This is a genomic window from Pedobacter nutrimenti, assembly GCF_003208655.1.
Lineage (GTDB): Bacteria > Bacteroidota > Bacteroidia > Sphingobacteriales > Sphingobacteriaceae > Pedobacter > Pedobacter nutrimenti.
Map to the genome: position 1 here is coordinate 115,344 of NZ_QKLU01000007.1, position 57,671 is coordinate 173,014.

The window sequence follows — 57,671 nt, forward strand, 5'->3', positions numbered from 1 at the left end:
GAAAGGGTCCGAACCGGAGGGGATTTTGAAATTAACCTGAAAATTCGCCTGTTCAGGAACAAGGATGTGCGGGATGTGAAAGTTTTTTAGGCCACAAAAGCAAGAAACGGGTATTCAGGGAAAGCGCAATCTGTTAACTTTGAAACATGAACAGCCCATTGATTCTGGATTACCCGGTGCCACCCCTTTTTAGTTTTAAAGAATGTCTGTGGTTTTTGAATCGAAACTACGACGACTGTATGCACCGAATCAGTTCGGGTGCCATAACCAAGGCCATTTCCCTGCCGGAGGGAGATTTTTTGATCCGTATAGCAGAACACAGACAAATGATCCGAATGGAAATTCTGGATGGTGCGGATATAGAAAACCACAGAGAGGTGTTGGAGCAATACCTTAAAAATTGGTTTGATCTGGATAGGGATCCCCGGCCTTTGTATGAATTGCTCAAAAAAGACCCGCAGCTGAGTTATATGGTCACTGCTTTTCAGGGGCTCAGGTTGGTGAGTATGCCAGATCTTTTTGAAGCCCTGTGCTGGGGCATCACCGGACAGCAGATCAACCTGAGTTTTGCCTATAAACTCAAAAGAAGACTGGTCGAAAAATATGGACGCAGCATAGAGCATGAAGGAAACGTTTATCACCTTTTTCCAAAACCAACGGCGCTCGCTAAGGCCGGGATCACTGATCTTATGGACATGCAGTTCTCTCAAAAAAAAGCAGAATATCTGATTGGATTGTCAAAGGCTTTTTTAGATGGAACGATCAGTGAAAAAACATTGAAGGCTTTACCTTCTTTAAAGGAAAGGCAACAGGTCCTGACGGCCATTCGGGGCATTGGCCTGTGGACCGCCAACTATGCGCTGATGAAATCTTTCCGGGAAAATTCCTGTATCCCTTATGGAGATGTCGGTTTGCTCAATGCCCTGATCGCCCACGGAATCATGCAGCAAAAAACGGATAGGGAGCAAATGGATCATTTTTTTGAGAAATATAAGGGCTGGGAAAGCTACCTGGTCTTTTACCTCTGGCGAAGCCTGTCCCAGCCTGAGCAATAAGCAGCAGTTAAGTTAAGGCGTCATGAAAAATAATACCAAGTGTATGCCTTTCGCCGCTGCGGACCTCGCTGACCCCATGTTTCATATTGACCCGGTAATAACCTTTGGTTCCCTGCACCGGCCGGAAATTAGTGGTAAATAGAAGCATATCGCCTTTTTTAGGTTGAAGGACAACTGCTTTGGATTGTGCTCTTGGTGTTTGCTGCAGCAGTACAAATTCCCCTCCCTGATAATCTAGGCCTGGTTCATTTAAAAACACGACCAGCTGCAGGGGAAAATAAACTTCGCCATATAAATCCTGGTGCAAGGTATTGAAGCCCCCTTTTCCATATTTTAAAATCAATACCGTTGGCTTGGTTTGCCCCTGAAGCTGGCAAAGTTCTTGCAGTTCTGCCAGGCTTTGCGGGAATTGCCGGTCAATGTTCAACACCCGCATCCAATTGTTGGCAACAGGCGCAATGCGCGGATAAATTCCTGCCCGGAGTTCTCCGATTAGCGGAGGTAGGGGATAACTAAAGTATTTATACTCTCCTAAGCCAAAACGATAGCGTTCCATGACCACGGTTTTGCGGTACAGGCCTGCTGAAGGGTAATCCGCAATCAGGGCCTCGCATTGTGCCTTTCCAAGTAAGCCTGGTACCAGGGCATATCCTGTACCGTTGAGGTCCTGCCGAACCTGTTCCCAGTTGATGTGTTCCAGCTGCTCCATTATTTACCTGCAGTTTGTGCAGCCTCCCAGGCAATCATTGCCGATTTTCGTGTCAGCCCCCAGTGGTAGCCTCCAAATGCGCCTGTAGACTGAATGACCCGGTGACAGGGAATCAAAAAGGCGACAGGGTTATTGCCAATGGCTGTCCCGACTGCCCTGGAAGCTTTTTGATGTTCAATATTCTCAGCAATAGTGGCATAGGTAACCAGTTTTCCGGTTGGGATTTTAAGCAGGGCTTCCCAGACCTTTAGCTGGAAAGGGGTACCTTTCAGGTGTAACTTGATCTTGTCCAGCGAAACCTCTTCTTTACTGAATACCTGCAGCGCCGAGATCTGCAGGGCATCCACAAATTGCTGGTAAGCCGCATTCGGGAAAATTTCCTTTAGCTGGGAAAGTGCCAGGGCTTCTTCTTCTACAAAGGCCATGTGGCAAATGCCCTTTGAGGTAGAAGCAATGATGATTTTTCCAAAAGTGCTGTCTGCAAAACTATAATTGATGGACAACTCCTCACCACCGTTTTTGTATTCTCCTGGTGTCATACCTTCTATATGGATGAATAGATCATGCAGGCGGCCGGTCCCGGAAAGGCCGGTTTCATAAGCGGCATCAAACAGGGTGGCGCCGCGGTCTTTAAGGATGTTTTTAGCATAATCCACGCTCAGGTACTGGATAAACTTTTTTGGGCTCACGCCTGCCCACTGCGTAAAAAGGCGCTGGAAATGAAAAGGACTTAAATGTACTTCCCTGGCAATTTCCTCCAGATCGGGTTGCTGCTTAAAATTCGTTTTGATGTAAGCGATGGCCTGGGCAACCCTGTTGTAATTAATGGAATCCTGTGTGTTCATCACAATTGTTGTTAAATGTATATCAAAGGTAGGACTCCATGCAGGGGTTTAAAACCCGGAACTTGCTCAATTGCACCGCTTTTTCAGGGTGTAGGACCCCTTTTGTAAATTATCAAAAGAAATCGCACCAATCACAGAAAATCAGCTTAAATTTAGCGCCCGGAAACGGTTATATCCAGTCCCCATATGGAAAAACAAAAGAAGGAAAAAAAAGCAAGTATTTTCAGCCTGCTGAAACCTTATAAAAAACTCATTATTTTACTGATCTTCCTGGCCTTGCTCAGCAATGGAATCAATCTGTTGCTCCCTAAAATTATTGCAGGCGGAATCGATGCCTATACTGGCGGTACCTTTCAGATCAGGCCGGTGCTTATTGAATTTGCCCTGGCCATTATTCTGGTCTTTATATTTACTTATTTGCAGAGTATTGTACAAACTTATGCTTCAGAAAAGGTGGCCAGGGATTTAAGGACACGGCTTTCGGATCAGATTTCCAGACAAAGCCATGCCTATATAGAAAAGGCCAATCCATCCAAATTGCTTACCAATCTGACTGCCGATACCGATTCCATTAAAACTTTTGTATCCCAGGCCATTGTTTCTATTGCTTCATCCATTTTTTTGATTGTAGGGGCCAGCATCCTGCTGTTGATGCTCAATTGGAGATTGGCCTTGCTGATCATAGCCATTATCCCGATTATCGGGGGTACTTTTTTTATGGTGCTGCGAAAAGTAAAAGTGCTGTTCATCAAAAGCAGGGAAGTCATTGACTGGCTCAACAAAGTGATCAACGAAAGTATCCTGGGTTCTTCTATTATCCGGGTGGTCAATTCCCAGCAGCTGGAATACCAGAAATTTCTCGACGCCAATACCCAGGCCCGTAACCTGGGGCTGGGCATCCTCCGTCTTTTTGCCGGTCTGATCCCGGTGATCATCTTTGTGGCCAATATGGCAGGATTATCCATTCTAGCCCTGGGTGGCCATTTTGTGATCCAGGGCACCATGAGCCTTGGTGAATTTGCGGCCTTTAACAGTTACCTGGCCTTACTGATTTTTCCGATTTTGGTGATCGGTTTTATGAGCAATGTGATTGCCCAGGCCAGCGCCTCCTATCAGCGTATTGAGACGGTCCTCCATACAGCAGAAATCCCAGAAACAGGTGGCCTGACCGCAAAGCTAAAAGGGGATGTGGAAATGCAGCATGTTTCGGTCAGCTATGGACAAAAACCTGCACTTAAAGATATTTCTTTTGCACTTAAGGCCGGTTCGAAAACGGCTTTTATTGGGCCAACCGCAGCCGGGAAAACCCAGCTTTTATACCTGCTGACCGGTTTGATCCCTCCGGCTTCGGGTAAAGTCCTTTTTGACGGACAGGACATTCGGGACTACCAGCAGGAAGCTTTTCACCAACAGGTGGGTTTTGTATTCCAGGACAGCATTATTTTTAACCTGAGCATCCGTGAAAATATAGCCTTTAGTGATACGGTAACCGATGAATCCCTCGCAAAGGCCATAGAAACCGCAGAACTGAAAGATTTTATTTCGGCATTGCCCCAGCAATTGGATACTGTTGTTTCCGAAAGGGGATCCAGTTTATCCGGTGGCCAAAAGCAGCGCATTATGCTGGCAAGGGCCCTGGCGCTGAACCCTAGGGTCTTGCTGCTGGATGATTTTACCGCCAGGGTGGATGGTCAGACAGAACAGAGAATTTTGGCCAATGTACAGCGGAATTATCCAGGATTGACCCTGCTGTCTGTGACACAGAAAATTGAAGCAGTGACCCATTATGATAAAGTGGTTTTGCTGATGGAGGGAGAAATCATTGCCGAGGGCAAACATGAAGAACTGATGAAAAGCAGTCCGGAATACATTCAGATCTATAATTCACAACAGAGCACCAGTAATTATGAAGAATTACAATCTTAATCAGATCAGCAGCGCAGGGGAAAAGAAATCCACTTTAAAAGCGCTGAACAAACTGTTGCAGCTGATCCGGGCAGAAAGGCCAAATCTGCTGAAAGCACTGGCGGCCATTCTTTTGAACTCCGGTTTGCTGCTGCTGGGGCCTTACCTGGTGGGCCATACCATAGATACTTATATCCGGACCAAACAATATCATGGGGTATTGGTCTTTTCAGGGATCCTGCTGGTTATGTACCTGACCGCCATGGTGACCGGTTATTTTCAGACCAAACTCATGGGTGGGGTAGGGCAGCGCATGCTGTTTACCTTAAGAAACGCCATCTTTACCAAGTTGCAGGAATTGCCGGTCGGTTTTTTCAACCAGAACAAAGCGGGCGACCTGATTTCCAGGGTCAACAACGATACCGACAAGCTGAACCAGTTTTTTTCCCAGTCTTTGATGCAGTTTATTGGCAGTATTATGACCATGATTGGAGCAGGTATCTTTTTATTGTCCATTAATGTAAAGCTTGGTGCGGCAGGCCTTTTTCCGGCTGTATTGATCCTTGTTTTTACGGCCTTATTGTCCCCCTGGGTGAAACGTAAAAATGCGGTCAACCTGAAAAGTACGGGTGGTATGAGTGCTGAAATCCAGGAAAGCCTAAACAATTTTAAAGTGATTATTGCTTTTAACCGCCGGGATTATTTCCGGAAAAAATTTGATCAGGCCAATCATGAAAACTATAAAACCGCCATCGGTGCAGGCCTGGCAAACAACATCTTTATGCCGGTATACGGTATGTTGTCGAGTTTTGCTCAGCTGATTGTTTTGCTGTACGGGATACACCTGATCTCTATCGGGGAATTTAGCATTGGTTTACTGGTCAGTTACCTTTCTTATGCCACCAATTTTTACAACCCTTTAAGACAGCTGGCTGCCTTATGGGCCAGTTTCCAGGTGGCTATGGCCGGCTGGGACCGAATTTCGCAAATTCTTTCCCTGGAAACAGACCTCGTTGCCGTTGAGGTTGCAGAGGAAGAAAAGCAGGCTGCTTTGCTGGAGTTCAGAAATGTCCATTTTGGTTACGAGCAGGACCGGGATATCCTCCATGACATCAGCTTCAAACTGGAAAAGGGTAAAACTTATGCCCTGATCGGACCAACCGGTGGCGGTAAAACCACAACCGCATCATTGATTGCCAGGTTATACGATGCAGGTAAAGGAACGGTGTTGCTGCAGGGCAGGGACATCCGTTCGTACCCTGCAGCCGAGCGCAGTCAGAAAATTGGTTTTATCCTGCAGGAGCCTTTCCTGTTTTCTGGAACTGTGAAGGATAATATCCTTTACGGAAATGAAATTTATAAAGATTATTCCAATGCGCAGCTGGAAGAAGTGATTCGGGAGTCCAATTTGGGAGAGCTGCTGGCCATTTTTGATGAAGGTTTGGAAACCAAAGTAACTTCGGGTTCAGACAACATCAGTCTTGGACAAAAACAGTTGATTGCCTTTATGCGGGCCGTATTGCGTAAACCCGATTTACTGATCCTGGACGAAGCGACTGCGAATATTGATACGGTAACTGAGCAATTGCTGGGGGCCATTCTTAAAAAACTGCCTGCAGAAACCACTTTGGTGATTATTGCCCACAGGTTAAATACCATTGAAAATGCCGATCAGATCTTTTTTGTGAATTCAGGAGAAGTGCAAAAAGCGGGCACGATGAAACATGCAATGGAAATGCTCCTGGAAGGTAAAAGAAGTACTTAATGGAATTGTTGAGCAGAAACTTCCTGAATTCTATTGTATGGGTTGGTGATTTTGAACTGGACTATAAAGAAGTAAATTTAAATGTACTTTGTATTGAGGATGGCGATACAGAAGTTCATTATCTTCTCCGGTTATCAGATATTGTATATTTTTTTTACAGACAGGAGGATTTTGAACATCATTTTAGTGTAATTGATGTTTTTTTAGAGCGGTTTAATGACTGTAGAGAAGTTCGTACAAGGCATTCTGAACAGATGCAGGATTATTGGATGTTACAACTTTATAGTGGAATCCATCAAGCCTTAATAGGCTTTAAAGAGTTAAATTTATCGATCATTAAAACCTCTTGATGAAGATCATGAAAGCACAGCACTCAAAAATTGCCCGTATTGTTCTTGGGATTGTCATTGCGGCTATAAGTTGGGTGATATTTTTTACAGATTGGGGGCGGGACAACAGAAAAGAAACGCTGGAAAAATATAGTCGTCAGCATTTTGAAGGCGTTGTTGATTCCATTTATACTGATCCGGAAAATTTCAATACTAAAACAGCAATTTTAAAGCCCGGGTATCACCTGGAACTGCTCCGGATGTGGGAATCTTCCATAAAGCTAGGAGACTCTTTATCCAAAAGAAAAGGCACTCTGGAGGTTGAAGTCTACAGAAAAGGAACGGGAAAAGTGATTTTGTCCTATGAAAATATGCTAAGGGACTGGAGGTAGTTTATCCATCTTGTGCAATTAAACTTTTCAATTCATGAAAAGAATGGATCACATGCAAAGCGGTATCTCCTTTTGCGATCCCGGGCCGTAAAATTTGCACTGTTTTCATGCCTAAAGCATTTCCTGCGGCAATTTCTGCATCGGGGTTGTCCCCAACGATCCAGACCTGATCTGCTGTGAGCTGATGTTGAGCTGCGATCTGCGAAAAGATGGTCATTTTGCCCAGCCTGTTTTCCTGGTAAGGGTCATCTATAAAAACCGCTTCAAAATCACCAGGCTGAAACAAGGCATCAATTTTTGCCTGCTGCAATTTGCTCAGTCCGGTGGTCACCAGAAAACGTTTGGAGGGAATTTCTTTGATCACTTCAAAATCATCAAAAGGCTTTAAAACCAATTGGTAATCTGTATGGATCAAAGCATTTTTCCCGGCATCAAACATGGCCTGGCTAAAGTTATATTCCTGGGCAACCACTTCCATGGATTTCCGCCAGAGCTCTTCAAAAGCTTTTTCTAAAACAGTTTCTTGCACAGTTCCTTTATTCGCCGCCTTAATGGCTTCAAAAACCGGCTGAAAAGTATCTCCCGGTATAGAACGTGTGGGTAAAATGGTTTGGTCCAGGTCATAGATGACCGCTATTTTTTTCATAGTTTTTATTTTTTTAGTGGATCCAGGAGTACACTGAATTTCTGATCAGATCAGAGTATAAAAAAACAAGCATACACAAGCATAAACAAGCCAGGCTTAAGCATGTGCAAAAGGGATTAGGGTATACAATAAAACGAGGGGGATAGGTGAGGCTAATGTAAATAAATTATTTGATTTTTTGGTCATTTGAAATGAACCAGATTTTGTGGCTCAGATCGAGATGAGTCTAGTATAAGTCCGTATTGACTGCGGATTTTTTAAACAGAACTTCCTTACAGTTATCATTCTACCGCGCATCCGGCCAGGAATTTTGAATTTGAACCGGTACCTGGTTGTCTTGGTATTGTAGTAATGAGTTTTTTTATGTCAGTAAAACCTTTAATGGTAATCTGGTGCTCAACAGCAAAATATTTAGCCCTGCGGTTGTTTTAAAAGCCTTTGTTGCAGACGGAGAGGTTGATCCTGAGCTGACAAAAAGCTGGAAGTCCATTCAATTTAAGAACTGCTGAAAAAGCAGGAAGATCACAAAAAGAGCAAGGGCTTGCAGGCCCCTGCTCTTTTTTTAGGTTTAGCTTTTTAATAATTATTCTTTTAAAGAATCTCCTGAATATAAAGCACTGAATTCAAAATCGAATGGTAATTTAGCACTGGATCTTTAGAGCTTGTTTTATGAAAAATGGTTTATTCAGGTATTATGCGGCAGGTATTTCGGCTTTTGTTATTTGGGGCGCTTTTGCAGTCCCTCTTAAATTGCTGAAAACCTATCCTTCCAGTCAGATTCTGGAATACCGGATTTTTACAGCGCTGATCCTGGTGTCACTTTTTATTCTGTTGTTCAGAAGGGCCGAGCTGAAAAAAGACCTGCAGATTTTTAGACAGGCTTCAAAAAAAGAGCAGGTTAAGCTTGCAGGATTGATCCTGCTGTCTTCAGTACTGCTAACCAGTAATTGGTTCACCTATATTTACGCGGTAAACCATGTGAGCCTGACCTCTGCGGCTTTTGCCTATATGGTTTGTCCCCTGATTACAGCTTTTGGTGGGTTTTTTATCCTGAAAGAGCACCTGAGCCGGTTAAAACTAATTGCTTTGGGACTGGCTTTTGCAAGTATTGCGGTATTGGCTACCGGTTCTTTAAGGGATGTGCTCTGGTCGGTGGCTATTGCATCTGTTTTTGCATTTTACCTGATCATTCAGCGGGCTGTTCAAACGGTAAACAAGGTGAACATGCTGGCCCTTAATCTGCTCATTTCTGCTTTGCTGATGTTACCCTATTACCTTTCACAGCCTCTTTCTGTGCCGACTGAGCCCGTATTTTGGGGTACAATTGTGCTTATTGCGCTAATTTTTACCTTAATTCCATTGTTACTCAACTTATTTGCCCTTATTAAACTGCAGTCTTCTACATTGGGTATTATCATGTACGTTAATCCGATCATTGCTTTTTTGATTGCTTTTTGTTTTTATCATGAGCCCATCAGGTTTGTACAACTGCTGGCTTATTCTTTGCTCGTGCTGGCTATTGTGGTTTTCAACTGGTCGGTTATCCGGGGTGGGGCCAGGTCAGCTGCTTTGTCACCAGAGGAAAAATAATAGAAGCTGAACTTTTTATACGATTTACTTTAATCCGCTATTTATGAAAATTGCTTTTTTCAGTACACAATCTTACGATCGTAAATACTTTGACCAGGTTAACCGGCATTATGGTTATGAATTACTTTATTTTGAGGCTTCCCTGAATGAAAAGACAGCGATACTTGCAGAAGGTTGCCAGGCGGTTTGCATTTTTGTAAATGACCAGGCCAATGCCCTGACGCTGGAAAATCTCCATAAGCTGGGAATCCGGAATATTGTCCTTCGCTGCGCGGGTTTTAATCAGGTAGATCTGGAAAAAACGGCCGCTTTGGGCATGAGGGTACTCCGGGTGCCGGCTTATTCACCTGAATCTATTGCTGAGCATGCCCTGGCTTTGATTTTAACATTAAACCGGAAAACCCACAAGGCCTATAACCGGGTCAGGGAAGGTAATTTTAGCCTGCAAAGGTTAACCGGCTTTAACATCAGCGGAAAAAGTATCGGAATTATTGGCCTGGGTAAAATCGGTTTGGCCTTTGCCAGAATTATGCAAGGTTTTGGCTGTAGGATCCTGGCTTTTGATCCTTTTACCAAGGATGTTCCTGCTTATATAGAACTGTGCGATCGGGATACTTTATTTGAACAAAGCCAGATCATTTCCATCCACTGTCCCTTAAATGCAGACACCAAACACCTGATTAATGCAGCCAGCCTGGCCAAAATGAAAGAAGGCGTGATGCTCATCAATACCAGCCGGGGGGCAGTCATCCGGACACCGGATGTGATTGAGGCTTTAAAGAGCGGAAAACTAGGGTACCTGGGGATTGACGTGTATGAGCAAGAAGACAAATTGTTTTTCAGGGACCTTTCTGAAAGTGTAATTCCTGACGACCAGATCCTTCGTTTGATGAGTTTTCCTAATGTGCTGATTACTGCACACCAGGCGTTTTTAACACATGAGGCCTTAACAGAAATTGCGGAGACCACGCTTTCCAACCTGAAAAGTATTGTAGAAGGCCGGGAAAACCCTAACCAGGTTTCAAACGGATTTTAATTCCATAATTTTTGGAAAACAGATTTTCAGCCATGCGGTAAACTCCCCGGGCTGTTGCTCGAGTTCCAGGGAAAGTGCCCTGATGGAAATGTAACGGAAAGCAATAGCCTCTTCTGGATTCAGAATGGGAAGGGCATCAGTATAGCCAAAAAAAACATGATCATATTCATGTTCACTAAGCTGGTTTTCCAGATCGGCTTGATAAAGGAAACTAAAGCGGTGTTCAAGTTTGCACTGCAGGCCCATTTCTTCATTTAGCCGGCGCAGTGCAGCATCTGCGGTTTTTTCTCCCGGCCTGGGATGACTGCAACAGGTATTGGTCCATTTTCCAGCAGAGTGATATTTGTCCCGGGCCCGCTGCTGCAACAACAGCTCTCCTTTGCTGTTGAAAATAAATACCGAAAAAGCACGGTGCAGGAGTCCCTTGCGGTGCGCTTCCATTTTCTCCATCGTGCCCATTTGTTTATCCTGCTGATCAACCAGTACCACTTGTTCTTCCATCATTGGCGCAAAGATACGCAATAAGGTGCTTTTTCGGGAGTTTAAACTAAATGCTATCTTGTGTTGTTGTTTGTATAAATCAGATCATCATGAGCTATCAGGTACAATTATTTCCTCTGGAAGTAAAAAAAGCTTATTTTCTTTCAAAATCACCTGGTTTTCTTGAAAAAGTAGAAAACCTGATCCCTTTCACTGCGGGGCAGAAGCAAAGGCTGAGGGACCGTTTGTCAAAATATGGTTACCGCCAGCAAAGGACAGACCCTTATGGCCATCATTATGTTTTTGATGAGGATGAAAGCATTAATGCCCTTTTAACAGACCATGGGTTATATTTTTCGGCAACAGGTGAGGGCGCATTTGAAATTGGCATGACAGCTTCGGAATTTACCGATACAGAAGAATTCGCCAAATACGATCCTCAGAATGGTGGCTGGGAGGAAATTTGAATCCTCCCTAAACCAAACGGAAAGCAGTTGGTGTGAGTGCGGCCTGCTTTCTGAAAAAATTATTGAAATGAGAAGGTTCTTCAAAACCCAGACAATAGCTGATTTCTGAAATGTTCCAGTTGGTGTGCTTTAACAAAGCTTTCGCTTCGCTGATGATCCTTTCTGCAATATGGCCGGTTGTGGTTTTTCCTGTAGTTTCTTTAACGGCCCGGTTCAAATGGTTAACATGTACCGACAGCTGATCTGCAAAATCTTTTGCCGAACGCATAGACAGGCGCTGGGCCGGGGATTCAATCGGAAACTGACGGTCCAGTAATTCATTAAAAACCGCTGTGATCCTGGAATTGGCATCTGTATGCTGGTGCAGCGTTTCTGTTGGCCCGATCTTCAGGGCATAGTGCAGCATTTCGGTAACATAATTTCGGATCAGGTCATTTTTAAACCGGTAATCGGAATGGACTTCTTCAAGCATTTTCTCGAAAATCAGGCTCACATGTTGGTCTTGTTGTTCATTCAGGGCAAAAGAAGGTTTTCCTCCCGGGCTGAACATAGGCAGATCACGGATACCACCCCTGACATTTTCTGTAAAAAACGCTTCTTTGAAAATGCAGAAATAACCACTTTTCAGTTCTGATAGAAATTCCACAGTATAGGGTACCCTGGGATTGAAAAACATTAAAGTGGTTCCTGATATATGGATGCTTTTGTCGGCATAATGATAAATCACTTCTCCTCTGTTGAGGCTAAACTTATAAAAGTCCCTGCGGGCATAGGTCACCGGCTGGGAGGGAGTTGCAATACAGTCTTCGACTTTGAAGACATTGAAATGGCCGCTTTCCCTTTGAAGGTTGTTTGGGACCTGGTCAAATTTTTTCCGGTAAAAATCCTCTAAACTCTCTGTTTTTGACATATACTATAAAGTTAAATATTTAAATTTAAACAACCGCTTCAAAGGCTGTGGACAGGGTCAGCTCTTTCCACTTTTCCAGTTCCATGGCCAGTGAGCTGATCTTTTCCTGGGCAAGCTGATAGGCATCTTCTCCTAAAAACAGGCGAAGTGGTGCATTGGGTTCACCGCCAATTTTAATCATCACTTTCGCAGCTTTAACAGGATCCCCGGCTTGTTTTCCATCAATTTCATGCTGGTGTAGTCTTTGTGTATCCCGTACTTCTTTGTATTCCAGGATTTCATTTTCGGGCACCTGCAGGGAATCTGGTGCAAGGAAGTTTGTCCTGAAATAACCAGGTGCAATAATGGTGGCCTGTACCCCAAATGGTTTGACTTCTGCTGCCAATGCTTCGGAAAGTCCTTCTATTGCAAATTTAGTGGCGCAATATATTCCGAAGCCTGGAAAGTTTCCGGTAAAACCACCTATGGAGGAGATGTTGATGATGTGACCAGACCTTTGTTTACGGAAATAAGGCATGGCTTTTCGGATCACATTTAAGGTCCCAAAAACATTCACTTCAAAATTTTCATGCGATTCTCCGTCACTTAATTCTTCCAGGCTCCCTACCAAACCATAACCGGCATTATTGACCACCACATCAAGTTTCCCGAAATAGGCATGGCTTGTTTTCAGGGCCAGGGCAACCTGACGTTCATTTTTCAGGTCCATGGCCAGTGGAAGAAAATTTTCGGTGTTTTCACCAATCGCCAGCTGCAGGTCTTCTGCATTTCTGGAAGTTGCAGCGACCCGGTGACCTTCTTTTAATAATTCTTTAACCAGTGTAAGTCCCAGCCCTTTTGAGGCGCCGGTTACGAACCAAACTTTTTTTGTATCCATGTTTTTTATTGGTTTTGATTACACAAAATTACTATGGGAAAAGCCCCGTCTTTGTACGCCAATCAAACCAATACTTGCAAAATTCAAACAATCGAAGGGGGGAAGCGTGTTTAATAAATAGATTCTCTATGCTTAAATTTAAGAAAATGAAAAATCTTCCCAAAGGACTTCCCCTGATTGGGGCCGAAGTGTTTATTGAACCTGGACAGACGGCTCTGGAAATAGATACCTGGTTTAAACGCCTGAAAGAATGCGGAATGAAACTCACCCGGATCCGTCTGTTTGAAAGTGACATGCGCGGGGCCCAGGGGGGCTGGGATTTTTCATTGTTTGACGAGGCTTTCCGGGCAGGGGAAAAGTATGGGATCCAGATTTACGGAAATCTTTTTCCGGCAACGGATTTTACGGATGTGGGCGGTTTTAAATTTCCAAAAACTAAAGGGCATTTAGAGGAGATTGCTGTTTATATTAAAGAAGTGGTGCTTCATTTTAAAACCTTTAAATCACTTGCTGGTTGGGTACCGATCAATGAACCGGGATCAGGAAATTTGCCTCAAGAGGAGTTTAGTCTGGAGCGTTTTGAACAATGGAAAAAACAATTGGGCCAGGACAGTTACCAGAGCTGGGGTTTCAGGACCTTGGATTTTAGCCCGGAAAAATTTTTGTTGTATTACAACACCTGGTTTTTGAAATGGCTGACTGGGCAAATACGTTTGTATGATCCCATGGCGCCAATCCACGTAAACAATCACGCCATTTTTCAGCATGCAGCAGAATATGATTTTCCGGCCTGGAGAACTTTTCTGGATAGTCTGGGTGGTTCTGCACATGCCAGCTGGCATTTTAATTATTTCAGCAGGACAAAATATGCGGTGGCCATGTCTGCCAACTCCGAGATGCTGCGTTCAGGGGCCGGACCGATTCCCTGGCTGATGACAGAACTTCAGGGAGGAAACAACATTTACAGTGCATTTAACCCACTTTGTCCTACAGCAAATGAAATTACACAATGGCTTTGGATAACCATTGCCTCGGGGAGCAAGGGTACGGTGTTTTGGTGCCTGAACTCAAGACGCTCTGGTTTTGAGGCAGGTGAGTGGGCCATGCTGGATTATCAGAACCAGCCTTCAGACCGGATGCAGGCTGCGGCAGAGGCCGCTGAACTATTGGAAAAACATGCCGGTTTTTTTTCAGAAGCAATGGTTGCAACCTGCTGTGTTCAGGTTTTGTATATCCGGGAGTCTTTGTGGGTAGAGAAAAAATTGCAGGTACCCGGGACTTTTTACCCGGGACGTGCAGAGGGCGGAGTCATGAAATCGGCCCTGGCTTATTTTGAAGCATTGGGAGAAATGGGCATCCATGTTGGTTTTGGAGAGATCAGTGAGTTTGATTTTGATAAAAATGATTATTCTGGACAAATGCTCCTTCTGGCGCAGCAGATTAGTATTCCGTCCAGGTATTGGAAGGCGCTGGAAAGCTTTGTAGAGAAAGGTGGAAAATTGTTTGTAGATGGCCTCTCTGCTTATTATGATGAAAATGCCTGTACTTTGATGGGAAGGGGTTTTCCTTTTCTTAAATTATTTGGTGGCCAGGTCAGGGAATTTAAAATGATGGAATCTTTGTTCTGCCTACCTGTTGGGAAAATAGATGCACCCGCCCATCTTTGGAGGGGGACCATTTTGCCCGGAGCTGGGGTAGTGGTCCTGTCCCGGAAAGGTGACGATGTTTTTGCCGTACGAAATGACTATGGCAAAGGTCAAGTGCTCTGGATTCCTTCTTTGCTTGGGCTTGGTGCCAGATTGGAAGATAACTACAGCGCATTACAGGAAATACTGGGACGGGAGCTGGCCGGATTGCCACTGGTATTCCGTTTTGAAAAACCGGTTAAAAATGTCCTGATGAAAGTATTAAAAAATGAAGCAGATTATGTGACCGTACTGGTGAATAAATCAGGCATGGTGCAGCAGGTCCGGATCCTGTGTGACTTGAAACTGGAACCCATTTTGCTGTTTGCTGATGGCCATGGCGGCCCTGATCAAGGACTGGAAATGGTGATCAACCCGGAGGAAACCTTATTGCTGAAATGGTCAGCAAGGGGTTAGAATAAGATTAAAATCTTTTAATGTGCCGGGTATTGACCGCAAAGGCCTTTATATTTGATTAAAAAAAGCCCATGAATATTCTGTTGATAGAAGATGAACCTAAGGTTGCTGCATTTATCAAAAAAGGCCTGGAAGAGCAATTGAATAATGTTTCTCTGGCCTATGATGGAAATGTAGGCTGTAAAATGGCCTTGGAAAACGATTATGATCTGATCATTCTGGATGTGGTTTTACCTCATATTAATGGAATGGAAGTTTGTAAACTGGTCCGTCAGCTCAAAAAAGAGGTGCCTATTTTAATGTTGTCTGCACTCGATACGGTCAATGATAAAGTCCAGGGCCTGGAGAACGGGGCAGATGATTACCTGACCAAACCTTTTCATTTTGAAGAACTGCTGGCACGTATTAAAGCTTTAAACCGCAGAAAGGATCTGGTTTTGCCGGGTACCATTTATAAGGTTGCCGATCTGGAAATGGATTGTTATAAAAAAACAGTGACCCGAAAGGGAAAGATCATCCTGCTCTCTGCAAAGGAGTTTACTTTACTGGAGGTGCTGATGGCCAATAAAAACCGGGTTTTATCCAGGATTTATATTGCAGAAACGGTATGGGGAATTTCTTTTAACCGGGGAACCAACCTGATCGATGTCTACATCAATTACCTGAGGTCAAAAGTAGATAAGGGCTACCCTAAGCAACTGATTCATACCGTTATTGGTATGGGTTATATTATTAAAGATCAGTAAGGTATGAAATTTAAAAATGCCCTCTCGCTTAAATTTACCTTTATGTTCGCCCTTTTGTTATCGGCGGTACTAACGGGTATTTATCTTTTTGTGGAACACAACCGGTCTGTTTCTTTTTACAATAAACTCGATGAACGGGCAATGATTGCCGCTCAGTTCTATTTTGCAGAAGATAACCTGTCCATAAAAATGTTTAGTCAGGTGGCGAAAAAATTTCCCCAGTCCTTATCCAGTGAATCGATCAGTATTTATGATCAGCAACTCGAGCCAAAGTTTATGCCCGAGGATTCTATCCGCTGGAAGCATAGTTTTCTGAAAGAGATCGTGAAAAAGAAAAACCTTCATTTTCTTTCCGGGCAACGTCAGGTGGCTGGATTGTATTATGAAGACAATTCCGGGAACTTTATTGTGGTGGTTTCCGCCCTGGATGAGCAGGGCTTTCATGATATGCGTCAGCTCAGGCTTATTATGTCTGTCTTTTTTGTCGCTTCCCTTTTTATCACTTTTTTTATCGGAAGAATTTTTGCAAACCTTTCTCTGCAGCCCATAGTAGGAATGACGGCCGGGCTGAAACGGATCAGGGCATCCAACCTTCATATGCGCCTACCGGTCAGGACAAGAAAAACGGATGAAATAGACAACCTCTCTTTAACGATCAATCAGCTATTGGAGCATCTTGAACAATCTTTTGAAGGACAGAAATCTTTTGTCGCTAATGCCTCCCACGAACTGCGTACGCCCATTACAGCCATACTTGGTGAAGCAGAGATTACCCTGATGAAGGAAAGGACTGCCGTGGAATACCAAAAGGCCCTGCAGGAAGTTGTTGCCGGAGTGGAACAGTTAAACCACATCATCAATAGTTTGATGGAATTGTTGCAGACCAATCTGGACAATAAGGATTTTCAAAACATCAGGATCGATGAACTGATGTGGGAAGTTGCTGATGAACTGAGCCTGAAAAAACGAACAGAACAGGTTCATTATACTATCCCTGAGGAAGTCTCCGGTATAGAGCTTTTGGGCAACAGGAGGTTATTATTTATTGCCATTAGTAATCTGTTGAAAAACGCGGTTAAATTTTCAGAAGGAAAAATGGTAAACTGTACGGTAAGTTATGATGCCCGGGGCCTGTATATTGAAATCAGGGACCAGGGTATTGGTATTGCGGCACAGGATCTGGACAGGATTTTTCAACCCTTTTACCGCTCTTCAAACGCATTAGAATATCCGGGTTATGGAATCGGTCTTTCGCTGACCTATAACATCGTTAAGCTGCACAATGGCCGTATAGAAATTAATTCTGAATTAAGAAAGGGGACCACTGTTAAGCTTTTTCTTCCTGCTGTCTGACCTCTCAGGGGTGTTTTAAGCAGACATTAAAGAATTCTAATGGTCTTTTAATCCATCTCTAATAAAGATCTAAACGCTTCCTAATGTAGGGCATGTAGCTTTGTTTATTAATTATAAAGTTATGTACCTCAAAATTTTTAGGGCGCTTTTTTTATCCTGCATTTTAGGCCTTGTTTCCTTTAAAGGAGTTATGGCCCAGGAGGATCACCGGGACGCGCTCGAACTTAATCTTCAGCAGGCCGAGGAACTTTTTCTGAAAAAGAATTTAAGCTTGCTGGCCAGCCAGTACAATATTGACAATGCAAAGGCTGCTGTAATTACAGCGAAGCTGTTTGACAACCCCCAGTTCAGCATTGAAAACATCCTTTACAATCCGCAGACCAAGAAGTTTTTTGACATGAGTCATGACGGAGGGCAGTTTGGAGGGAGTATCGCGCAGTTGTTCCAGACCGCCGGAAAAAGAAATAAAAATATCCAGCTGGCCAAATTAAATGTCCAGGAAGCGGAATACGGTTTTTTTGACCTGATGCGAACACTCCGTTATACCCTGCGCAGTGATTTCTACAAGATTTATTATCAGGAACAATCGGCAAAGGTTTATCAGCAGGAAATCAATTCTTTATCCAAAACCTTAACGGTTTTTCAGCAACAATATCTTAAAGGAAATATCGCGCAAAAAGAGGTGTTAAGGATACAGTCTCAATTGTATTCCCTGCAGGCAGAGCTGAATGAACTCCGGGATGCCATTGATGATGTGCAGAGCGAATTTAAATTGTTGATCCGGGCAGATCCGAAAATGGATGTCAGACCACAGTTTGAATTTAAACTGGATGGCAAAAGTGTGCTGACAGCAACTCCTTATGCTAAATTGCTAGAAGCCGCAAATACCAATCGTTATGACTTGAAATCGGCTCGTCTTGCCGTGGATTATAGCAATTTGAACCTTAGGTTGCAAAAGGCAATGGCCATTCCGGATGTAAACGTATCGCTGACCTATGACAAACAGGGCAGTTTTGTGCGCAATTATAATGGTCTGGGCATCAGTATCCCACTTCCGCTGTTTAACCGGAACCAGGGGGCCATTAAACAGGCAAAAATTGCTATTGAAAGCAGTAAAACCGGCTTGCAGCAACAGCAGGATCAGATTGAAAGTGATCTGGACAATTCTTATCAGAGTGCTTTCAGACTGGAGAAACTGTACAATAGTTTTGACCCTAAATTTAAAGGTGATTTTACACACCTGATTGAAGAAGTTTCCAAAAACTACGAAAAAAGGAACATCAGCCTGCTGGAGTTTCTGGATTTCTACGATTCTTATAAAACCAATACACTGCAGCTTAATCAATTGCAGCTGAACAGGATCAACTCACTTGAACAGCTCAATTTTGTGACCGGCACCCCATTTTTTAATCAATAACAAACTACAGGTATGTACAACAGATATAAAGGATCAGTTCTGGCCATGGTGGCCTTTATGATCACAGCAGGCATGCTGCAGGGCTGCACCAGAAATGAAGCTGCAGAGAATGCCAAAGATGAAAAATTCAGGGTCACTGAAAAGCTTTTGAATGAGCTGGCTATTGATACGGTTAAAGAAAACAATGCGGTATCGGAAATTTCCTTAACCGGAATTGTTGCGCCGGATGAAAATAAAATGGTTAAGATATTCCCTTTGGTGAGTGGTATCACCCAGGATGTGCATGTCCAACTGGGAGATGTGGTGGCTAAGGGCCAGACCCTGGCTTCTATGCGTAGTGTGGAAATTGCCGGCTTTACCAAAGACCTGATTGCTTCCCAGGCAGATCTGAGGAATACCAAAAGAATATTGCAGTCTACACAAGACATGTACCAAAGCGGACTGGCTTCAGGAAAAGACCTGGAACAAGCCAAATCCGATTACCAAAAAGCTGCTGCTGAAAGTAAAAGGGCAGGTTCAGTGATGTCTATCAATAAGAGCAACGGCCGTGGTTATGAGATCAAAGCACCAATTGGCGGTTATGTGGTGGAAAAAAACCTTACAGACAATATGCAGGTGCGGGCCGACAATAGTCAGAACCTGTTTACCATTGCAGATTTATCCACAGTTTTTGTTCTGGTGAACATATACGAGTCCGACATCTCTAAAGTACAGACTGGCTATCCTGTAAAAATTACCACCCTTTCTTATCCGGATAAAGTGTTTACCGGTAAAATAGATAAGGTTTACAGCATGATTGACCCGGAGAATAAGGTCATGCGTGCCAGGGTTAAAATTGATAATCCGGGTCATTTACTAAAACCCCAGATGTTTGCCAAAGTGATGATCAGTGCAAGTTCAGGAGAGGATATGCCAGCCATCAATACCAGGGCGTTGGTATTTGACAATGACAAGAACTATGTCCTGATCAGAGATGGAAAGGCCCACGTGCGAATTCAGCCAGTTACTGTGGCCAAAAGAATAGAAGATACGGCTTACATCAGCAGCGGGGTAAAACCTGGTGACCAGTTGATTGCTTCCCGTCAGCTTTTTCTTTATGAATCCTTAAAAAACTAAAGATCAATCCATTTAAAATATATTACGATGAACAAAGTAATTAAAAATATACTGGATTTTTCGCTCAGGAATAAGTTCTTTATATTCTTCATGACCTTTCTGCTGCTGGTAGGAGGATACATTAGTTTTAAAAAAATTAGTATTGATGCTTTTCCGGACGTCACCAATACTTCTGTTACCATCATCACACAATGGCCGGGGAGGAGTGCGGAAGAGGTAGAAAAATTCGTTACCAGGCCTCTGGAAATTGCCATGAACCCAACGGAAAAGAAATCCTCTATCCGCTCTTCCTCTTTATTTGGCTTGTCTGTGGTGAAAGTTACCTTTGATGACGATGTGGACAATGCATTTGCCAGGATGCAAATCAATAACCATATTGCTGATGCAGATCTTCCGGATGGGGTGAAACCAGGGATTCAACCTCCATACGGACCGACGGGTGAGATTTTTCGTTTCACATTAAGCAGTAATAAAAAGTCTGTCCGTGAACTCAAAACCTTAGAGGAATGGGTTGTGGAAAGAGAAATCCGTTCGGTGCCGGGTGTGGCCGACGTCAATAGTTTTGGAGGCCAAACCAAAGCTTATCAGATTACAATTGACCCTCAGAAAGCTGTTCAGTATGGAGTGACGCCCCTGGAAATGTTTGAGGCTGTATCCAAAAGTAACATCAATGTTGGCGGGGATGTGATCCAGCAAAGCGGACAAGCCTACGTGGTAAGGGGAATAGGTTTGTTAAACAATATTGATGAAATCAAAAACATCATTGTGGATAACATTAAAGGCACTCCGGTATATGTTAAAAACGTAGCAGAGGTGACAGAATCTAACTTGCCGGCCCTGGGTCAGGTGGGCAGGGACATGGACCCGGATGTAGTGGAAGGTATTGTGGTGATGCGCAAAGGAGAGAACCCGAGTGAAGTGATTAAAAACCTGAAAGTAAAAATTGAAGAGCTCAACAGCAGCATTCTCCCTGACGGGGTAAAAATCAATACCTTTTACGACAGGGAAGACCTGGTTAATTTTGCGACGCACACGGTGATGCACAACATGATGGAAGGGATCATTTTTGTAACCCTGATTGTGTTTTTGTTTATGGCTGACTGGCGGACAACAGTTATTGTAGCTGTAGTGATCCCTTTGGCCCTGCTCTTTGCCTTTATTTGTTTGAAACTGAAAGGAATGTCCGCAAACTTACTCTCGATGGGGGCGATTGACTTTGGGATCATTATAGACGGTGCGGTAGTGATGATGGAGGGTATTTTTGTGGTGCTTGACCATCGGGCGAAAAAGGTTGGCATGGAGCGTTTCAATAAGCTGAGCAAGCTGGGTATGATCAAAGAGGCCTGTATGGTTAATGGAAAAGGGATCTTTTTCGCGAAACTGATTATTATAACGGGCTTGCTGCCCATCTTCAGCTTTGAAAAGGTAGAAGGTAAAATGTTTTCTCCTCTGGCCTGGACTTTAGGTTTTGCCCTTTTGGGCGCTTTGATCCTGACCTTTACCCTGGTACCGGTAATGGCAAGTGTTCTGCTCAAAAAGAATGTGAGGGAAAAACACAATTTCTTTGTGGCCTGGCTGACCCGTAATGCCATGCGCATTTTTGGTTTGTGTTTTAAAAGAAGAAAAGTCGCTTTTCCCATTGCTATAGCGGTTTTAGTTATTGGTTTGTTCTGCTTCAGGTTTCTTGGAACAGAATTTTTACCCCAGTTAAATGAAGGCTCTATTTATGTCCGGGCAACTGGCCCTCTGAGCACCTCGCTGGATGAATCGGTAAAACTGGCCAATGACATGCGAAAAATATTCCTGGGTTTTGAAGAAGTTAAACAAGTGATTTCCCAAACAGGAAGACCGGATGACGGAACAGATGCGACAGGCTTTTACAATATAGAATTTCATGTGGACCTGTATCCACAGGATCAGTGGAAAAGAAAAGAAACAAAGGCTTATCTGATCCAGAGAATGCAGCAAAGGCTGAAGTACTTTCCGGGAATAGACCTGAATTTCTCCCAACCGATTTCGGACAATGTGGAAGAAGCGGTATCGGGGGTGAAAGGTTCCATTGTACTGAAACTTTTTGGGGACGATCTGAAATATATTGAAGGTGAAGAGGAAAAGATTTTCAAGATCATGAAGGATGTAAGGGGTATAGAGGATCTTGGGATCATGAGAAACCTGGGACAGCCCGAACTTCAGATTAACCTGAACCAGGAAAAGATGGCCCTTTATGGAGTGACCACGGCCGATGCCAATGCGGTTATTGAAACCGCGATAGGAGGTAAGGCGGCAACACAGATTTACGAAGGGGAACGCAAGTTTGACCTTAGGATCCGTTACCCGGAAAGCTTTAGAAATGATGCCGCGTCTATCGGAGACCTGAGGGTACCTACTTTGTCGGGCAATAAGGTTCCGCTAAGAGAAATTGCTGACATCAGCCGGAAAATAGGGCCAAGTATGATTTATCGTGATAAGCATAAACGTTATGGGGCAATTAAGTTTTCTGTAAGGGGTAGGGATATGGGAAGTACCATTAAAGAAGCCCAGGATAAAGTGAATGCGGCGATTAAACTGCCTAAAGGTTATAAAATGGAGTGGGCTGGAGATTTCGAGAACCAGGAGCGGGCAACGGCAAGGCTTGCCCAGGTGGTTCCGATCAGTATCCTGATTATTTTCTTTATTCTGTTTATTCTTTTCGGGACCATAAAGGATTCTTTACTGGTGCTGAACAATGTACCCTTTGCGATTATCGGCGGAATATTTGCCCTGATGATTACGGGAATCAATTTTAGTATTTCTTCGGGTATTGGTTTTATTGCGTTGTTTGGGATCTGCGTGCAAAACGGGGTCATCCTGATCACCAAATTCAAATCGAATATGAACGAAATGAAACTGCACCATCCTGAATGGACTTTTATGGATGCCTTGCGTATGGGCGTGGAAAGCCGGATCCGTCCGGTGATTATGACAGCCATGATGGCGGCAATTGGTCTACTTCCTGCGGCCATGTCTACAGGTATTGGTTCGGAGACCTCCAAACCACTGGCAACAGTTGTTATTGGAGGATTAATTTCAGATACCATATTTAACCTTTTTATTTTTCCGATTGTTTTTTACTGGGCATACAGGAAAAGCATGCTTAAGGCAAAAGTTGCTGAATAATTTTTTTGGTTCCGGTTTATTTTTGATCCTGTGCCCTGGTGGCACAGGATTTTTTATGCAGTTGCTTTTATAAAAGCGGCTGAAATCTTATTAACTTCGCCCTAACTATAACTTATTGATCAGTCAAAAAGCCGCATGGCTGCATGACAAAAAAAACAAATTTATAAATATGAAGAAAGTGGTTTATCTGTTGCTGCTGGCGATGACTTTGTCGTTTGCAGGTTCAGTAAAGGCAGATGAAGGGATGTGGATCCCTATGCTCATTGGTAAAAACTATGAGCAAATGAAAAAACAGGGTTTTAAACTCACTGCACAAGATCTTTACAATGCAAATGGTTCCAGTTTAAAGGATGCAATTGTTCATTTTGGTGGATTTTGTACGGGAGAAATTGTATCTGATAAAGGTTTGATTTTTACCAACCATCATTGTGGTTATGATGCGATTGCTTCTAACTCAACAGCTCAGAACAATATTCTGGACAATGGTTTTTATGCAAAAAACTACGGTGAAGAAAAACCAATCAGTGGTTTGTTTGTGCGTTTTCTTCAAAGAATGGAAGATGTTACGGCCAAGGTAAATGAAGCCACTAAAGGTTTTAGCGGTGCAGAAAAAACAGCTAAAATGAATGAGGCCTTTGCTGCAATTTCCAAAGCTGCGGTAACTGGTCCTACAATTGAAGCCAATGTAAAAGATTTTTATAAATCCAATCAGTTTATTTTATTTGTTTACGAGCGCTTCGATGACATTCGTCTGGTAGGGGCACCCCCTCAGAATATTGGTAAATTTGGTGGCGATACAGATAACTGGGAATGGCCTCGTCAAACCGGGGATTTCTCTGTATTCAGGGTATATGCCGGTAAAGGAAATCAGCCAGCCAAATATGATGTATCCAATACCCCTTATGCGCCAAAAAAATTCCTGCCTGTGTCCATTAAGGGCGTGAAAAATGGAGATTTCTCTATCGTATATGGTTATCCGGGCCGTACCGACAGGTACCTGACTTCTTATGGTGTGGATCTGGCAACTGAAAAAGTAAACCCTACCATTGTAAAACTTCGTGACATCCGTTTGAAAGCATGGAAACAGGAGATGGATAAAAGTGTGGAAACGCGTTTAAAATTGTCTTCTGAATACGCAAACATAGCCAACTACTGGAAGTACTACATCGGACAGACCGAACAATTAAAAAAACTAAAGGTATCTGATTCCAAAAGAGTGGAGGAAAAAGCTTTTACAGCATGGGCTGCCCAGAAAACGGAGTTTGCTGGTTTAATGGAACAATACGACCAGATCTATAAAACAATGGAGCCTATTGCAGTGCAGAGGGCTTATATCAATGAAGGCTTTTTAGCATCTGGATTTGTGCGCAATACACAGACTACAGGCAATGCTTTAATTAATTTACAGCAAAAAAAGGACGATGCGGCTTATGTGCAGCAGGTTCAGGCCAGATTAGCCAAAAGCCTGGATACCTATGCTTCCACCTATAATGAAAATGCAGATAAAAAGATTTTTGCAAGCATCCTCTCTGCCTTTTACCAGGACGTTCCTGTTAAATCCCAGCCGAAGTTTTATGCAGAGATTGCAGAAAAATACTGGACAGGAAATCCGGAAACAACCTTTGCTAAATTTGCAGATTACCTGTGGGAAAACAGTAATTTTATCAGGCCTGAAAAACTGAAGGCATTTATAGCTTCTAATCCATCGGCCGATGCAGTGAAAAATGATCCGGCTTATAAATATGCCTTAAACCTGGTTCCTGCAGAATATATTAAAAATAATTTTGGTTCTGTGGTTGCTGACTTTGAAAGTAAAAAAGCAGAACTGGATCATTTATACCTGAAAGGTATCCTGGAGAAAAACGCAGGTAAACTGATGTATCCCGATGCCAATTCTACCATGCGCTTATCTTATGGAAATGTTCAGGATTACTCCCCTAAGGATGGTATAACCTATAATACCACGACAACAATTGAAGGTATAATGCAAAAATATATTCCCGGAGACGGGGAGTTTGACCTTCCATTGAACCTGATAGAGAACTACAAGAAAAAGAATTATGGTCAGTACGGAAACAATGGGACTTTAACCGTAGGTTTTATTACCAATAACGACATTACTGGTGGTAATTCAGGTTCCCCAGTGATCAATGGAAACGGAGAGCTGATCGGTTTGGCATTTGATGGCAATTGGGAAGCGATGAGCGGAGATATTGCTTTTGATAAAAAATTCAAAAGAACAATCTGCGTGGATGTTCGTTATGTGCTTTGGTGTATTGATGTATTGGGCGGTGCCAAAAATATCATTAACGAGCTGGAGCTCAGAAAAGATGTACCTGCTGCTAAAACAGCCAAAAAGAAATAAAGACAAATACCATATAAAAAAAAAAGGCGGTTCATTAGAACCGCCTTTTTTTATTTCTTTCCTGAAATCATCATATGAGGGCTCAGGGATAAAATGGAAGGATCACTTTCTGTTAGTCTGAGCAGGTCCATTAGCGCTTCCTTTTTGGCCGGGTTGGACCTGGTTTCAAAATATTTGCTGTCCAGCCAGATCATACCTTCCACAGCAAGCAATTGCAGGTCTTTCAAACCGGAACTTTCAAACTCTGCTTTAAGCTGGTCCGGCCTATGGAAAAAAGCTTCCGGAAGCAGGCCTGGCCAATTGGCGGGGGGATGGTGGATCCCTGTGCTGAGTTCTTGTTTACACATTTGATAAAAGCTGTTTTCATGGAGCATGCCGTTGAGCAATCCCGCTATGGTTGAGGCGGTATAATTGATTGCAAAACCCAAAAGAATCCCGCCAGGTTTTAAAACCCGGAGCGCTTCTTTTATGGAAAGAATCCTGTCTTGCTCTGCCTGTAAATGATACAAAGGGCCATGTAAAATCACCAGGTCCATCGACTGATCTTCCATATCCAGTTTCCTGGATTCTCCCAAAACCGGGAAAAAAGGCTTCTTTAATTTAGATGCCCTGACTTTTGCCTGTTTAATGTGCTTGGCAACCGGATCAACCAGATGAACCAGATGCCCCATTTTTGCCAGCCACTCTGCATAAATGCCCGGGCCTCCGCCAACATCGGCAATGAGGTCTTTTTTATCTTTACTCAGATAGCGGGAAATCAGTTCTGTATTTCTTTCATATTCCAGAGGACCCAGCCCCAAACTAAGCCTGTTTTCTTCAGAAGTCTTGGAATAGAACTCATTAATGTCATTGCTGATTAAGCCTGTTGCAGCCATTTTTTTCTAATTGCCTTGTTTTTTAGCCGCTGCTTCTTTCGCTGCGGTTTCTTTTGCCCTTTTTTTGAAAAAGCCCCTGAAAAGGAAATTACTTTGCAAGGCTTCCAGGTCTTCATCCAGTTTTTTGGTACTGGTCTCCAGATTGGTCATAATGGCTTTCACCTGATCTGCTGTTTTAGGATCGTTCAGTAATAAACCAACAGCATTGTCCTTTTGATTCAGCTTGCCCGAAGCCGTGTTCAGGTTTTCTGTCATCACTGCAGCAGCCTTTGCTGTTTTTTGCAATTCGCTTACAGAAGCCTGTATTTTTGCAAAAACAGCAGTATCTGTTAACAGTTTGTCTGCAAGACCGCCTTTAGTATTCATTTTTTTAGAAAACTGATCCATTTGAATGGCCATTTTATTTGCTGAAGCGGTCGTGGTTTTCAGATTTTCAACAATTGCTTTGAAATTTTCTGCAACCTTTTGATCCGTAAGCAGGGCACCTGCTGTACCTTTTCCTTCTACCAGTCCTTTGGCCAGGCTTTTAAAATCTGTTGTAATCTCAACCAGGTTTTTGTTGTTCACCTGGAAGGTTTTCATAATATCGTCTGTTGACAAGGTGGTGTTGACACGCAGCTTATCCCCATCCTCAATGAAAGGAAATTTTGGGCTGCCGCCGGTAATCACAATGATTTTGTTCCCGATCAGTCCATCGGAACTGATGCTGGCGGCCGCATCTTTGTGAATGTATTTATGGGCTTCTTCCTCAATGTTCACAAATACCTGCACCTGTGAAGTGCCATAAAACTGTATTTTTTTGATGGTCCCGATCTTCACACCGGAAAACCATACATTATTGCCCGTTTTCAAGCCTTGTATATCATTAAAGACTACATTTAAAGTAATGCTCTTGATAAAAGTCTTTCTTTGGCTCCCCAGCGTAAAAATTCCGACAATAAAGATCAGTAGTCCCACAAGAAGAAAAACTCCGACCGTTATTTGTCGCCGATTGTCCGTTAATTGCATATTATTTATTGTATAAAATTATATTCATAAAATGGTTTTACCCTGTCATCATTGGTATTAAACACATCTTCAAAAGTCCCTTGGCGCTGGAATTGCCCATCGAGTAACATGGCGACCCGGTTACCGACCGCTTTTGCGCAGGTCAGGTCATGGGTGATTACGATTGAACTGGTGTGAAAACGTTCCTGTACTTCATTGATTAGTTTATTGATTTCAATACAGGTGATTGGATCTAAACCGGCAGTAGGCTCATCATACAGCATAATTTCCGGTTGTAAAATAAGGGTACGGGCAATGCCGATCCTTTTTCTCTGTCCTCCTGAAAGTTCCGAAGGCATCTGATTGATGGCATGCAATAAACCTACGGCATCCAGCGTACTTTCGACGGCTTTATTGATGTCTGCCCTTGACAGGTTTTTGCGGTTGCGAACCAGGGGAAATTCCAGGTTTTGGCGGACCGTCATACTGTCGTAGAGCGCACTGTTCTGGAAAGAAAAACCAACTTTTAAGCGGAGTTCCAATAATTCTTTATAGGAAATTTCGTCTACAACTTTATTGAGAACTTTGACGTCTCCTCGGTCGGGCCTGAGCAGACCAATAATGATTTTAATCAATACAGATTTCCCTGTACCTGATTTCCCAAGTACCACCAGGTTCTCGCCCCGGTACAGGTCAAGGTCAACCCCTTTAAGGACGTGAAAATTTCCAAAAGATTTATTTAATCCATGGATTTCAATAACCTTTTCATTCCGGAAGTCTGTAACTGGTTTTTGTTCCATAGGACGATCAGGCTCTAAATAAACTAAAGAATTGGACAGAAACAACTTCTTCAATAAAAATCAGAAACATAGCAATGACCACAGCTGAATTGGCTGCTTTACCCACACCTTCGGTTCCTTTGGAAGAATTATAGCCCTGATAACAGCCCACCATCCCGATGGTAAAGCCAAACAAAATGGCTTTAATGGTAGAAGCGGTGATGTCAAGGAAAGTAATTTGTTCTAATGAATATTGAAAAAAGGCTTTTGCACTGGTGCCTTCACTCATCGATACATTTAAAAGAGAGCCCAGTAAGCCAACCAGCGCCGTATAAAAGGTCAGAATGGGCATGGTAATGGTTGCTGCAAGTACACGGGTTGACACCAGAAATTTAAATGGATTTGTGGCAGAGACCTCCATGGCATCAATTTGTTCGGTCACACGCATGGAACCAAGTTCTGCCCCAATACTGGAACCCACTTTACCCGCAGCTATTAAACCCGTTAACAAAGGAGCAAGGGTCCTGAGTAATGCGATGCCCACCAGAGAGGGCAGCCAGGAAGTTGCACCAAATTCAGAAAGGGATGGCCGCGACTGTTTGGTGAATACCACACCTGTAATAAAGCCTGTTGTGGAGATCAGTAAAGCAGAACGGTAACCGATTTCATAGCATTGTCTCAACAGCTCCTTTCCTTCATAAGGAGGAAGAAATCCTTCTTTGAAAAAGCGCATGATAAACCTGTTTACATCATATATGGTTAAAAACATCCTGGATAGTTTTCCTGGTGTTTTTACCTCTTCATTCAGTACGGGGGAATTCTCGGTATTCTCCATTTAACAGAGATCGTATTTGTTGTTTGTATTTTTTATTCTTTGTCTTAACGAAGGAATCATAAGCTCTGGTATTTTCAATGAACTGATCAAGATCCTTTTTTAACAATTCTGATCATCAAACCTTGAGCCAAAGTTAATAATAGATAACAAGTTGTCAGTAAATAATTGAATTTATTGAACACAATGAAATACTTGTTTTTCTAAAACGTTTGCGCTGAATTATTTAGTAATCGTTGAAAATATCCATAGTTTTAGTACCAGGCTAATTTAAAAAAATATTGAAATACAGCGTATGTACAGATGAAGAGCTGTTTGCCTTTTTAAAAGACGGCAACCATGATGCCTATGCCGAAATTTTTGAACGGTTTTATGGGATTCTTTTTGTACATGCACTAAAAATGCTTCGCAATCAAGAGGAAGCAAAGGACATGGTACAAGAGCTGTTTGAAATGCTTTGGACAAAACGCGAAAATATTTTTTTAACAGGAAGCTTATCTTCTTATCTGTATGCTACCCTTCGCAATAAGATACTCAATCTTCTGGCTCATGAAAAGGTGCGTCGTAAATATGTGAACTCACTGGGGCAATTTATGGAGCTGGAAAAATATGAAACAGACTTTTACATCAGGGAAAGGGAGTTAAAAAGAAAAATTGAACATGAAATTGCTGCTCTTCCTTCAAAAATGGCAGAAATTTTTATCCTGAGCCGAAAGGAATTTCTTTCTCATAAAGAGATTGCGTCTAAACTCAAATTATCTGAACTGACGGTCAAAACACAGGTAAAAAGAGCGATTAAAATTTTAAGGCCCAAGCTCGGCTTTATAATTGGATTGATTTCTTTACTGCGTTTGTAAGACATTCTTTACGCGCAGATAAAGGAACCAAAATATTTTTTGAACGGCGTACCCCCAATGCCCCCTTCATTCTGTCTTAGTGGAAAAATAGTAGAATGAAGGATCCCGGAGAATTACTGGACAAATACAACTTAGGTCAGTGTACAGAACAGGAGAAAGCTATTGTAGAGAGCTGGTACCTGAGTTTGGGCGGTCCGGGGGCTCCGGATCATTCTTCTGAAGGAATTGAAGAAACGAAAAAGGAAGTATGGCGCGCGCTTGCAGGATCCAGCAGTAAAGGCAGGTCTTTTAAACTTTGGTATAGGCTCATCGCAGCAGCGGTTGTCCTGATTGCAGCGTTACTGTTTGTTTTTTATCCTACCGGGCGCAGAAATGAGGATCGTTTAAAGTCCGCGTCTTTGGCAGGTGACATTGCCCCTGGTGGTAATAAAGCATTTTTAACCCTGGCCAGTGGAAAAAAAGTTTCCCTGACAGACGTAACTCCCGGTACAGCCCTAAAGGAGTCAGGCTTGACCATCACCAAAACTGCCGAAGGAAAACTGGTTTATACGGTATCGGGTAATGCAGGGACTTCCGACCAGCACAATTTAATAGAAACCCCTAAAGGAGGCCAGTATCAGGTCAATCTTCCTGATGGGACAAAAGTTTGGCTGAATTCGGCTTCTTCTCTGCTTTATCCTTTGCGTTTTTCCAACGGAAAACGCCTGGTTGAATTGAAAGGAGAGGCCTATTTTGAAGTTTACAAAGATAAAGCGCATCCTTTTGTGGTAAAGACGGCCAGTCAGCAGGTCGAAGTTCTGGGAACGCATTTTAACCTGAACAGTTATACAGATGAACAGGAAGTTAAAACAACGTTAATGGAAGGAGCTGTTCGGGTGTCTGCCATGCTCAAGAACGGTCAAGAGCGCTCAAAAATACTGAAGCCCGGAGAACAGTCTGTATTGACTTCTGGTCAGTTAACCGTCTCTGTTGCTGATCTGGAGTCTGCGCTGGCCTGGAAAAACGGGGATTTTATTTTTGAAGGAGAAGAACTTCAAAGCATAATGCGGGAATTGTCCAGATGGTACGATGTAGAAATTACCTACGAAGGGCATTTTGAACCTCTGCATTTCGGAGGCTATGTTTCCAGGGAAAAAAATATTTCTGCTGTACTCCGCATTATGGAATCCACAGGTAAAGTCCATTTTAAAATTGAAGGGCGAAAAATTATCGTCCGTCATTGAAATTAAATAATAACCAAAATAAACCAAGCGACATGACAACAAGAGCAATAATTCAGGATCCTTAGCCAGATGCTAAGCCACTAAAAAACCGGAAGCGCTTCGAACCACTCCCGGTTAAGATCATTGGGCTTATCCTCAGCTAATTAATTTCGTCTAAACCCAACTAACCAAATGTATGAACTTTTGTAAACAATCGGTATGCAGGCCGCCCGGCTTGCTACACAAATTTCTGTTGATAATGAAATTTACAGTAATTTTATTGATCACAGCCTTTCTGCAGCTTGCCCAGGCAAGTAAAGCACAACGCATTACCATTTCAAAAAAGAATGCCAGTTTGGAACAGGTATTCAGAGAAATCAGAAAACAAAGCGGTTATGATTTCTTTTATGACATCGAAGATTTGAAAAGGGCAAAGAAGGTTGATCTTTATGTAACTAATGAAACACTGGAAGAAGTTTTAAAACGTTGTTTTTCCGATCAGCCTTTTACTTATATACTGAAAGAGAAGACTGTGGTCGTTCGAGAAAAAGAAGAGTCAAAACTGACTAAATCCACACTTGAACTACAGCAATTAGAACTTAAGGGAAAGGTGACCGATGAAAAGAACGGTCCTTTACCTGGCGTGAGTGTCAAAATTAAAGGCACCAATATCGGGGCCATGACAGACCCGAATGGAAATTATGCATTAAAAATTCCAGATGGAAACGGCATACTCGTTTTTAGCTTTATAGGATTTGAAGCACAGGAAATTCCTGTACAGAACAGAAGTACCATTAATGTTGTTCTCAAAGAGGAAAACAAAGCCCTTACTGAAGTTGTGGTGGTTGGGTATGGTACACAAAAAAAAATCAACCTTACCGGTGCAGTTGCTGCTGTAAGTGGTACAGAACTGACCACCAGGCAGGCCCCCAATACCACATCTTTACTTCAGGGAAGGATGCCTGGGGTACAGGTGGTACAGAATTCCGGACAACCGGGCGCAGAAAGTGCAAGCATACAGATCAGGGGCCTTGGAACCTTTAGCGGTGCATCAACAAACCCGCTCATTCTGATTGATGGTGTAGAGGGCAGTCTGGACAATGTGAACCCCAACCAGATTGAAAATGTATCTGTACTTAAGGATGCTGCCTCTGCGGCGATTTATGGTTCAAGAGCGGCTAATGGTGTGATTCTGGTGACTACTAAATCCGGTAAAGCTGGCAGGCTGAATATTGATTACAGTTATAATTTTGGAAGCCAGCGCGCTACTTCTGTTTATGAAAGGATTACCAATTCGGTCCAATTTATGGAGTTGCTGAACAAGGCCATCAATTATACCGGAACCAATGCCAATCAATTGTACACAGCTGCTCAAATTGAAGAGTACCGTCAGGGGGCCATTACAAATCCGGCACAGTACCCGAGTTATGACTGGATGAATGCAATTTTCAGGACAGCGCCCATGCAGCAGCATTACCTGAGCGTAAATGGGGGCAAAGAGGGAACAACTTATAATTTTGGGGCTGGCTATCTTAATCAGGACGGTATTTTAATTGCTACCGGTTACAAAAGATATGATGCCCAGTTCAATTTTAAAACCAGTCTGAACAATAAAGTTACTTTTGGGACCAATATTGCTTTTTCCAAGGGAAACAGGAACGAAACTGCCCTGAACAATAACTTTGATGGCAATTCCACTGAAGATCAGATTTTAAGTGCCCTGGCTGCGCATCCGACCTTTAGTCCTTATTTGCCGGATGGTAGTGGAAGATATTCTGCCAAGGCCTATATACAGGAAGGCGGCAATAAAAATCCCGTGGCCACCGCAGAAAATGGAGGCAGGTATATTCAGAATTATTATACACTGGCTTCTGCATTTTTGGATGTCGATATTCTTCCAGGATTAAAGGGGGAAATTAAAACCGCCATCAAATATAACGACCGGCAAACCAAAGTGCATGTTGTTGGTATTCCGGGTTATATGTTTTTACCAGATGCCAATGGACAGTATTTGTACAACACGCAATGGAACGGAACTGTGGGAGAAAACAACCTCACTGTCCGCAATGAAAAGGACGTGCAGTATACCGTATTTGGAACGCTGAATTACAATAAAACCTTTGCCGATGTCCATAATTTTTCTGCTTTGATGGGTTTGAGCCAGGAAACTTTCCGATACGATCGTTTGCAAGGTTTTAAAAGGAATGCACCATCAGATGACCTGCTTGAACTGGGTGCTTATTCTCCCGGAGGACAACTGGCAGATGGCTATGCCTATGAATGGGCTTTGCAGTCTTTGTTTGGAAGGGTAAATTACAATTATAAAGAAAAATACCTGCTGGAAGGAAATTTCCGTTACGACGGTTCTTCACGTTTTCCTTCGGGTAACAAATGGGGATTTTTCCCTTCGGCTTCCGCTGGTTGGAGAATGTCACAGGAAGATTTTATGAAGTCGGTCAAGTGGGTGGATAACCTTAAACTGAGGTTTTCCTGGGGGCAAGTGGGAAATCAAAACATAAACCGAAGTCTAGGGGGAGAATCCATGCCTTATCCTTATCAGGAAGTACTTAATCCATTGTTGTACAATATTGGTGGTTCCTTGCAGCAAGGGGTTACTCAGACCGACCTGATCAACCGGAACATCACCTGGGAGACGACAACGGTAACAGATATTGGTTTGGATTTCAGTTTGTTTAAGTCGTCTGTTTTTGGCTCTATTGACTGGTACTCGAAATACACCACGAACATTTTAAGGACTTTACAGGTACCTGATTTTATTGGCATTTCCGGCCCTACAGTGAACCTGGGTGAAATGAAAAATACAGGATTGGAAATTTCCCTGGGTTATGAAAACAAGATCAACGATTTTCATTTCAAAGTGATGGGGAATTTTGAAACCTATAAAAATAAAGTGATGAAGTTTGGTTCCAGGGAAATCGACAGTGGCAATGGCTTTATCAGACAGGAAGGCTTACCTTATAATTCTTATTATATGTATGTTTTTGATGGGATTTATCAAAACCAATCGGAAATTGACAACGGTCCTGTACCGCTGGTGAAACCAAAGCCCGGTGATATGAAATACAAGGATGTCAGCGGCCCGAACGGTGTACCGGACGGCAAGATCACGACCGATGACCGGGTAGTGGTGGATGGTGCTTTTCCAAAGTTTAACTATGGGCTGAGTTTTAGTGCGGACTATAAAAATTTTGACCTGAGTTTCTTTTTCCAGGGTGTGCAGGGCAGAAAGATTTATGTGAAAGAATGGGGAATTGCACCCTTCAGACAGGCCGGGCCGCCCCCTACCTTATGGGAAAATGCATGGGACGGAGAAGGTACTTCCAATACAATTCCGCATATTTTTAATGAAAATTATGCCCCCAATACACAGGTGTCAACCTGGTGGCTACAGAACGCTTCTTACCTGAGGCTAAAGAACCTTCAGTTTGGCTATAATTTTCCATCCAAATGGACCAGTAAAGCCAAAATCCGTGCACTTCGACTGTATGTTTCCGGAGATAACCTGTTGACTTTTACAGATTTCTTCAAGGGAAGCGATCCGGAACGGGCTTCGGCAAGCGGACGTGCAGCCATTTATCCTCAGGCAAAAATTTATTCATTTGGTGTCAAAGTGACCCTTTAACCATATAAACAGATGAAAACATATATTCAAATCGCTTTTATACTGATTACCGGTATGTTGCTGGTTTCTTGTAAAAAAGTTTTAGATAAAGACCCACTTTCCAACCCTAATTCGGGGAATTTTTGGAAAACCGAAGGAGAGGCCAATAAGGCCCTGATTGCTTGTTATTATAAAATGAAAGAACCTATATTTTCCAATGGGCCAGGCCAAAGTGGTAATTTCCTGTTTTGGGAGGCTTTGTCCGATAATGCTTCAAATACTTCAAACTATGAATCTTTTGATGTGGTGATGCGTGGTGACCACAATTCGGCGACAACAGGTATTGTGAGCAAATCTTTTACCTTTGGTTTTCAGGGTATCGCCTACTGTAATTATTTTCTGGACAATATTGACCGCGTACCGGCAATGGCTGAAAGTACACGCAACAGAATGAAGGGAGAGGCTTTATTTCTAAGATCCTATTATTACAATGATCTGGCACAATTGTACGGTGACCTTCCAATAATTCTGAAACCTGCTAAACTGGATGGTGATTTTATGCAAACACCACGATCTGCAAAAGCAGATGTGGTGGCGCAGATCCTGAAAGATCTGGACCTGGCCATTTCTTATTTGCCGGCAACAGCCTATTCGGATGGCAGGGCAGTAAAAGGTTCTGCTATTGCCTTAAAAACAAGGGTCTTGTTGAACAATCAGCGTTATCCGGAAGCTGCGGATGCAGCCTGGACCTTGATCGGGGATGGCGCCAACCCTTTTCGTCTTTCTTCAAATTATGCCGGCATTTTTTTTGGGGATCAGGCGAACAACAAAGAAATCATGTTTTCTGTGCAGTTTAAAGCACCAGATGACTATCATTCTTTAGATCAGGTGGTTGGCGGCAGGATGGCTGTGTTTCCTACTGTTGAGCTTAGGAATGCCTATGAGACTGGCGATCCAAGGCGAAAGATGACTTTATTTGAGGCTGGTGATCCCTGGGCTTATAATCCGGGAGGCTTTAAACAAACCGGAAGCACTGCTGAAGGACAAATACCCTATACCAATATGGCTTTTCGAAAATGGGTCAATACAGCTATAAATAATGCTTCGGGCGCAACCTTAAGCGATCAGCACATGGTGAAAATCCGTTATGCAGATTTGTTGCTGATGTATGCGGAGGCTATGTTTGAAAGCGGTCAGGGGGGTGATCCCAGGGCATTGAAAGCCTTAAATGATGTCCGGGCGAGGCAAGGGGTAAATATGCCACCTAAAGCGGCACTGACCAGGGAGATCATCAGAAATGAGCGAAGGGTGGAACTTGCCTTTGAAGGACTGCGTTATAATGATCTGATCCGGTGGAAAATTGCCGATCAGGTATTGCCTCTGGTACCTTATGATGGAAAAGGCACCAAGAGAAAGTTTAAATCCTTCCTTTTTCCAATTCCGTTAAGCCAGATGGATATTATGAAAGGGGTCTGGACACAAAATCAGGGATTTTAAATTTTTAAAAGGATGATTAAATTAAACTTGTTGTTCTTACTGCTGCTGATGCCAGCAGTAAGAACTTTTGCTGCTGGTGGGCAGCTGATCCAAAGTCCGGATAAAAATGTAAGTTTCAGGGTTTTTATTGAAGAAGGACAGCTGAATTATTCTATAAGCTATATGGGGAAACCAGTCGTTGAGCCTTCAGCCATCCGGATGTCCCTAGATGAATCGGAGCTCGGTAAGGGAATGATTTTTGGCAAAATAGAAGGTTATGAACTTAAGGAAAGTTATCCATGGTACGGGGTTCATGCTGTTGCACAGAATGAGTTTAGAGGGGCAAAAATAGAACTGATCAAAGGAAAAGAACGATATACTTTAGAGGTAAGGGTATTTGATCATGGAGCTGCTTTTCGTTTAGTGGTCCCTGGAGAGAAAAATGTTTGGAGGACCCCAGATGAAAGTACCGTATTTACCTTTCCTAAAGGAACTGTAGCCTGGTATCATGATTTGTATATGCACTATGAAGGCCTTTATGCAAAGAAACAGATGGATCTGGTCGAGGCAGGGGAATGGGCTGCACCAGCAGTTACTTTGCAACTCCAGGATGGGCTTTACCTCTCTGTTACGGAAGCCAATCTGAAAAATTATGGAGGAATGGCTTTGCAAACTGATGGGAAAAGAGGGATGACATTGAGGTTGCCTTCCAGCCAACCAACCTCTTATCCTTATAAATTGCGATACAGCGCTGCAGATACATTGGCATTATCAAAACCTGCAGTCCTATCGGGCACAGTGACTACACCGTGGCGGGTACTGATGATCGGAAAGGACTTAAATGCACTGGTCAATAATGATATGGTTCATAATTTATGTCCTGCTCCCGACCCTAAACTCTTTCCGGATGGAATTTATACCGAATGGATAAAACCTGGCCCGGCGGTGTGGAAATACCTGGATGATGGGGGGGAGGGCACGCTGGCCAATATGAAAGAATTTTCGAGAATGGCAGCTGAACTGGGTTTCAAACACAATATCCTGGAAGGGTTTTGGAATAAGTGGTCCGATCAGGATTTAAGGGCGCTGGTTGAATACTCCAGATCAAAAAATGTGGGAATTTGGTTATGGGAACATTCTAAAAACTTGAGGGATCCCAATAAAAGGAGGTCTTTTTTTAAACATTGTCATGACCTGGGCATTACAGGTCTGAAAATTGATTTTTTTGACCATGAAGCCAAAGCGGTTGTGGATTTGTACCAGGATATTTTAAAAGAAACGGCAGAGCTGAAGCTCATGGTGGATTTTCATGGGGCAAACAAACCAACAGGACAGGAAAGGACCTGGCCGAATGAGATGACCCGTGAAGCTGTAAAAGGGATGGAAGCCAGTAAACTGGCTGACCGGGCCAGCCATGAAGTCACCCTGCCTTTTACCCGTTTTATTGCAGGCCATGCAGAATATACACCTGTTCATTTTGGGGAACGTCGTAAAAACACGAGCTGGGCACACCAAATCGCTAGTGCAGCTATTTTATCAGCCCCTTTGCTGACTTATGCGGCAAGTCCTGAGCATCTTTTAGCCAATCCCGCAGTAGAAATGATTAAAAGTATTCCATCTGTCTGGGATGAAACCATTGTATTGCCGGGCTCTGCTATTGGAGAAGCAGCTTTATATGCCAGAAGAAAAGGAAATACCTGGTTTCTGGCAGTGATGAACGGAATAAAACCTGCCGGATTTAGAGTGCCCTTGTCTTTTTTAGGACCTGGAAAGTTTAAAGCTTTGGAAGTTAAGGATGTTGAGGGAAATAGTGCAGATGTTAGCCTGAGCAGTAAGGCATGTAATTCATCTGATGTGGTGGAACTGCAATTGGCAGAAGGTGGAGGATATATCGCCAGATTTATAAATTTAAAATAAACCGAAATGAATGCCTTGTATAAACTGATGATGATCGCAATTCTGTTATTGAATTTAAACGGACTTATGGCACAGGAAATTTATGCGGGGCGTTATAAGGCTATTTTTAAAGAACCACCCCAAAAGGTACCTACAGCAAAAACACCAGATGGCCCCCTGGCCGGCAATGGGGATATCGGACTGACCATGGGAGGAACGGCAGATCAAATCCGTTTTTTTATCGGAAAGAACGATTTCTGGCGTGCCTATCCGGTATACCCTGGTGGAGGGATTGCTTTTCCGGGAAGTCTGGAATTTGATATACCTGCTCTGCAAGGGGGAACTTTTTATGCAGAGCAGCACTTGGACAAAGCGGATATTGAAGCTGTGTTTAAAAAAGAGCATTTAAAATTGAATTTAAATGCCTTTGTAACAGCCAGGCAAAATACAATTGTGTTTGAGCTGGAGACGAATCAGCCGATCAGCTTAAAACTGAAGTTAAAGGCAGCTGAAGGGAACACTGCAGTTACGGCTGCCGGTCAATCGGATGAGGTATACTGGGTAAGCCGGTCTTTTGAGCACAGCCCCCTACTGGAATGGCCAGCCCACATAGCAATGGCCTTAAAAACGATTCCTGCTGTTACTGATTTTTCCGGTGAAATTACTTTGTATCCAGGAAAGAAAAAGGTGTTTGCCCTCACTGTTTTTAGTAATCAGGATTGTCCCGACTGGAAGGAAAGGACCATAGCAGAAGCAAAACAGATCAATGCACCTGAAATTATAAAGATGAAGCTGGCCCATCAGGACTGGTGGGCCAGCTTTTGGAAGGCTTCAAATGTGAGAATAGGCGATACTCTACTGGAAAAATATTATTATGCTTCCCAGTATTTATTTGCCTGCAGTTCGCGCGGGGATAAATTTGCCCCTGGTATATGGGGTCCTTTTATCACAAGGGATTCCAGTGCCTGGGGAGGGGATTATCATTTGAATTACAATTATCAGGCACCTTACTGGGCTGCCTACTCCTCAAATCATATTGATCTGACAGCCAATTTTGACCAGCCCCTGCTCGATTACATGGAAAAAGGGAAAAATCATGCGAGGGAATTGTTGGGGATACGGGGCATTTATTATCCGGTTGGGATAGGACCTAAAGGTTTGGTGACCACCAGATGGCCATTGAGCCCCGATGAAATGGAAAAGCGATATGCTACCAGGGAAAATACTATTGATGGTGGATATAAGTTTCTTGGCCAGAAAATCAATGCAGTTTTTAGCGTGAGCAATATGCTCATGCGGTTTTATAGTACTTATGATCAAAATTATGCTTTAAAAGTCTATCCGTATCTGCTGGAATGTGCCGACTTTTGGGAAGATTACCTGAAACTTGAAAACGGAAAGTACGTGATCTATATGGACCATTACGGAGAAGTGATGCCTAATTTAAGGAATAAAGGACAGTGGCGGAACCAGCTCGGGGATTTCAATTCTACTTTGTCGCTTGGGCTGGTTAAAATGCTTTTTAAAGGTCTTGTGGATATGAGCGTTTTTCTAAAAAAGGATGGGCAGAGACAGGCAAAGTGGATGGATATTCGGGACCACATCAGCTCTTTCCCCCTTGGGGTAATACAGGGCAGACAAAGCTTAAAAAGTGTGGAAAGAAGTCCATCTGAATGGCATCAGGGTGTGATGGGTTTGGCACGGGTTTCCATTCACGGACTTGTTTTACCATCGGGCGTATGCGGACCGGTAACAGACCCGGTGTTTAATCAAATTCTGCTGAATGATGTGGCGCATTGGAAAGATAAAATTAATGACCCGGCGGACTGGGGAAATACACTTGGAAATGGAATTGAAACCTGTTTTCCAGCGGCGGTAAGGGTAGGGTATCCGGCAGATGAAATTATTAAATATCTGAAAGCCAGAATAGCAAAACAATCTTATCCAAATTTATGGATTACGGCCGAAGGGGGCGGTATAGAAACCCTTTCAGCGGTCCCTTTAGCCATTAATGAAATGCTGTTGCAAAGTTATGAGGGACTGATCCGGATCTTTCCGAACTGGAATAAAAACAAAGATGCAAGTTTTGAAAAGCTCAGGGCTTACGGAGCTTTTACAATCAGCAGTAAATTAAAAAACGGGCAAATTCTCTATGTAAACATCAGCAGCGAAAAAGGACGCAATTGTATTCTTGAAAATCCGTGGCCCGGTCAAAAAGTAAGGGTTTACCGGAATGGAAAGAAGGCGGAAATTCTGAGTGGAAAACGCTTTAATTTGAAAACTTTTGCCGGAGAAAAAATAAGTTTAAACATATAAAAGCGTGTTGTTTATATCTTGGAGTATGCTATTGGTAACAAAACAGTTATGTAGAATTGTTCTAAATAATTTGGATACTTAGTGTTTAAATTACATCTTTGCGGCTAATTAAGAATTAGTCTAAATTGAAGAAACCTTTACTGTTATTACTTTTCCTGTTTGTTTCCGCTCCCTTGATTTTAAAATCCCAATCCAGAACTGGTCTTAAAATCCGGGGCCTTGTTGTGGATAAAAAAAACCAACCCATTGAATTTGCGACCGTTCTGTCTGAAGAACTTTCTTTCACTGGTTATACAAATGACCATGGGATTTTTGAACTGAATATAGACCTTACCAGGTTTAAATCATTTGACCTGAGTGTTAAAATGATAGGAAAAAAGGGACTGGATACAGTAATCATTTTGAAACCTGGACTTCAAGAGTTGACCTTTTCATTACCAGACCTTAATTTTTCTTTAAAAGAGGTACAGGTAAATGAGGTTCGTAAAGCAAAATCTTCCAATTCTTCGATTGTGTTCGACAGACAGGCTATAGAGCAGGTTCAGGCTTTTAGTCTTGGAGATATTCTTAACAATCTCCCCGGAAAAAAAATAGCACCACCAAACTTACAAAACCCAGGGAATATCACTTTGAGAAGTGAAGCCTCCGGTGCTCATGCACTTAATAATGCCTTAGGAACAGCAATTATTTTGGATGAAATTCAGCTGTCGAATAATGCAAATATGCAAAACAGAAATGTTGGCAAGTTTGGTCTGGCTGGATCTCTTTTGGACAGCAGGTCTTACGGAGGCTTTGATGTGACTTTCGGTGGAATAGATCTTAGGGAAATTCCTGCTGATAACATTGAGAGTATAGAAGTTATTTCGGGAATTGCCCCTGCGAAATATGGAGATTTAACAGATGGTGCAATTATCATCAATCGTCAGGCAGGTAAAACAGCTTACCAGTTCAGCAGTAGAATCAATGCTGGTTCCTCCAATTTTTCTTTATCCAAGGGATATATTTTAGGAAAGAAAAGCGGAGCGGTTAATGTTTCTTTAAACTATCTATTTAGCGAACAGGATCCAAGTGATCCAATAAAGTCTTATAAAAGGATCAGTACGGGTTTAATGTGGAGTTCTTACTTGTTTAAAAATTTCAAGAATACGGTTTCACTGGATTATAATACACGTTTGGATGATGTGAAATTAGATCCTGATGTGGGAAGGGAGTATATGACCTATGCCAAATCAAGAAATTTTTCTGTTTCCAACCGGGCATCCCTAAGTTTTGAAAACGAATTTTTTAAATCCTTGTCATTTAGTTTTGGCTATAGTAAAGGTTATCAGGAAACGTACAATCAAAGCTATATTAATAATGCACCAAAACCTATTGCAGATAAGGATACTATTGGTTTGTATGAAGGGTATTATATTCCCGGCTCTTATACAGCGGTCGAGCACTTGCTTGGAAAACCTTCTAATTTGAATTCAAATCTTAGTTTAAATACTGAATTAAGAACTGGAAAACTGATCCATCAGCTTAGTGTTGGGTCTAATATTTATTATGCCGGAAATAATGGACAAGGAGTGATTGTTGACCCTGAAAAACCCAGATGGGCCAATCAGGGATATCAAAATGAAAGACCTTATGACTATGAGTCTTTGCCTTCTATTTTTAATTATGGTCTGTATGTGGAAGATCATTTTAAGCTTAATGTTCTAAACAAAGAACTTCAGGTCAATGCAGGTTTACGCTATGATGTGCAGAACAACAGGGGCGATTTCCAACCCCGGGTTAATTTAAAATATGGAATATCTTCCCGAATAAATATTAATGCAGCATTTGGAACCTCTACAAAAGCACCAGCCCTGGCTCATCGCTATCCTGCACCAGTGTATTTTGATCTTCCAGTACTCAACGCCTATAACGGTTATACAATTGAAAGCGTGTATCTTGTATATACTGATAAAATTGTACCGGATAACAGCCACTTAAAACCTTCTAAGTCCTCACAGGTAGAGGTGGGATTAAGTTATAAGGATGATTTTATCAGCAGTTCTTTTTTTGCATATTTTAAAAAAAACAGTGATGGATTTGGAACTCTAACCAATTTCAGAACGTACATAACGCCGGTTTTCAATTATGTATATCATAAGGGACAACGGCCGGAGTATTATCCTAATGGAGAATATAAAGATTGGATCGCTTCCTATTATACTCCAAACAATAGTTTGAGTAGTAACAACTATGGGGCAGAATGGTTTATCTCTACAAAAAAAATCAAGACAATAGAGACCAGTTTTAATTTGACAACTACTTTTTCCTATAGTTCGTCGAAAAATGCTTCTGAAACAATACAACAGGCCGCTGCCAATTACATTAGTAATAGTTATAAAGCCTGGTTTGGAGTCTATCCTTCGGCTAGGACAGAAGATTATTCAATTAGCAGTAAGCTCACAACAACAACTCATATTCCTAAACTGGGTTTTGTTGTGAATTTTTTGGCTGATATTTTCTGGGTAAAACAACAACGGGTTTTAAAAATGGGCTATCTGCCTATCGCTTATCTGGACCGGCAACTTAAACGATATGAAATCTCTGAGTTTAATCCGGATAATACAGATTACAATTACCTCGCTTTAAGTTCTTCGGCCAATAGCAAAACAACGCAACCATTTGTTTATGCAAATTTATCAATAAGAGTTGCAAAAGAAATTAGCAAGTTTATAAGGATGTCTGTGAATGCTTACAACGTATTTAACATAAGGAACAGGTATTACAATCCAAATTCAAATTCTGTTATCAATTATACTTATCCCGTAAGTGTAGGAGCAGAGCTAAGTATTAAATTTTAACAATTCGTGATATGAAAAAAATCCAACTCTTTTCTTTACTATTTATTCTTGTTTGTGCATTGTCGGCCTGCAAGAAAGACAATCCTGAAGTGGGGGCCGTTGCCGCAACTTTCCAAGTTAAATTTGATGAACAAATTGCTGGGTTAGGTTTGTCTCCTTTAAACACAGAAATAACGTTAACCAATCAGGTCAATGGTCAAATCAATAAGGCTAAAGCAGATGCAAATGGTCTTGTTACCTTTAGCAGTATCATACCCGGAAAATATATTGCTGTGGCGACTTTGACGATTAAAGCGAAAGATTATAGCAACTTAACAGGTGTTTACACAGCTGAGGACGTTGTTTTTAATGCCAATATAAATGCGGTTGTTGGTGATAATTCAGGGACATTGGTTTTGAATATGAAGACCGGAAGATTGGGCGACTGGGTATTGAAACAAATTTATTATGGTGGATCAAGCACTACTGACGGGGCTGTATTCAGGGATCAGTTCATCGAGATTTATAACAATTCTAATGAAATTATGTATGCAGATAGCCTATGCATTGCGTTGGTTAACGGAGTAAATAGTATTACACAGGATCTGACCAAACCCTGGTTTCTTTCAACTGGTCAGTTTGATTGGACAAAATCGCTGACCATGAATAATAGCAAAGCAAATTCTGATTATATATATGCGACAACTATAGTCCGTATTCCTGGTACAGGAAAGAAGTATCCGGTTGAACCTGGAAAAAGTATCATTATTGCCCAAAATGCCTTGAATCATAAAGCTCCGTATACTAATAATGCTGGGAAGGAAGTCGGGGTTAAAAGACCAGAACTTACGGTTGATTTGAGCCATGCTGATTTTGAAGCTTATTATGGGGACCTACCCGGTATTAATGTCCTGGCAACGGATATCGATAATCCATTAGTCCCTAACCTTGTCGTATTGTATAGAATATCTGACCGTGACCTGATTTTGGATGCCAGGGGACAAGAAGCCATCGTATTGTTTAAAACAAAAAACGATATTTCTTCATTTCCTAAATTTCCTGCTCCAGATGCGTTGGCCATCACTTCTTCAACTGCTCAGTACGTACAACTACCGAATTCAATGATTATAGATGGAGTAGAATTGGCCGCTACCGTCGACACAAAGCGTGTTCCGCACCGCTTACCTTCTGAAATTGATGCGGGTTTTACATTTGTTCCGGGTGGCTCATATTCTTCTCAATCAGTTATCCGGAAAACAGGTAAAACAGTTAACGGGAGAAAGGTTTTAAAAGATTCCAATAACTCTTCTGAAGATTTTGATTATCTGTTGATGGCAGATCCTTCCAAGAATGCTTTTAAATAATGAAAGTTAAAATAATTATTGCTTTATTGTTGCTGTCGGTGCGCTTATTTGCTCAGGAAAAAAAAGCCGCCGACAGTAGCTTTTTTTTTAACATAGCCTTAAATAGTCTGGAAGCTTCTAAGCAGAATGCAACTTTTTTACTCAGAAATGGAGAAGATCAGATTAGTAAAGTAAATCTGGAATATACCAGACAAGGTGGTAATTACAAAAAGTCGCAGAGCCCAGGTTCTGGTTATGATATTACCTTCAATGCGGATGGAATAAAAAAGCTGAACAGGTTTAAACTATATGGAAGTTTTGCTTATACAAAAAGTAGACAACAGGACCTGGCCTATGCATTAAGGGGAGAAGAGATAGACGATGAACCTTTTTATTACCTGGCCGGAAAAGCCGGTGATTTTGCACGGCAAAAGTATCATGGAAGAGGAGTTATAAGCTATGAATTAATCCGGGGTAGTTTATATTTATCTTCTGGCTTTGATTATATCTATTATTTGTCTGATAGGTCTATAGATCCAAGAATGTCTTTAAACTGGTTTGATTTAAAGGCCAGGCCAGAGCTCACATTTGTTACAAAAAAAATTAACATCGGCATTGGTGCACATATTGGATATGGTACAGAGACAACGACAATTAAATATAAAAATAAGGATTACTCCGAAGGGGTGTTGTATCCTGACCGGATTTCATATTTAAATTATGGCTATGGTTATGTTGTTAGAAGACAAAATAATTTTTCAAGAAGAAAACAGTACAATGGAGCCAGCCTTCACTTTTCAGGAAGTACCGGTCTCTGGGATGGGATGGCCACTTTAGATTATCTCCAGAGCAAGGAGAAGAATATGCAATCCTTGCAATCCTCTCTTCTAACAGATCCTTTTAGCGATTATACCAGTGACAAGTTAAGTGGATTTCTGTTGATGACCCGTAAATACAAAAATAATGTAAAACAGGTCGAAGCAAGCTATAGCCATCTGGCAGGAGATGATTATGTGTACGATCTTTTAGGGAAAAATTATATGGCTAAAAATACGCATGCAAGTCTTTCCTTCAGGAATTCTGATACTTATGGTAAAAGGACATTTGAATGGGGAATGTCGGCTGCTTATACAAAATCCTCAAAGAGGGATATTGTATCTGCGCATTTTTTTGAATACAGTAATATACAACCTGGTTTACATGCGGCTTATTATTTGGTATGGCCAGATAAGAGCCGGTTTTCTATAGGGCTGGCCCCTTCTGTAATTTTACCAATGAAAACAGATATACTTGTGCCTGTAACTCAGGAGACAGAATTTACCAGAGGGGTAGTGTATCCAGATTACGCTTACCGATTGAGCACTTCTGGAATGCTGAACTTAAATTTTAGATATATAAATACAACTTTAAGTAAAACTTTCAGAACTGGTATTGAATTCAACTCGGGATTGGTAAAGGCCTTTAATAAACCGGAAATTAATTTTACAGCTTATTCTTTACCAGGTGATTACAGGTATACTGCGAACCTTTCTTTGAATCTATATTTTTAATATTTTATGAACAAAGTCTTCATGTCCATGGCCATTATTTCGGTCTTTCTATTGCTTTTATCCTTTAGGTCTTTTGAATTTAAGCAGGGGGACGATTTGTCAGTGGATTCACTGAGAAAATTATATGCCGGACCTGCCCTAAAATGGCCTAAAGCGACCATTGATTCTGGCGTAGTGTATAACGAACTGGGGGTGTTGCCACCTTCTCCTGTAGACATGACAGTGGATAGCAATAAAAACAAAGTAAAGCTGGGGAAGATCCTTTTCTTTGACCCCCGCTTATCTGAGTCCAATCAGATTTCCTGTTCCAGCTGCCATGCACCTGATTTGCACTGGGCCGATGGAAGAGAGGTTTCCATTGGACATGACCACGCAGCCAATTCCAGGAATGCACCGGTACTTGAAAATGTATGGTTTTTTAAAACCTTATTCTGGGATGGAAGGGCTTCCAGCCTGGAAGATCAGGTACAAGGGCCTTTGACTTCTGCTATTGAAATGCATCAGGACATGAAATCTCTACCCCAAAAATTAGCGAAAATCAAAGGTTATAAACCTTTATTTGAAAGTGCTTTTGGGGATGGCAAGATCAATACCGATCGTATTTTTAAAAGCCTTGCTACTTTTCAAAGGACGATTGTGAGCCGTAAAGCTGCCTTTGACCGTTTTTTAGAAGGGAATAAGAAAATGATGACTGACCAGCAGATTGAAGGCTTGCATTTGTTTAGGACCAAAGCCAGATGTATGAATTGTCATAACGGACCTTTATTTACTGATAATGAATTTCATAATGCAGGCTTAACCTATTATGGAAGAAAATATCAGGATCTGGGACGCTATAATGTAACCAAAAAAGCGGAAGATGTTGGTAAATTTAAAACTCCGGGGTTAAGGAATGTGATGCGTACAGCACCCTGGTTTCACAATGGGCTGTTTGGCAATATGGATGGGGTAATGAATATGTATAATGTAGGAATGCCGGATCAAAAACGTAAACCGGAACAATTGAATGATCCGTTATATCCTGTTAAGGATAAACTGTTAAAACCGCTTCACCTGACCCCGGCAGAAAAAGCAGCAGTGATTGCCTTTTTGTATTCCATCAGCACAGAACCCTGGAAAGATAGATCCCCTGAACTTCCTCAATAATATAAATAAAAGGGCCTTTAGGCCCTTTTATTATAAATACAATTTCTGATCATATTCCTCTACCATTCTTCCGGAGTCAAACCGGGGAACAATTTCCTTTGCAGCGGTTTTTAGTATGGACAACCATTTATTCTGGTCCGTATAGTACATCGGGATTACTTCATTTTCAAGTTTATCCAATAAAGCTGTAGCTTCAAATACATCCTGATCACTTTCGGTCAGTTCCCGGGAGGCTGTGGGGATAAGAAAAGCATTTTCATGGTCCTTTGCAAATTCAGGTACCCAGCCGTCGGGAACAGAAAGATTAATGCTGCCATTCATGGCCGCAGCCATTCCACTGGTTCCTGAGGCCTCTCGGTACATTTTTGGATTGTTGAGCCAGACATCAGATCCTTTTTTGAGTAATGCGGATAAACCAAGTTCATAGCCGGTCAATACAGCACAATTTTTAAGAGGACGGCTGCTGATAATGATCTGATTGAACAGTTCAATGGCCTTCTGGTCTTCAGGATAAGGTTTTCCAGCCCAAATGATCTGGACCGGATATTGCTCGTTGTGGATTAATTTGACAAACCTGTCCCAGTCGCGCATTAAAAGATCGGCCCTTTTATAGGCAGCAAAACGCCTGGCCCAGACAATGGTCAGCACTTTAGGGTCAAATAATTTGCCGCACTGATCGGCTACCGTTTTAAACAAAACAGATTTTAATTCTTTTTTTCTGTCTGCAATGTCCTGATCATTATCCTGTGCCACGGCTTTTTCCAGCTCGTTGTCTTCCCAGTAATTTTTGTTCTGTGCATTGGTGATCGAGATAATTTCGCAGATGTCAGGGTAATGCCCCCACATTTCCCGCGCTACTTCTCCATGGAGTTTGGAAACCCCATTTGCCTTTCTTGCAAAGCGAAGTGCAGCTAAAGTATAATTCAGCTGTTCTCCTTCAATGTTTAATAAATACTTCACTTCATGATCCTGCAAATGGTAAAAGAAAGACATTTCCTGGAGCAGGTCAAAACGATGTTCTTCATTTCCGGCAAGTTCAGGTGTATGTGTGGTAAATACGAGCCTTTTTTTTATTTCCTCCAGGCTTTTGTATTTTGCATAAAGATAGAAGTTTAAAGGCAGTGAATGCCCTTCGTTCATATGGTATACATCAATATCTAACCCTAAAATATCCAGGAGCATAGCACCACCTATCCCAAGGATCATAGATTGGGCAATGCGGGTAGACTCATTCGAATCATATAGTCTTCGGGTAATGGCTTTGGATACTTCGTCGTTTTCGTCCAGATCTGTACTGAGCAGATACAGAGGTGCTGAACCAAAGGTTTCCGGATGGAGCAGATAAGCTTTAACATGAACAGGAGCATTATGTACCGGTACGGTGAAAGTAATTCCTGTATCTTCCAGAAAAGAATTGTCTTTTTCAACGAAGAAAGGCTTCATATTGATGTTTTTGTCACGCAACTGGTCATAATAACCGTATTTCCAAAGCATTCCGATACCAATTGTTGGATGTTTTAATTCATAGGCACTGCGTAAATGTGAACCCGCAAGAAAGCCCAAGCCTCCGCTATATATTTTTAAGGCTTGGTCTATTGCAAATTCCATAGAAAAATAGGCAACCGTCTTTTTATATTTTTTGTCTGGGGAATATCCGAAAATCTGTTCTTTGCTGATCATAATGTGAAAGGAATTTATTTGTTGCAGTTTAATGAACTGCCATTAATTTAAAGTTTTTTTTAGATTAAACGTGACCTTCATCATGTTTTAAGGAATAGGGATTTGTCAACTTTAGGCTTTAAAAAATCAGCATGATCATTTACAAATGCTTTAGTTTTGACGCCGCCCATTTTCTGCCCAATGTTCCTGCAGGTCACAAATGCGGGAGAATGCATGGCCATACTTATCATCTTAAAGTATTTGTTTCGGGTGAAATTGATCCTGAAAGTTGCTGGTTTATGGATTTTAGTGATTTAAAAGCAATTGTAAACCCCTTAATCAAGCGACTTGACCACCATACACTAAACGAGATCGATGGTTTGGAAAACCCAACTTCCGAATCTTTGATGGTATGGATATGGGAGAAACTCAAACCCCTGTTGCCGGCTTTGGTTAAACTTGAACTACAGGAAACACCAGGTTCAGGTGTAATCTATGAAGGCTAAAGCTTTACTTTTTTAGTTCATTTTCATAAGAATCTACTCTGGCATTGATGCTGTTTTTCAGTTCTCCAAGATCTCTTCCTTCAAGTTTTGCCAATATTTGCGCCTGGATGTCCAATAGCGTACTTATTTTTGCTGCATTTTTAGAAGATTGGAGCAATAGAGCATCTAATACCTCTGCATAATTTTTCAAATCGTTTTCGTTAAAATTTCCCATAATTATTGGTTTGGCTTTACAATTAGATAAGCCCGTAGATATAACGTCAGCAGGCAGGGAATGTTTTAGAAATCGGGCTTTTTAAAATTTGAAATTGTGGCAATTAAATAGAACTTTGTCACCGGTTTAAAGAATATGAAAATGATGCATTGGGAAAAGTTATTATCTGCCAAACGCTGGGGTAATGAAGACAGATTTAAAGGAAATCAGAAAGAAGCCAGGTCAGAATTCCAAAGGGATTATGACCGGATCATCTTTTCTTCACCTTTCAGAAGATTGCAGAATAAAACCCAGGTTTTTCCGCTTCCAGGGAGTGTTTTTGTGCACAACAGGTTGACACATAGCCTGGAAGTTGCAAGTGTAGGACGTTCTTTGGGAACCATTTTTTACAACAGAATGAAGGATGAGCAACCAGATTTAGATGAAACTTGTCCCTTGTTGATTGAGGCTGGAAACATTGTCGCTTCGGCCTGCCTGGCTCATGACCTGGGAAACCCTGCTTTTGGGCATTCGGGAGAATCTGCGATTTCTCATTATTTTGCCAGTGGGGAAGGGAAAATCTATCAAACAAAAGTAAGCCCTTCTCAATGGGAAGACCTGATTCATTTTGAAGGAAATGCGAATGCATTAAGAATATTAACCCATCCCTTTGCGGGGAAAGGAACAGGTGGTTTTGCGCTGACTTATTCGACACTGGCCTCTATCGCCAAATATCCTTGTGCTTCTCTTGCCGGACACAACAAGGAAAATATCTATACCAAAAAATATGGCTTTTTTCAATCAGAGCAAAGCGGCTTTGAGAAAATTGCTGCAGAAATGGAGCTCATCAGGGTTCAGGACGATCCGGTTGTTTACAAACGACATCCCCTGGTGTATCTGGTAGAAGCTGCGGACGATATCTGCTATAATATTATTGATCTGGAAGATGCGCACCGCTTAAAAATATTATCCTATGCAGAAGTGGAAGCGTTGTTGCTTCCCTTGTGTAATGATCCAAAATTACCAGCGCGTTTATCAGAGATGGACGACGACGATGCCAAAATTACTTTAATGAGGGCAAAATCTATCAGTACGCTAATCTGGTTATGCTCTAATGTATTTTACAATGAACAGGAAGCCCTGTTGAAAGGAGATTTCAACAAGAGCCTAATGGATGCAATAGAGGAACCGTATTTAAGTACAATGAAGGCTATTGAAAAAATATCCATAAAGAAAATCTATAATTACGCTTCTGTTGTTCAGATTGAGGTTGCCGGTTACAAGGTAATGGGTGGATTGCTGGAAGAATTTATTCCTGCATATCTGGAGAATCATTCAAAATACCATAAAAAACTGGTAGAACTTATTCCCAAGCAATTTCTAACAAAAGAAAATGATACTTATACCAAAATTTTGTGTATCCTGGATTTTGTTTCCGGGATGACCGATTTGTATGCGGTGGAACTGTTCAGGAAAATTAAGGGGATTTCCTTTCCTTCAATGAGCTAGGACGGTGAAAACCTAAGAGGCTATGGTAAATTCAATAGAGGTAAACAGATGCAGAAAACATTCGCCGACAGGGTTATTGATTTTTATAAAGGCCTTAGCTATCAGATAGCGCTTCCTGAAGGTGTTGAAATTTTAAACCCATACCTGCATGATGCCAGGGTAATGGAGCTTGCCCGTCATTTTTATCAGAAGTTTTATCATGATCAGAAGTTGCGTCACCTGATTATAGGCATCAATCCCGGCCGATTTGGAGGGGCAGTAACCGGAATTCCTTTCACAGACCCCAAAAGGCTACAGGAAAATTGCGGTTTGGCTTATACCGGTCCTTTAACCCATGAACCTTCTTCCGTATTTGTTTATGATATGATTGAAGCTTTTGGAGGTGTAGACTTATTTTATAGTAAATTTTACATCAACTCTGTTTTTCCTCTTGCACTTACTTTCAGGGGGAAAAATTATAATTATTATGACGATAAGCAATTGACGGCTCTTCTGCTGCCAGTTATTCTGGAAAACATCGAAAATCAGATTGCGTTGGGAATTTGCAGGGAAGTGTGTTATTGTCTCGGGCTAAAAAATTATACTTTTTTGAACCGTATAAATAAGGAATATAACTTTTTTGACAAGATTATTCCGCTTGAACATCCCAGGTACATCGTTCAGTATCAGCATAAAAATGAAAAGTTTTTTCTCGATAAATACCTCGCCGTTTTAAAAGAAAACCCGATTAATTCTTTTTGAAGAATTTTTTTTCCCCGCATAGGGGTAAAGTGATTTTCTGTTGTCCTACCTCCAAATAACAAATCATTTTACAAAAGAAAATCACAAAAAGAATGAAAACTATTAAATTATGTTTGATCGCAGTATTGATTGGAACCGGAGTTTTTTCTGCAAAAGCGCAAACCCCTGATTTTAATCTTGGTATTAAAGCTGGCGCAAATTATGGTACCTTACCAAGCAGTTTTAATGACCTGACAGACAAAGGAGGTAAAGCCGGTTTTAATATTGGTGTGTTTGCCAGGGTAGGTAAGGCTTTGTATTTTCAACCAGAGCTTAATTTTTCTACTTTCGGTAGCAAGTATACCTTGAATTCCAAAGAGTATAAGCCCAAATTCAATCAGTTAAATGTTCCTTTGATGGTTGGTTATAAACTGATCAATACTTCCAGCCTCAACTTCCGTGTTTCAGCTGGTCCTGATTTTAGTTATAACCTGAACACACCTGATGCACCTGCCGGTTTTGATTATAAAAGGGTAAACCTGGGTGGGGTAATCAATGCAGGTGTTGATATTGGTAACATCACTATTGACGCCCGCTACACCAGGGGTTTTACCAAGTTCAATAAAGCACTGGATGAAAAAACCGGAATATTTAATCTTTCCGTCGGATTTAAGATCTTCTAAAAAATAACACGATAAAATAGAAAGGCATTTTGCCCTCAGGAAAATTTCATGGAAACTTCCGGGGGCAAAATATTTTACCTGTTCTTTTTTATTTGTTCTAATCTTGACTTTTGCGCACCCGCCCTTTCCTTTAGTCTTGATTGTTGTTCGTGGGTTTGTTCTGAATCTGTATTTTTGGTTTTTTCAATCCACTGCTGATATTGCGTTTCCTGCAAGGCTAAATTCTTATCCAGTTTCCCCTGCAAATCCTTTTGCTGTTTTTTAAGGTCAGTCAGTGTTGCCTTCCATTCGCTAAGTTCATTATCTTTTGCCTGGTTTAGTTTATATTCTGCTTGTTGTACGGCCGAATTGATCTTCCCCAGTTCTGTTTGGGCAGGAATAAATACTTCGTCCTGGACTTTAAATCTTTTAAGCTCTCTGCTGATGGGTAATAATACGGTGTTTACAGGGGTTTCCCAGTCTTCCCAAACGTGGGCCACCAGAACTGATTTTCCATTTGGAACGTTCGCTGAAACTGCATCAAGGTAATCTGAAACATCTTCAGCATGTAGGGTTTCACCAGCAGAACCCGCAATCATTCCACCTGCTAATCCCACAATAAAGCCCAGGGGGCCAGCTAGAATACCAAGCAGACCACCCAATAAACCACCACCAATTATCCCGCTGCCCTGGCTCTTGTCTTTTGCAGATTTAATAGCTGTTTTTCCATTTTCATCTTTACTGAGCACATAAGTTTCACCCAAAGAAATGTCTTTGGTCAAGTCCAGCTGCTGAAGGGCCTGAAGTCCTGTAAATGCTTCTACTTCATTGTTAAACAATACCTGAATTATTTTTTCCATATCTATTGATGATCATTATAGACTATACAATCCGGATGGGCTTTTGGTTTTGGTATAGTTGTTAACAGCAACAGGATGGAAATGGAATGTTTAAACTTTTATAAATCTAAACAGTTTCTAAAATGTCTTTCTTATATTTAGAACAAGCGCAAGGGCTTAAGAAGGATAAAATTAAAATTATGAGTCTGGAAAAAAACGAAGAGCTGGTTTTCAGGAGAGCGGACCCTGAGGATTTACAGGAAGTTTATAGTTTTGTTTGTACACTGGAAGAAAAAGAAATGAACTACGAAAAGTTCTGCTCCAGGTTCAGAAATCAGGTAATCTCGCCCGACATTCTGCTGCTTCTTGCCGAAAGGGCGGGCAAGCCGGTTGGGTTCCTGAGTTGTCATCTTCAGAACGTTTTACATCATGACGGGGACATTTATGAAATTGTAGAATTTATAGTCAGTCCCGAATATAGAGGAAGTGGGGTTGGTAAAAAGATGCTCGGATTTCTGGATCTGCAGCTTAAAGACAGGGATTACGAACTGATTGAACTGGCCTCTAATGTAAGACGTGACAGGGCACATCAATTTTATGAACAACAGGGCTTTAACCGTAGTCATTTTAAATTTACCAAGTATAAGCATTAAAAAAGAGCGTAAACTAGAGTAAGGGGATAAACTCCATAGTGCGTTTTATATGCTCTGGCTCCGTAATTCCATGTGCATAATAGGAGTTATCACCCCCTGTATCATATTTTAAAAGATAAGCGGCATTGATCAAAGGTGTAATGACATCCAGATCATGCGGAATGATGCCCTTTACCAGGACCACATTTGTTCCGTATTGTATTGCCCCTTGCTCCCCTTCTTTCAGGCAATGGTACCAGCTTTTTTCTGCAAGGCCCCAGGATCTTGCAAAAATTCTGTTCTGAAAGGCTACCATCCAGATGTTTAAAAAAGTTGTTCTGTCTTTCCCTGCACGTATACCAACAAGATTGTGCTTATGGATATATTCCAGGACAGGGTTTTCGAAATTTTTCATAGATCCGGTTGTTTACAGTATTGAAAAATAAATGTAGAGATAATCCCAAAGGACTGAAATTTAATTGGGTTATATGGAAGTAAAATTTTCATGTTCTGTCGCCCTAATACAGATTTACCACAGAGAATTATTTAGTTCTGCATATATTTAAAGCGTATCTTTCGTTCGTATTTAATAAATGATGACATGTCGAATATAAGTGTGATTATTGAAGAAAGACCTGCAGATATAGGTAATTTTCTTGTAGGTAGGTTACTTCCGTTCCGGGACAAAAGAATGGTTGGACCTTATATTTTTATAGATCATATGGGGCCGGCGGCTTTAAATGATCATCAGAATATTGATGTGCCCCCGCATCCGCATATAGGGCTTTCCACGCTCACTTATTTATTTGAGGGCAGCATCAGACATCGGGATAGCCTGGGTACCGATGTAGAAATCCATCCCGGAGCTGTGAACTGGATGACGGCAGGTAAGGGAATTGTGCATTCCGAAAGAACACCTGCGTATTTGCGTACAACAGATAAAAACCTGCATGGTCTGCAAATTTGGGTGGCCTTGCCCTTGGAGTTTGAAGAAATGGAACCTTCCTTTCAACATATAGAGGCAAAAGACATCCCACATTGGGAAAAGGATGGAGTTTCTTTTCGTCTTATTGCCGGAGAAGCTTTTGGCCGCAAATCACCGGTGGCTGTTTTTAGTAAGCAATTTTTTCTGGAGATAAAAAGTACTGCTGCCCGCAAAGTGAATATTGGAGCTGAGCTTTTTGGTGAATCCGGTATGTATATTCTGGAAGGTAGCATAAAGACCGAAGCGCACGAATTTAAACCCAAGCAGTTGTTGGTGGCCAAACAGGCCAGTCTCTGTGAATTTACCATGGCTGAACATACAACGGTTTATGTTTTTGGAGGAGAAGCTTTTGCTGAAGAACGTTTTATCTACTGGAACTTTGTGGCCAGTTCAAGGGAAAAAATAGAAGCGGCCAAACAAAAATGGCTGAACCAGGAATTTGTCCCTGTTCCGGGTGAAACAGATTTCGTTCCGCTTCCAAAACAAAATTATAACCCAGCCAGTACGTCTGAAAAACATTAAAGAATGAAAAAAAGCAGGTTGTTGATTAGAAATTTTGTTTTAATATGTATTCTGGCTTGTACTATTGGCTGTGATCAGATGACTAAAACAATCGTGAGAAAGGAGATGGGTGATCATGAGCATATTAAATTGATCTACGACCGCCTGACCCTGACCAAAGTCGAAAACTCCGGAGCTTTTCTAAGTATCGGGGATACTTTCCCTTCCTGGATCAGGTTTTTGTTTCTTAGCCTGCTTCCATTATTTGTTCTTGGTTTTGGACTTTATTTTCTGCTCAGCAGAAGTAATATTGGTAAAGCCTATACAATTGGGCTTTGTTTTGTGCTGGGTGGTGGCATAGGTAATTTGTATGACAGACTGGTTCACGGTTCTGTCACGGATTTTATGCATATTGATTTTGGTATTTTTCAAACCGGTATTTTTAATGTAGCAGATTTGGCCATTATGACCGGAATGGGAATGATCCTTTTCCAGCTTTATCTGGGAAAAAAACATATCGACACTTCTTTGGGCTGAGGCCAGTAGGTTACATTTAATACTTACCCAGTTTCTTTGATCCATATTTCCCTGAACAGGCAGAAACACCTGCTCAAGGAAAGCTTGCTGATTTTTACTTTTTAGAAAAGTTCCATTTTAATGCTGCAGAACCATAAGCAGCAGTTGTGAAACGAGGGTCTGCATGATCTTTTTGCTTAAAGATGGCACTTATTTTTCTATCTGTCAGGCTGAAAGATCTGACCAATGTTGTTCCTGCAGTTAATTGAAAAGTCAATGATTTGCTAATTTTAAATTCCGGTCTTAAACCGGCAATGATTTGCTGGTAACCTAAAATCATCGATTTGTTTTCCCTGTTTACCTCTGCAGTCATCCCACTGAGTTCGACAACAGCATTAAGTGAAATTACATCGCTCATTTTTACTCCGAACTCCATTCCCTGCGGGAAATTAATGTGCAGTTTGTATTTACCCTGTGTAACCCAGTCGAAGTAAAGCCCGGGCAGCACCATCGGTGTTCCAAATGCATTGGTGAGCACAGGACCAAAACCAAAAGCCAGACGTGGATTAAAGTGTTTAATAAATAAAACACCTCCCTGAGCAAGGACATCATCTGATGATATTTTTTCCATATCGGTATAAATCCCTACCGAAGCCATGGCCATAATTGACCAGGTTTTGCCTATTGGTCTGGAGTGCATCAAACCAATTTGAGCATTGAGCATTTCCTCTGGAAAGATTTTTTCGGTGTAATTACGGTTGGTCATCTGGGCATAGCTGCCATCAAGTCCAAGCGCCCAGATGACTGGTCTTCCTAATTCGTGCATTTTTGTAGAAAGCGGAATGCTAAAGGAAGCTTGTATTCTTTTGAAATTGCTGGTGGAACCTGTCTTTAGGCTATCGACTGGTCTTACATAATTAGAAAAAGGGACATAGTCTACCTGGAGTTTACCAGAAAAACCGTTTTGAGCGCTGGTTTTTAAACAAAAGCTTAATCCTATTAAAACTAAGCAGTATTGGAGTTTTCTCATTGTAATTGTTGTTTCTTTAATTTTTTTGTCAAATGCGGGCATCTTTAGGTTAGGGACAACAGCAAGCTGTTTTACCCTTAAGCCGGCCGGCATTATTTTTATAAGATGTTGCAAAAGAGTTTGTTAAATTTTTTTAAAGGATGTGGATTTAGAGCGGATAGTGTCATTTTGACAAAAGCGATTTAAAGCAAGGAGCCAGATGATAGAATGGAACTAAAATTGTTGTAATTTTATTGCATAAAGACAGCTGCTTTCAGTGGGTCTTTATTAATCAGAAATAAAGTTGAATGAGTAAAATATTTACAATTACCGAAGGCCTGGAGAATATGGGGGCACTCCGTACTGGAGGACAAGGCTCGGTTTATAAAGGGAAACGGACCGGTACCATTATTACAGCGGTAAAGTTACTGCCAACACCAATCCATACGGAAAGTGAAGAGGACAAAAACTTCAGGAATTTTCAGAATGAAGTGGAGAAATTAAAAAAAGTCAATGAAGAACCTAATCCGAATGTCGTAAAGATTCTGAATTCAGGAATTACCGAAAGCGGGTCCTTTCCTTTTATTGAAATGGAATTCATTGATGGTCCTGATCTGGAAGATTTGCTCAAGCCTCCCCACGATGCTGTATTTACAATTAAGGAGGTTATAAAAGTTGCTGATCAGCTGGCCAATGCGCTAGCACATTGCCATAAGTTTTCTGTAAAGCACGGAGACATTAAAAGCAATAATGTGAAATTCAATGTGCATTCCGGTAATTATGTACTCCTGGATTTTGGTTTGTCAGCGATGTCCGATGACCAGCGCAGAACCAGCATCCGACATGCAGGAGCGGTAGAGTTTATGGCCCCGGAACAAAATGAAGGACAATTGTTATTCCAGACAGATGTGTATAGCTATGGCATTATCCTGTATGAATTGCTGAGTGGGCAGGTACCCTTTCCTTTAACAGACCAGGGGCA

49 protein-coding genes (2 of these 49 cut by a window edge) are annotated in these 57,671 nt (G+C 41.8%); 34 read left to right on the top strand and 15 right to left on the bottom strand.

All coding sequences use genetic code 11. The features are described from left to right. Window positions 1–90, top strand: the end of a protein-coding gene (locus B0O44_RS18690) for a PorP/SprF family type IX secretion system membrane protein (RefSeq protein ID WP_110833628.1). It extends 828 nt beyond the left edge of the window; the window shows 90 of its 918 coding nt (coding positions 829–918); its start codon lies beyond the left edge, outside the window; the stop codon is at window positions 88–90. A 56-nt stretch (window positions 91–146) separates the two neighbouring features. Further along, window positions 147–1,055: a DNA-3-methyladenine glycosylase family protein gene (locus B0O44_RS18695; protein WP_110833629.1), complete on the top strand. Its 909-nt coding sequence runs from the start codon at window positions 147–149 to the stop codon at window positions 1,053–1,055. A 7-nt stretch (window positions 1,056–1,062) separates the two neighbouring features. Here B0O44_RS18695 and B0O44_RS18700 read toward each other — a convergent pair whose 3' ends face one another. Together B0O44_RS18700 and B0O44_RS18705 are read right to left on the bottom strand one after the other, a co-directional pair. Beyond that, a complete protein-coding gene (locus tag B0O44_RS18700) occupies window positions 1,063–1,764 on the bottom strand; it encodes a 2OG-Fe(II) oxygenase (protein WP_110833630.1) in 702 nt (233 codons plus the stop codon). Then, entirely contained in the window at window positions 1,764–2,609 is an 846-nt protein-coding gene (locus B0O44_RS18705; RefSeq protein WP_110833631.1) for a bifunctional helix-turn-helix domain-containing protein/methylated-DNA--[protein]-cysteine S-methyltransferase, read from the bottom strand. Before B0O44_RS18705 ends, B0O44_RS18700 begins: the two co-directional genes overlap by 1 nt. Before the next feature lie 186 nt (window positions 2,610–2,795). Here B0O44_RS18705 and B0O44_RS18715 point away from each other — a divergent pair, with 186 nt between their 5' ends. The 4 genes from B0O44_RS18715 to B0O44_RS18730 are packed head-to-tail and all read left to right on the top strand — an operon-like array spanning window position 2,796 to window position 7,000. Next, on the top strand, window positions 2,796–4,535 hold the full coding sequence (locus tag B0O44_RS18715) for an ABC transporter ATP-binding protein (protein WP_110833633.1): 1,740 nt from the start codon (window positions 2,796–2,798) through the stop codon (window positions 4,533–4,535). After that, entirely contained in the window at window positions 4,516–6,279 is a 1,764-nt protein-coding gene (locus B0O44_RS18720) for an ABC transporter ATP-binding protein (protein WP_110833634.1), read from the top strand. The genes B0O44_RS18715 and B0O44_RS18720 overlap by 20 nt, the downstream gene beginning before the upstream one ends. Continuing rightward, window positions 6,279–6,629, top strand: a complete 351-nt coding sequence (locus tag B0O44_RS18725; RefSeq protein ID WP_110833635.1) for a hypothetical protein — start codon at window positions 6,279–6,281, stop codon at window positions 6,627–6,629. The genes B0O44_RS18720 and B0O44_RS18725 overlap by 1 nt, the downstream gene beginning before the upstream one ends. Then, window positions 6,629–7,000 carry a hypothetical protein gene (locus B0O44_RS18730; protein ID WP_110833636.1) on the top strand — a complete coding sequence of 124 codons (372 nt, stop codon included), beginning with the start codon at window positions 6,629–6,631 and terminating at the stop codon, window positions 6,998–7,000. Before B0O44_RS18725 ends, B0O44_RS18730 begins: the two co-directional genes overlap by 1 nt. 1 nt (window position 7,001) lies before the next feature. Here B0O44_RS18730 and B0O44_RS18735 read toward each other — a convergent pair whose 3' ends face one another. Beyond that, on the bottom strand, window positions 7,002–7,646 hold the full coding sequence (locus B0O44_RS18735) for an HAD family hydrolase (RefSeq protein WP_110833637.1): 645 nt from the start codon (window positions 7,644–7,646) through the stop codon (window positions 7,002–7,004). A 669-nt stretch (window positions 7,647–8,315) separates the two neighbouring features. Here B0O44_RS18735 and B0O44_RS18740 point away from each other — a divergent pair. Further along, window positions 8,316–9,236, top strand: a complete 921-nt coding sequence (locus B0O44_RS18740; RefSeq protein ID WP_110833638.1) for an EamA family transporter — start codon at window positions 8,316–8,318, stop codon at window positions 9,234–9,236. Window positions 9,237–9,279: 43 nt separating this feature from the next. Continuing rightward, the gene (locus tag B0O44_RS18745; RefSeq protein WP_110833639.1) at window positions 9,280–10,272 is read left to right on the top strand and encodes a 2-hydroxyacid dehydrogenase; all 993 of its coding nucleotides are present in this window, start codon (window positions 9,280–9,282) and stop codon (window positions 10,270–10,272) included. Here B0O44_RS18745 and idi read toward each other — a convergent pair. Continuing rightward, window positions 10,258–10,794: an isopentenyl-diphosphate Delta-isomerase gene (gene idi / locus B0O44_RS18750; protein WP_245943708.1), complete on the bottom strand. Its 537-nt coding sequence runs from the start codon at window positions 10,792–10,794 to the stop codon at window positions 10,258–10,260. The two genes, B0O44_RS18745 and idi, sit on opposite strands and share 15 nt — an antisense overlap. 68 nt (window positions 10,795–10,862) lie before the next feature. Between idi and B0O44_RS18755 the strand changes: the two genes are divergently transcribed. After that, window positions 10,863–11,219, top strand: a complete 357-nt coding sequence (locus B0O44_RS18755) for a hypothetical protein (protein ID WP_110833640.1) — start codon at window positions 10,863–10,865, stop codon at window positions 11,217–11,219. Between the two features lie 7 nt (window positions 11,220–11,226). Here the strand turns inward: B0O44_RS18755 and B0O44_RS18760 are convergent, their stop codons facing one another. Further along, complete coding sequence (locus B0O44_RS18760; RefSeq protein WP_110833641.1) at window positions 11,227–12,129, bottom strand: helix-turn-helix domain-containing protein; 903 nt, start codon at window positions 12,127–12,129, stop codon at window positions 11,227–11,229. A gap of 25 nt (window positions 12,130–12,154) precedes the next feature. Further along, window positions 12,155–13,006, bottom strand: a complete 852-nt coding sequence (locus B0O44_RS18765; protein WP_110833642.1) for an oxidoreductase — start codon at window positions 13,004–13,006, stop codon at window positions 12,155–12,157. Window positions 13,007–13,152: 146 nt separating this feature from the next. Here B0O44_RS18765 and B0O44_RS18770 point away from each other — a divergent pair, with 146 nt between their 5' ends. From B0O44_RS18770 to B0O44_RS18800, 7 genes are all read left to right on the top strand, one after another. Further along, window positions 13,153–15,108: a beta-galactosidase gene (locus B0O44_RS18770; protein WP_170123370.1), complete on the top strand. Its 1,956-nt coding sequence runs from the start codon at window positions 13,153–13,155 to the stop codon at window positions 15,106–15,108. A gap of 71 nt (window positions 15,109–15,179) precedes the next feature. Beyond that, window positions 15,180–15,854, top strand: a complete 675-nt coding sequence (locus B0O44_RS18775; RefSeq protein ID WP_110833644.1) for a response regulator — start codon at window positions 15,180–15,182, stop codon at window positions 15,852–15,854. A 3-nt stretch (window positions 15,855–15,857) separates the two neighbouring features. After that, window positions 15,858–17,207, top strand: coding sequence for a sensor histidine kinase (locus B0O44_RS18780; protein ID WP_110833645.1), 1,350 nt, complete (start codon window positions 15,858–15,860; stop codon window positions 17,205–17,207). Window positions 17,208–17,328: 121 nt separating this feature from the next. Then, window positions 17,329–18,624, top strand: coding sequence for a TolC family protein (locus B0O44_RS18785; protein WP_110833646.1), 1,296 nt, complete (start codon window positions 17,329–17,331; stop codon window positions 18,622–18,624). Window positions 18,625–18,636: 12 nt separating this feature from the next. Beyond that, window positions 18,637–19,740, top strand: a complete 1,104-nt coding sequence (locus B0O44_RS18790) for an efflux RND transporter periplasmic adaptor subunit (RefSeq protein ID WP_245943710.1) — start codon at window positions 18,637–18,639, stop codon at window positions 19,738–19,740. A 27-nt stretch (window positions 19,741–19,767) separates the two neighbouring features. Continuing rightward, window positions 19,768–22,896: an efflux RND transporter permease subunit gene (locus B0O44_RS18795; RefSeq protein WP_110833647.1), complete on the top strand. Its 3,129-nt coding sequence runs from the start codon at window positions 19,768–19,770 to the stop codon at window positions 22,894–22,896. A gap of 169 nt (window positions 22,897–23,065) precedes the next feature. Then, window positions 23,066–25,261: a S46 family peptidase gene (locus tag B0O44_RS18800; RefSeq protein ID WP_110833791.1), complete on the top strand. Its 2,196-nt coding sequence runs from the start codon at window positions 23,066–23,068 to the stop codon at window positions 25,259–25,261. A gap of 50 nt (window positions 25,262–25,311) precedes the next feature. Here the strand turns inward: B0O44_RS18800 and B0O44_RS18805 are convergent, their stop codons facing one another. From B0O44_RS18805 to B0O44_RS18820, 4 genes are read right to left on the bottom strand one after another with little or no spacing between them, the layout of a single operon-like run. After that, window positions 25,312–26,136, bottom strand: coding sequence for a class I SAM-dependent methyltransferase (locus B0O44_RS18805; RefSeq protein ID WP_110833648.1), 825 nt, complete (start codon window positions 26,134–26,136; stop codon window positions 25,312–25,314). A gap of 6 nt (window positions 26,137–26,142) precedes the next feature. Beyond that, window positions 26,143–27,144, bottom strand: coding sequence for an MlaD family protein (locus B0O44_RS18810; RefSeq protein WP_110833649.1), 1,002 nt, complete (start codon window positions 27,142–27,144; stop codon window positions 26,143–26,145). 5 nt (window positions 27,145–27,149) lie between these two features. Beyond that, entirely contained in the window at window positions 27,150–27,923 is a 774-nt protein-coding gene (locus tag B0O44_RS18815) for an ABC transporter ATP-binding protein (protein WP_110833650.1), read from the bottom strand. 7 nt (window positions 27,924–27,930) lie between these two features. Beyond that, window positions 27,931–28,737: an MlaE family ABC transporter permease gene (locus B0O44_RS18820; RefSeq protein WP_110833651.1), complete on the bottom strand. Its 807-nt coding sequence runs from the start codon at window positions 28,735–28,737 to the stop codon at window positions 27,931–27,933. A 278-nt stretch (window positions 28,738–29,015) separates the two neighbouring features. Between B0O44_RS18820 and B0O44_RS18825 the strand changes: the two genes are divergently transcribed. The 10 genes from B0O44_RS18825 (at window position 29,016) to B0O44_RS18870 (ending at window position 46,958) form a co-directional block, all read left to right on the top strand. Further along, on the top strand, window positions 29,016–29,591 hold the full coding sequence (locus B0O44_RS18825) for an RNA polymerase sigma factor (RefSeq protein WP_245943715.1): 576 nt from the start codon (window positions 29,016–29,018) through the stop codon (window positions 29,589–29,591). Window positions 29,592–29,686: 95 nt separating this feature from the next. Beyond that, window positions 29,687–30,814, top strand: coding sequence for a FecR family protein (locus B0O44_RS18830; RefSeq protein WP_110833653.1), 1,128 nt, complete (start codon window positions 29,687–29,689; stop codon window positions 30,812–30,814). A gap of 238 nt (window positions 30,815–31,052) precedes the next feature. Further along, on the top strand, window positions 31,053–34,436 hold the full coding sequence (locus tag B0O44_RS18835; RefSeq protein ID WP_110833654.1) for a TonB-dependent receptor: 3,384 nt from the start codon (window positions 31,053–31,055) through the stop codon (window positions 34,434–34,436). Between the two features lie 12 nt (window positions 34,437–34,448). After that, on the top strand, window positions 34,449–35,912 hold the full coding sequence (locus B0O44_RS18840) for a RagB/SusD family nutrient uptake outer membrane protein (RefSeq protein ID WP_110833655.1): 1,464 nt from the start codon (window positions 34,449–34,451) through the stop codon (window positions 35,910–35,912). Between the two features lie 12 nt (window positions 35,913–35,924). Continuing rightward, window positions 35,925–37,808 carry a glycoside hydrolase family 97 protein gene (locus B0O44_RS18845; protein ID WP_110833656.1) on the top strand — a complete coding sequence of 628 codons (1,884 nt, stop codon included), beginning with the start codon at window positions 35,925–35,927 and terminating at the stop codon, window positions 37,806–37,808. A 6-nt stretch (window positions 37,809–37,814) separates the two neighbouring features. Then, window positions 37,815–40,103 carry a glycosyl hydrolase family 95 catalytic domain-containing protein gene (locus tag B0O44_RS18850; protein ID WP_110833657.1) on the top strand — a complete coding sequence of 763 codons (2,289 nt, stop codon included), beginning with the start codon at window positions 37,815–37,817 and terminating at the stop codon, window positions 40,101–40,103. 173 nt (window positions 40,104–40,276) lie between these two features. Next, window positions 40,277–42,940 carry a TonB-dependent receptor gene (locus B0O44_RS18855; protein WP_262512050.1) on the top strand — a complete coding sequence of 888 codons (2,664 nt, stop codon included), beginning with the start codon at window positions 40,277–40,279 and terminating at the stop codon, window positions 42,938–42,940. A gap of 11 nt (window positions 42,941–42,951) precedes the next feature. Beyond that, window positions 42,952–44,283 carry a DUF4876 domain-containing protein gene (locus B0O44_RS18860; RefSeq protein WP_110833659.1) on the top strand — a complete coding sequence of 444 codons (1,332 nt, stop codon included), beginning with the start codon at window positions 42,952–42,954 and terminating at the stop codon, window positions 44,281–44,283. Next, window positions 44,283–45,812 (top strand): DUF6850 family outer membrane beta-barrel protein, encoded by a 1,530-nt coding sequence (locus B0O44_RS18865; protein ID WP_110833660.1) that lies wholly within the window; start codon window positions 44,283–44,285, stop codon window positions 45,810–45,812. Before B0O44_RS18860 ends, B0O44_RS18865 begins: the two co-directional genes overlap by 1 nt. 6 nt (window positions 45,813–45,818) lie before the next feature. Beyond that, window positions 45,819–46,958, top strand: a complete 1,140-nt coding sequence (locus B0O44_RS18870; protein WP_110833661.1) for a cytochrome-c peroxidase — start codon at window positions 45,819–45,821, stop codon at window positions 46,956–46,958. Between the two features lie 30 nt (window positions 46,959–46,988). Here B0O44_RS18870 and glgP read toward each other — a convergent pair whose 3' ends face one another. Next, a complete protein-coding gene (gene glgP / locus B0O44_RS18875) occupies window positions 46,989–48,638 on the bottom strand; it encodes an alpha-glucan family phosphorylase (protein WP_110833662.1) in 1,650 nt (549 codons plus the stop codon). Window positions 48,639–48,769: 131 nt separating this feature from the next. Here glgP and queD point away from each other — a divergent pair, with 131 nt between their 5' ends. After that, a complete protein-coding gene (gene queD / locus B0O44_RS18880; protein ID WP_110833663.1) occupies window positions 48,770–49,123 on the top strand; it encodes a 6-carboxytetrahydropterin synthase QueD in 354 nt (117 codons plus the stop codon). A 4-nt stretch (window positions 49,124–49,127) separates the two neighbouring features. Here the strand turns inward: queD and B0O44_RS18885 are convergent, their stop codons facing one another. Beyond that, complete coding sequence (locus B0O44_RS18885) at window positions 49,128–49,337, bottom strand: hypothetical protein (RefSeq protein ID WP_110833664.1); 210 nt, start codon at window positions 49,335–49,337, stop codon at window positions 49,128–49,130. Between the two features lie 144 nt (window positions 49,338–49,481). Between B0O44_RS18885 and B0O44_RS18890 the strand changes: the two genes are divergently transcribed. From B0O44_RS18890 to B0O44_RS18900, 3 genes are all read left to right on the top strand, one after another. Beyond that, window positions 49,482–50,825, top strand: a complete 1,344-nt coding sequence (locus B0O44_RS18890; protein WP_211321419.1) for a deoxyguanosinetriphosphate triphosphohydrolase — start codon at window positions 49,482–49,484, stop codon at window positions 50,823–50,825. A gap of 48 nt (window positions 50,826–50,873) precedes the next feature. Then, a complete protein-coding gene (locus tag B0O44_RS18895) occupies window positions 50,874–51,566 on the top strand; it encodes a uracil-DNA glycosylase family protein (RefSeq protein WP_110833665.1) in 693 nt (230 codons plus the stop codon). 92 nt (window positions 51,567–51,658) lie between these two features. Beyond that, window positions 51,659–52,228 carry a porin family protein gene (locus tag B0O44_RS18900; protein ID WP_110833666.1) on the top strand — a complete coding sequence of 190 codons (570 nt, stop codon included), beginning with the start codon at window positions 51,659–51,661 and terminating at the stop codon, window positions 52,226–52,228. Window positions 52,229–52,302: 74 nt separating this feature from the next. Here B0O44_RS18900 and B0O44_RS18905 read toward each other — a convergent pair whose 3' ends face one another. Then, on the bottom strand, window positions 52,303–53,067 hold the full coding sequence (locus tag B0O44_RS18905; RefSeq protein ID WP_110833667.1) for a hypothetical protein: 765 nt from the start codon (window positions 53,065–53,067) through the stop codon (window positions 52,303–52,305). A 179-nt stretch (window positions 53,068–53,246) separates the two neighbouring features. Here B0O44_RS18905 and B0O44_RS18910 point away from each other — a divergent pair, with 179 nt between their 5' ends. Next, window positions 53,247–53,699 carry a GNAT family N-acetyltransferase gene (locus B0O44_RS18910; protein ID WP_170123372.1) on the top strand — a complete coding sequence of 151 codons (453 nt, stop codon included), beginning with the start codon at window positions 53,247–53,249 and terminating at the stop codon, window positions 53,697–53,699. A gap of 13 nt (window positions 53,700–53,712) precedes the next feature. On the opposite strand, the gene B0O44_RS18915 is transcribed toward B0O44_RS18910, so the two are convergent. Beyond that, a complete protein-coding gene (locus B0O44_RS18915; protein WP_110833669.1) occupies window positions 53,713–54,093 on the bottom strand; it encodes a DUF2255 family protein in 381 nt (126 codons plus the stop codon). 186 nt (window positions 54,094–54,279) lie between these two features. Here B0O44_RS18915 and B0O44_RS18920 point away from each other — a divergent pair, with 186 nt between their 5' ends. Both B0O44_RS18920 and lspA read left to right on the top strand, forming a co-directional pair. Next, window positions 54,280–55,185, top strand: a complete 906-nt coding sequence (locus B0O44_RS18920; protein ID WP_110833670.1) for a pirin family protein — start codon at window positions 54,280–54,282, stop codon at window positions 55,183–55,185. A gap of 3 nt (window positions 55,186–55,188) precedes the next feature. Further along, entirely contained in the window at window positions 55,189–55,701 is a 513-nt protein-coding gene (gene lspA, locus B0O44_RS18925; protein ID WP_110833671.1) for a signal peptidase II, read from the top strand. Window positions 55,702–55,795: 94 nt separating this feature from the next. On the opposite strand, the gene B0O44_RS18930 is transcribed toward lspA, so the two are convergent. Next, window positions 55,796–56,710 (bottom strand): DUF6268 family outer membrane beta-barrel protein, encoded by a 915-nt coding sequence (locus tag B0O44_RS18930; protein WP_110833793.1) that lies wholly within the window; start codon window positions 56,708–56,710, stop codon window positions 55,796–55,798. Window positions 56,711–56,997: 287 nt separating this feature from the next. On the opposite strand from B0O44_RS18930, the gene B0O44_RS18935 reads away from it, so the two are divergent. After that, a protein-coding gene (locus B0O44_RS18935) for a serine/threonine-protein kinase (RefSeq protein WP_110833672.1) crosses the window boundary here: on the top strand, window positions 56,998–57,671 show its 5' portion. 673 nt of this gene lie beyond the right edge of the window; only the first 674 of its 1,347 coding nucleotides appear in the window; it begins with the start codon at window positions 56,998–57,000; its stop codon lies off the right edge, out of view.

What these genes read in the sequence shown, in the direction of transcription:
- B0O44_RS18735 (WP_110833637.1), bottom strand. Translation starts at nt 7,646, where the DNA reads ATGAAAAAAATAGCGGTCATCTATGACCTGGACCAAACCATTTTACCC.
- B0O44_RS18770 (WP_170123370.1), top strand. Translation starts at nt 13,153, where the DNA reads ATGAAAAATCTTCCCAAAGGACTTCCCCTGATTGGGGCCGAAGTGTTT.
- B0O44_RS18840 (WP_110833655.1), top strand. Translation starts at nt 34,449, where the DNA reads ATGAAAACATATATTCAAATCGCTTTTATACTGATTACCGGTATGTTG.
- B0O44_RS18695 (WP_110833629.1), top strand. Translation starts at nt 147, where the DNA reads ATGAACAGCCCATTGATTCTGGATTACCCGGTGCCACCCCTTTTTAGT.
- B0O44_RS18800 (WP_110833791.1), top strand. Translation starts at nt 23,066, where the DNA reads ATGAAGAAAGTGGTTTATCTGTTGCTGCTGGCGATGACTTTGTCGTTT.
- B0O44_RS18815 (WP_110833650.1), bottom strand. Translation starts at nt 27,923, where the DNA reads ATGGAACAAAAACCAGTTACAGACTTCCGGAATGAAAAGGTTATTGAA.
- B0O44_RS18930 (WP_110833793.1), bottom strand. Translation starts at nt 56,710, where the DNA reads ATGAGAAAACTCCAATACTGCTTAGTTTTAATAGGATTAAGCTTTTGT.
- B0O44_RS18805 (WP_110833648.1), bottom strand. Translation starts at nt 26,136, where the DNA reads ATGGCTGCAACAGGCTTAATCAGCAATGACATTAATGAGTTCTATTCC.
- B0O44_RS18790 (WP_245943710.1), top strand. Translation starts at nt 18,637, where the DNA reads ATGTACAACAGATATAAAGGATCAGTTCTGGCCATGGTGGCCTTTATG.
- B0O44_RS18895 (WP_110833665.1), top strand. Translation starts at nt 50,874, where the DNA reads ATGCAGAAAACATTCGCCGACAGGGTTATTGATTTTTATAAAGGCCTT.
- B0O44_RS18730 (WP_110833636.1), top strand. Translation starts at nt 6,629, where the DNA reads ATGAAGATCATGAAAGCACAGCACTCAAAAATTGCCCGTATTGTTCTT.
- queD (WP_110833663.1), top strand. Translation starts at nt 48,770, where the DNA reads ATGATCATTTACAAATGCTTTAGTTTTGACGCCGCCCATTTTCTGCCC.
- B0O44_RS18865 (WP_110833660.1), top strand. Translation starts at nt 44,283, where the DNA reads ATGAAAGTTAAAATAATTATTGCTTTATTGTTGCTGTCGGTGCGCTTA.
- B0O44_RS18755 (WP_110833640.1), top strand. Translation starts at nt 10,863, where the DNA reads ATGAGCTATCAGGTACAATTATTTCCTCTGGAAGTAAAAAAAGCTTAT.
- B0O44_RS18765 (WP_110833642.1), bottom strand. Translation starts at nt 13,006, where the DNA reads ATGGATACAAAAAAAGTTTGGTTCGTAACCGGCGCCTCAAAAGGGCTG.
- B0O44_RS18720 (WP_110833634.1), top strand. Translation starts at nt 4,516, where the DNA reads ATGAAGAATTACAATCTTAATCAGATCAGCAGCGCAGGGGAAAAGAAA.
- B0O44_RS18850 (WP_110833657.1), top strand. Translation starts at nt 37,815, where the DNA reads ATGAATGCCTTGTATAAACTGATGATGATCGCAATTCTGTTATTGAAT.
- B0O44_RS18700 (WP_110833630.1), bottom strand. Translation starts at nt 1,764, where the DNA reads ATGGAGCAGCTGGAACACATCAACTGGGAACAGGTTCGGCAGGACCTC.
- B0O44_RS18860 (WP_110833659.1), top strand. Translation starts at nt 42,952, where the DNA reads ATGAAAAAAATCCAACTCTTTTCTTTACTATTTATTCTTGTTTGTGCA.
- B0O44_RS18920 (WP_110833670.1), top strand. Translation starts at nt 54,280, where the DNA reads ATGTCGAATATAAGTGTGATTATTGAAGAAAGACCTGCAGATATAGGT.
- B0O44_RS18915 (WP_110833669.1), bottom strand. Translation starts at nt 54,093, where the DNA reads ATGAAAAATTTCGAAAACCCTGTCCTGGAATATATCCATAAGCACAAT.
- B0O44_RS18760 (WP_110833641.1), bottom strand. Translation starts at nt 12,129, where the DNA reads ATGTCAAAAACAGAGAGTTTAGAGGATTTTTACCGGAAAAAATTTGAC.
- B0O44_RS18745 (WP_110833639.1), top strand. Translation starts at nt 9,280, where the DNA reads ATGAAAATTGCTTTTTTCAGTACACAATCTTACGATCGTAAATACTTT.
- B0O44_RS18890 (WP_211321419.1), top strand. Translation starts at nt 49,482, where the DNA reads ATGCATTGGGAAAAGTTATTATCTGCCAAACGCTGGGGTAATGAAGAC.
- B0O44_RS18835 (WP_110833654.1), top strand. Translation starts at nt 31,053, where the DNA reads ATGAAATTTACAGTAATTTTATTGATCACAGCCTTTCTGCAGCTTGCC.
- B0O44_RS18910 (WP_170123372.1), top strand. Translation starts at nt 53,247, where the DNA reads ATGAGTCTGGAAAAAAACGAAGAGCTGGTTTTCAGGAGAGCGGACCCT.
- B0O44_RS18820 (WP_110833651.1), bottom strand. Translation starts at nt 28,737, where the DNA reads ATGGAGAATACCGAGAATTCCCCCGTACTGAATGAAGAGGTAAAAACA.
- B0O44_RS18785 (WP_110833646.1), top strand. Translation starts at nt 17,329, where the DNA reads ATGTACCTCAAAATTTTTAGGGCGCTTTTTTTATCCTGCATTTTAGGC.
- B0O44_RS18900 (WP_110833666.1), top strand. Translation starts at nt 51,659, where the DNA reads ATGAAAACTATTAAATTATGTTTGATCGCAGTATTGATTGGAACCGGA.
- B0O44_RS18905 (WP_110833667.1), bottom strand. Translation starts at nt 53,067, where the DNA reads ATGGAAAAAATAATTCAGGTATTGTTTAACAATGAAGTAGAAGCATTT.
- B0O44_RS18725 (WP_110833635.1), top strand. Translation starts at nt 6,279, where the DNA reads ATGGAATTGTTGAGCAGAAACTTCCTGAATTCTATTGTATGGGTTGGT.
- B0O44_RS18885 (WP_110833664.1), bottom strand. Translation starts at nt 49,337, where the DNA reads ATGGGAAATTTTAACGAAAACGATTTGAAAAATTATGCAGAGGTATTA.
- B0O44_RS18775 (WP_110833644.1), top strand. Translation starts at nt 15,180, where the DNA reads ATGAATATTCTGTTGATAGAAGATGAACCTAAGGTTGCTGCATTTATC.
- B0O44_RS18845 (WP_110833656.1), top strand. Translation starts at nt 35,925, where the DNA reads ATGATTAAATTAAACTTGTTGTTCTTACTGCTGCTGATGCCAGCAGTA.
- B0O44_RS18780 (WP_110833645.1), top strand. Translation starts at nt 15,858, where the DNA reads ATGAAATTTAAAAATGCCCTCTCGCTTAAATTTACCTTTATGTTCGCC.
- lspA (WP_110833671.1), top strand. Translation starts at nt 55,189, where the DNA reads ATGAAAAAAAGCAGGTTGTTGATTAGAAATTTTGTTTTAATATGTATT.
- B0O44_RS18830 (WP_110833653.1), top strand. Translation starts at nt 29,687, where the DNA reads ATGAAGGATCCCGGAGAATTACTGGACAAATACAACTTAGGTCAGTGT.
- B0O44_RS18705 (WP_110833631.1), bottom strand. Translation starts at nt 2,609, where the DNA reads ATGAACACACAGGATTCCATTAATTACAACAGGGTTGCCCAGGCCATC.
- glgP (WP_110833662.1), bottom strand. Translation starts at nt 48,638, where the DNA reads ATGATCAGCAAAGAACAGATTTTCGGATATTCCCCAGACAAAAAATAT.
- B0O44_RS18740 (WP_110833638.1), top strand. Translation starts at nt 8,316, where the DNA reads ATGAAAAATGGTTTATTCAGGTATTATGCGGCAGGTATTTCGGCTTTT.
- B0O44_RS18795 (WP_110833647.1), top strand. Translation starts at nt 19,768, where the DNA reads ATGAACAAAGTAATTAAAAATATACTGGATTTTTCGCTCAGGAATAAG.
- B0O44_RS18810 (WP_110833649.1), bottom strand. Translation starts at nt 27,144, where the DNA reads ATGCAATTAACGGACAATCGGCGACAAATAACGGTCGGAGTTTTTCTT.
- B0O44_RS18870 (WP_110833661.1), top strand. Translation starts at nt 45,819, where the DNA reads ATGAACAAAGTCTTCATGTCCATGGCCATTATTTCGGTCTTTCTATTG.
- B0O44_RS18715 (WP_110833633.1), top strand. Translation starts at nt 2,796, where the DNA reads ATGGAAAAACAAAAGAAGGAAAAAAAAGCAAGTATTTTCAGCCTGCTG.